Annotated in this window: 59 protein-coding genes and 1 pseudogene (1 of these 60 only partly in view); 21 read left to right on the top strand and 39 right to left on the bottom strand. The window is 61.3% G+C overall.

Annotated features, from left to right (window positions below):
• On the top strand, positions 1–84 hold the end of the coding sequence (locus tag B5P46_RS20970) for an usg protein (protein WP_062942183.1). 183 nt of this gene lie to the left of the window's left edge; 84 of the gene's 267 nt are visible here — the last part of the coding sequence; its start codon lies off the left edge, out of view; its stop codon occupies positions 82–84.
• A gap of 65 nt (positions 85–149) precedes the next feature.
• On the opposite strand, the gene B5P46_RS20965 is transcribed toward B5P46_RS20970, so the two are convergent.
• A complete protein-coding gene (locus B5P46_RS20965; RefSeq protein WP_129420390.1) occupies positions 150–872 on the bottom strand; it encodes a DUF2270 domain-containing protein in 723 nt (240 codons plus the stop codon).
• A 132-nt stretch (positions 873–1,004) separates the two neighbouring features.
• Between B5P46_RS20965 and B5P46_RS20960 the strand changes: the two genes are divergently transcribed.
• From B5P46_RS20960 to B5P46_RS20945, 4 genes are all read left to right on the top strand, one after another.
• A complete protein-coding gene (locus B5P46_RS20960; protein ID WP_129420389.1) occupies positions 1,005–1,823 on the top strand; it encodes a class I SAM-dependent DNA methyltransferase in 819 nt (272 codons plus the stop codon).
• A 127-nt stretch (positions 1,824–1,950) separates the two neighbouring features.
• Positions 1,951–2,637, top strand: a complete 687-nt coding sequence (locus B5P46_RS20955; RefSeq protein WP_129420388.1) for a glutathione S-transferase family protein — start codon at positions 1,951–1,953, stop codon at positions 2,635–2,637.
• Complete coding sequence (locus B5P46_RS20950) at positions 2,634–2,975, top strand: ArsR/SmtB family transcription factor (RefSeq protein WP_129420387.1); 342 nt, start codon at positions 2,634–2,636, stop codon at positions 2,973–2,975. The genes B5P46_RS20955 and B5P46_RS20950 overlap by 4 nt, the downstream gene beginning before the upstream one ends.
• Positions 2,972–3,448, top strand: coding sequence for an SRPBCC family protein (locus tag B5P46_RS20945; protein ID WP_129420386.1), 477 nt, complete (start codon positions 2,972–2,974; stop codon positions 3,446–3,448). Before B5P46_RS20950 ends, B5P46_RS20945 begins: the two co-directional genes overlap by 4 nt.
• A 77-nt stretch (positions 3,449–3,525) precedes the next feature.
• On the opposite strand, the gene B5P46_RS20940 is transcribed toward B5P46_RS20945, so the two are convergent.
• The 10 genes from B5P46_RS20940 to B5P46_RS20890 form a co-directional block, all read right to left on the bottom strand.
• Positions 3,526–3,993 carry a DUF1801 domain-containing protein gene (locus tag B5P46_RS20940; RefSeq protein WP_129420385.1) on the bottom strand — a complete coding sequence of 156 codons (468 nt, stop codon included), beginning with the start codon at positions 3,991–3,993 and terminating at the stop codon, positions 3,526–3,528.
• 46 nt (positions 3,994–4,039) lie between these two features.
• Positions 4,040–4,492, bottom strand: a complete 453-nt coding sequence (locus B5P46_RS20935) for a DUF1801 domain-containing protein (RefSeq protein WP_129420384.1) — start codon at positions 4,490–4,492, stop codon at positions 4,040–4,042.
• Between the two features lie 11 nt (positions 4,493–4,503).
• Entirely contained in the window at positions 4,504–4,725 is a 222-nt protein-coding gene (locus B5P46_RS20930; protein ID WP_129420383.1) for a hypothetical protein, read from the bottom strand.
• A 57-nt stretch (positions 4,726–4,782) separates the two neighbouring features.
• Positions 4,783–5,193, bottom strand: coding sequence for an SRPBCC family protein (locus B5P46_RS20925; protein WP_017994327.1), 411 nt, complete (start codon positions 5,191–5,193; stop codon positions 4,783–4,785).
• On the bottom strand, positions 5,190–5,513 hold the full coding sequence (locus B5P46_RS20920) for an ArsR/SmtB family transcription factor (protein WP_129420382.1): 324 nt from the start codon (positions 5,511–5,513) through the stop codon (positions 5,190–5,192). Before B5P46_RS20920 ends, B5P46_RS20925 begins: the two co-directional genes overlap by 4 nt.
• Positions 5,514–5,763: 250 nt before the next feature.
• The gene (locus B5P46_RS20915; protein WP_129420381.1) at positions 5,764–6,591 is read right to left on the bottom strand and encodes an ATP-binding cassette domain-containing protein; all 828 of its coding nucleotides are present in this window, start codon (positions 6,589–6,591) and stop codon (positions 5,764–5,766) included.
• Between the two features lie 10 nt (positions 6,592–6,601).
• Positions 6,602–7,438 (bottom strand): aliphatic sulfonate ABC transporter permease SsuC, encoded by an 837-nt coding sequence (gene ssuC / locus B5P46_RS20910; protein ID WP_129420380.1) that lies wholly within the window; start codon positions 7,436–7,438, stop codon positions 6,602–6,604.
• An 86-nt stretch (positions 7,439–7,524) separates the two neighbouring features.
• Positions 7,525–8,712: an FMNH2-dependent alkanesulfonate monooxygenase gene (ssuD, locus tag B5P46_RS20905; RefSeq protein WP_129420379.1), complete on the bottom strand. Its 1,188-nt coding sequence runs from the start codon at positions 8,710–8,712 to the stop codon at positions 7,525–7,527.
• 386 nt (positions 8,713–9,098) lie between these two features.
• Positions 9,099–10,064 (bottom strand): aliphatic sulfonate ABC transporter substrate-binding protein, encoded by a 966-nt coding sequence (locus B5P46_RS20895; protein ID WP_129420378.1) that lies wholly within the window; start codon positions 10,062–10,064, stop codon positions 9,099–9,101.
• A 198-nt stretch (positions 10,065–10,262) separates the two neighbouring features.
• Positions 10,263–10,631, bottom strand: a complete 369-nt coding sequence (locus B5P46_RS20890; RefSeq protein ID WP_129420377.1) for a hypothetical protein — start codon at positions 10,629–10,631, stop codon at positions 10,263–10,265.
• A gap of 163 nt (positions 10,632–10,794) precedes the next feature.
• Between B5P46_RS20890 and B5P46_RS20885 the strand changes: the two genes are divergently transcribed.
• Together B5P46_RS20885 and B5P46_RS20880 are read left to right on the top strand one after the other, a co-directional pair.
• Positions 10,795–11,664, top strand: a complete 870-nt coding sequence (locus B5P46_RS20885; protein WP_129420376.1) for an NAD(P)-dependent oxidoreductase — start codon at positions 10,795–10,797, stop codon at positions 11,662–11,664.
• Positions 11,661–12,344: a DNA alkylation repair protein gene (locus tag B5P46_RS20880; protein WP_129420375.1), complete on the top strand. Its 684-nt coding sequence runs from the start codon at positions 11,661–11,663 to the stop codon at positions 12,342–12,344. Before B5P46_RS20885 ends, B5P46_RS20880 begins: the two co-directional genes overlap by 4 nt.
• Before the next feature lie 27 nt (positions 12,345–12,371).
• Here B5P46_RS20880 and B5P46_RS20875 read toward each other — a convergent pair whose 3' ends face one another.
• The 5 genes from B5P46_RS20875 to B5P46_RS20855 form a co-directional block, all read right to left on the bottom strand.
• Entirely contained in the window at positions 12,372–13,220 is an 849-nt protein-coding gene (locus B5P46_RS20875) for a LysR substrate-binding domain-containing protein (RefSeq protein ID WP_129420374.1), read from the bottom strand.
• A gap of 432 nt (positions 13,221–13,652) precedes the next feature.
• A complete protein-coding gene (locus tag B5P46_RS20870) occupies positions 13,653–14,687 on the bottom strand; it encodes a porin (protein ID WP_129420373.1) in 1,035 nt (344 codons plus the stop codon).
• A 718-nt stretch (positions 14,688–15,405) separates the two neighbouring features.
• Complete coding sequence (locus B5P46_RS20865; RefSeq protein WP_003540387.1) at positions 15,406–15,894, bottom strand: Lrp/AsnC family transcriptional regulator; 489 nt, start codon at positions 15,892–15,894, stop codon at positions 15,406–15,408.
• Between the two features lie 69 nt (positions 15,895–15,963).
• Positions 15,964–16,596: a uracil-DNA glycosylase family protein gene (locus tag B5P46_RS20860; RefSeq protein WP_129420372.1), complete on the bottom strand. Its 633-nt coding sequence runs from the start codon at positions 16,594–16,596 to the stop codon at positions 15,964–15,966.
• 4 nt (positions 16,597–16,600) lie between these two features.
• Complete coding sequence (locus B5P46_RS20855; RefSeq protein ID WP_129420371.1) at positions 16,601–17,158, bottom strand: thermonuclease family protein; 558 nt, start codon at positions 17,156–17,158, stop codon at positions 16,601–16,603.
• A 106-nt stretch (positions 17,159–17,264) separates the two neighbouring features.
• Here B5P46_RS20855 and B5P46_RS20850 point away from each other — a divergent pair, with 106 nt between their 5' ends.
• Complete coding sequence (locus B5P46_RS20850; RefSeq protein WP_129420370.1) at positions 17,265–18,800, top strand: sensor histidine kinase; 1,536 nt, start codon at positions 17,265–17,267, stop codon at positions 18,798–18,800.
• A gap of 104 nt (positions 18,801–18,904) precedes the next feature.
• Here B5P46_RS20850 and B5P46_RS20845 read toward each other — a convergent pair whose 3' ends face one another.
• Positions 18,905–19,294, bottom strand: a complete 390-nt coding sequence (locus B5P46_RS20845) for a diacylglycerol kinase (protein ID WP_129420369.1) — start codon at positions 19,292–19,294, stop codon at positions 18,905–18,907.
• Positions 19,295–19,431: 137 nt separating this feature from the next.
• Complete coding sequence (gene cobT / locus B5P46_RS20840) at positions 19,432–20,448, bottom strand: nicotinate-nucleotide--dimethylbenzimidazole phosphoribosyltransferase (protein WP_129420368.1); 1,017 nt, start codon at positions 20,446–20,448, stop codon at positions 19,432–19,434.
• Positions 20,449–20,617: 169 nt separating this feature from the next.
• Between cobT and B5P46_RS20835 the strand changes: the two genes are divergently transcribed.
• The 5 genes from B5P46_RS20835 (at position 20,618) to B5P46_RS20815 (ending at position 24,012) form a co-directional block, all read left to right on the top strand.
• On the top strand, positions 20,618–21,400 hold the full coding sequence (locus B5P46_RS20835; protein WP_129420367.1) for an adenosylcobinamide-GDP ribazoletransferase: 783 nt from the start codon (positions 20,618–20,620) through the stop codon (positions 21,398–21,400).
• 18 nt (positions 21,401–21,418) lie between these two features.
• Complete coding sequence (locus B5P46_RS20830; protein WP_129420366.1) at positions 21,419–21,637, top strand: DUF1289 domain-containing protein; 219 nt, start codon at positions 21,419–21,421, stop codon at positions 21,635–21,637.
• Positions 21,634–22,335, top strand: a complete 702-nt coding sequence (locus tag B5P46_RS20825; RefSeq protein ID WP_129420365.1) for a TIGR02281 family clan AA aspartic protease — start codon at positions 21,634–21,636, stop codon at positions 22,333–22,335. The genes B5P46_RS20830 and B5P46_RS20825 overlap by 4 nt, the downstream gene beginning before the upstream one ends.
• 188 nt (positions 22,336–22,523) lie before the next feature.
• On the top strand, positions 22,524–22,961 hold the full coding sequence (locus tag B5P46_RS20820; RefSeq protein WP_129420364.1) for an EamA family transporter: 438 nt from the start codon (positions 22,524–22,526) through the stop codon (positions 22,959–22,961).
• A 127-nt stretch (positions 22,962–23,088) separates the two neighbouring features.
• Positions 23,089–24,012, top strand: coding sequence for a LysR family transcriptional regulator (locus tag B5P46_RS20815; RefSeq protein WP_129420363.1), 924 nt, complete (start codon positions 23,089–23,091; stop codon positions 24,010–24,012).
• Here the strand turns inward: B5P46_RS20815 and B5P46_RS20810 are convergent.
• From B5P46_RS20810 to B5P46_RS20755, 12 genes are all read right to left on the bottom strand, one after another.
• Positions 23,975–24,712 (bottom strand): SDR family oxidoreductase, encoded by a 738-nt coding sequence (locus B5P46_RS20810; protein ID WP_129420362.1) that lies wholly within the window; start codon positions 24,710–24,712, stop codon positions 23,975–23,977. The genes B5P46_RS20815 and B5P46_RS20810 overlap by 38 nt on opposite strands.
• Positions 24,713–24,824: 112 nt before the next feature.
• Positions 24,825–25,586 carry an ABC transporter permease gene (locus B5P46_RS20805; protein ID WP_129420361.1) on the bottom strand — a complete coding sequence of 254 codons (762 nt, stop codon included), beginning with the start codon at positions 25,584–25,586 and terminating at the stop codon, positions 24,825–24,827.
• Positions 25,583–26,509 carry an ABC transporter ATP-binding protein gene (locus B5P46_RS20800; protein ID WP_129420360.1) on the bottom strand — a complete coding sequence of 309 codons (927 nt, stop codon included), beginning with the start codon at positions 26,507–26,509 and terminating at the stop codon, positions 25,583–25,585. Before B5P46_RS20800 ends, B5P46_RS20805 begins: the two co-directional genes overlap by 4 nt.
• Positions 26,510–27,166: 657 nt before the next feature.
• Positions 27,167–28,780, bottom strand: coding sequence for a glycoside hydrolase family 43 protein (locus B5P46_RS20795; protein WP_129420359.1), 1,614 nt, complete (start codon positions 28,778–28,780; stop codon positions 27,167–27,169).
• Between the two features lie 96 nt (positions 28,781–28,876).
• The gene (mgrA, locus tag B5P46_RS20790) at positions 28,877–29,908 is read right to left on the bottom strand and encodes an L-glyceraldehyde 3-phosphate reductase (protein ID WP_129420358.1); all 1,032 of its coding nucleotides are present in this window, start codon (positions 29,906–29,908) and stop codon (positions 28,877–28,879) included.
• A gap of 270 nt (positions 29,909–30,178) precedes the next feature.
• On the bottom strand, positions 30,179–31,312 hold the full coding sequence (locus B5P46_RS20785; RefSeq protein ID WP_129420357.1) for a Gfo/Idh/MocA family protein: 1,134 nt from the start codon (positions 31,310–31,312) through the stop codon (positions 30,179–30,181).
• Between the two features lie 9 nt (positions 31,313–31,321).
• Complete coding sequence (locus B5P46_RS20780; RefSeq protein ID WP_129420547.1) at positions 31,322–32,083, bottom strand: sugar phosphate isomerase/epimerase family protein; 762 nt, start codon at positions 32,081–32,083, stop codon at positions 31,322–31,324.
• Between the two features lie 37 nt (positions 32,084–32,120).
• Positions 32,121–34,580, bottom strand: coding sequence for a beta-mannosidase (locus B5P46_RS20775; protein ID WP_129420356.1), 2,460 nt, complete (start codon positions 34,578–34,580; stop codon positions 32,121–32,123).
• A 363-nt stretch (positions 34,581–34,943) separates the two neighbouring features.
• Entirely contained in the window at positions 34,944–36,035 is a 1,092-nt protein-coding gene (locus tag B5P46_RS20770; RefSeq protein ID WP_206735380.1) for an ABC transporter ATP-binding protein, read from the bottom strand.
• 4 nt (positions 36,036–36,039) lie between these two features.
• On the bottom strand, positions 36,040–36,984 hold the full coding sequence (locus tag B5P46_RS20765) for a carbohydrate ABC transporter permease (RefSeq protein WP_003540430.1): 945 nt from the start codon (positions 36,982–36,984) through the stop codon (positions 36,040–36,042).
• Positions 36,977–37,882, bottom strand: coding sequence for a carbohydrate ABC transporter permease (locus B5P46_RS20760; RefSeq protein WP_003540432.1), 906 nt, complete (start codon positions 37,880–37,882; stop codon positions 36,977–36,979). The genes B5P46_RS20765 and B5P46_RS20760 overlap by 8 nt, the downstream gene beginning before the upstream one ends.
• A gap of 180 nt (positions 37,883–38,062) precedes the next feature.
• Positions 38,063–39,298, bottom strand: a complete 1,236-nt coding sequence (locus B5P46_RS20755) for an ABC transporter substrate-binding protein (RefSeq protein WP_020050309.1) — start codon at positions 39,296–39,298, stop codon at positions 38,063–38,065.
• Positions 39,299–39,752: 454 nt separating this feature from the next.
• On the opposite strand from B5P46_RS20755, the gene B5P46_RS20750 reads away from it, so the two are divergent.
• Complete coding sequence (locus tag B5P46_RS20750; RefSeq protein ID WP_012757809.1) at positions 39,753–40,796, top strand: LacI family transcriptional regulator; 1,044 nt, start codon at positions 39,753–39,755, stop codon at positions 40,794–40,796.
• 57 nt (positions 40,797–40,853) lie between these two features.
• Here B5P46_RS20750 and leuS read toward each other — a convergent pair whose 3' ends face one another.
• Positions 40,854–43,370, bottom strand: coding sequence for a leucine--tRNA ligase (gene leuS / locus B5P46_RS20745; RefSeq protein ID WP_129420355.1), 2,517 nt, complete (start codon positions 43,368–43,370; stop codon positions 40,854–40,856).
• Positions 43,371–43,764: 394 nt separating this feature from the next.
• A complete protein-coding gene (locus tag B5P46_RS20740; protein WP_129420354.1) occupies positions 43,765–44,673 on the bottom strand; it encodes a LysR family transcriptional regulator in 909 nt (302 codons plus the stop codon).
• Between the two features lie 173 nt (positions 44,674–44,846).
• Here B5P46_RS20740 and B5P46_RS20735 point away from each other — a divergent pair, with 173 nt between their 5' ends.
• Genes B5P46_RS20735 through B5P46_RS20725 form a run of 3 tightly spaced genes read left to right on the top strand, consistent with a single transcriptional unit; the run spans position 44,847 to position 47,133 of the window.
• Entirely contained in the window at positions 44,847–45,461 is a 615-nt protein-coding gene (locus tag B5P46_RS20735) for a C39 family peptidase (protein ID WP_129420353.1), read from the top strand.
• 34 nt (positions 45,462–45,495) lie between these two features.
• On the top strand, positions 45,496–46,572 hold the full coding sequence (locus B5P46_RS20730; protein WP_129420352.1) for a D-alanine--D-alanine ligase family protein: 1,077 nt from the start codon (positions 45,496–45,498) through the stop codon (positions 46,570–46,572).
• 15 nt (positions 46,573–46,587) lie between these two features.
• Entirely contained in the window at positions 46,588–47,133 is a 546-nt protein-coding gene (locus B5P46_RS20725) for an AAA family ATPase (RefSeq protein ID WP_129420545.1), read from the top strand.
• Between the two features lie 9 nt (positions 47,134–47,142).
• On the opposite strand, the gene B5P46_RS20720 is transcribed toward B5P46_RS20725, so the two are convergent.
• The 3 genes from B5P46_RS20720 to B5P46_RS20710 all read right to left on the bottom strand — a co-directional run bounded on the left by B5P46_RS20720 (position 47,143) and on the right by B5P46_RS20710 (position 48,985).
• Positions 47,143–47,760 (bottom strand): class I SAM-dependent methyltransferase, encoded by a 618-nt coding sequence (locus tag B5P46_RS20720; protein ID WP_129420351.1) that lies wholly within the window; start codon positions 47,758–47,760, stop codon positions 47,143–47,145.
• Positions 47,761–47,924: 164 nt separating this feature from the next.
• On the bottom strand, positions 47,925–48,434 hold the full coding sequence (locus B5P46_RS20715; protein WP_129420350.1) for a GNAT family N-acetyltransferase: 510 nt from the start codon (positions 48,432–48,434) through the stop codon (positions 47,925–47,927).
• 56 nt (positions 48,435–48,490) lie between these two features.
• Positions 48,491–48,985, bottom strand: coding sequence for a GNAT family N-acetyltransferase (locus B5P46_RS20710; protein WP_129420544.1), 495 nt, complete (start codon positions 48,983–48,985; stop codon positions 48,491–48,493).
• Positions 48,986–49,233: 248 nt separating this feature from the next.
• On the opposite strand from B5P46_RS20710, the gene B5P46_RS20705 reads away from it, so the two are divergent.
• Positions 49,234–49,611, top strand: coding sequence for a glyoxalase superfamily protein (locus tag B5P46_RS20705; protein WP_129420349.1), 378 nt, complete (start codon positions 49,234–49,236; stop codon positions 49,609–49,611).
• A 172-nt stretch (positions 49,612–49,783) separates the two neighbouring features.
• On the opposite strand, the gene B5P46_RS20700 is transcribed toward B5P46_RS20705, so the two are convergent.
• The 4 genes and pseudogenes from B5P46_RS20700 to gndA all read right to left on the bottom strand — a co-directional run bounded on the left by B5P46_RS20700 (position 49,784) and on the right by gndA (position 52,746).
• On the bottom strand, positions 49,784–50,083 hold the full coding sequence (locus tag B5P46_RS20700; RefSeq protein ID WP_129420348.1) for a type II toxin-antitoxin system RelE/ParE family toxin: 300 nt from the start codon (positions 50,081–50,083) through the stop codon (positions 49,784–49,786).
• On the bottom strand, positions 50,080–50,364 hold the full coding sequence (locus B5P46_RS20695; RefSeq protein WP_129420347.1) for a ribbon-helix-helix domain-containing protein: 285 nt from the start codon (positions 50,362–50,364) through the stop codon (positions 50,080–50,082). Before B5P46_RS20695 ends, B5P46_RS20700 begins: the two co-directional genes overlap by 4 nt.
• A 115-nt stretch (positions 50,365–50,479) precedes the next feature.
• Positions 50,480–51,211, bottom strand: a pseudogene (locus B5P46_RS20690) (carbon-nitrogen hydrolase family protein); the annotation flags it as partial.
• A gap of 83 nt (positions 51,212–51,294) precedes the next feature.
• A complete protein-coding gene (gene gndA / locus B5P46_RS20685; RefSeq protein ID WP_206735379.1) occupies positions 51,295–52,746 on the bottom strand; it encodes an NADP-dependent phosphogluconate dehydrogenase in 1,452 nt (483 codons plus the stop codon).
• A 210-nt stretch (positions 52,747–52,956) separates the two neighbouring features.
• On the opposite strand from gndA, the gene B5P46_RS20680 reads away from it, so the two are divergent.
• The 3 genes from B5P46_RS20680 to B5P46_RS20670 all read left to right on the top strand — a co-directional run bounded on the left by B5P46_RS20680 (position 52,957) and on the right by B5P46_RS20670 (position 54,580).
• Complete coding sequence (locus tag B5P46_RS20680) at positions 52,957–53,748, top strand: helix-turn-helix domain-containing protein (protein ID WP_129420345.1); 792 nt, start codon at positions 52,957–52,959, stop codon at positions 53,746–53,748.
• A 70-nt stretch (positions 53,749–53,818) separates the two neighbouring features.
• Positions 53,819–54,217, top strand: coding sequence for an SRPBCC family protein (locus B5P46_RS20675; RefSeq protein ID WP_129420344.1), 399 nt, complete (start codon positions 53,819–53,821; stop codon positions 54,215–54,217).
• Positions 54,218–54,580: a VOC family protein gene (locus B5P46_RS20670; RefSeq protein WP_129420343.1), complete on the top strand. Its 363-nt coding sequence runs from the start codon at positions 54,218–54,220 to the stop codon at positions 54,578–54,580. It abuts the gene before it with no gap.
• Positions 54,581–54,660 lie beyond the last annotated feature (80 nt).

Here is a 54,660-nt window from a genome sequence, read left to right as displayed (position 1 = left end):
CTGCATTCGGTGCGCTACATCCACCGCCAGCTGATCTCGGCAACCGAGTGGCGGGCACTGAAGGGCGAGTTCATCCTGCACTGATCGGCTCTGGAGCATGATGCCGAAAAGAGTGAACGGCTTTTTCGCGTAACATCATGCTCACCGCATCAGACATGCGCTTCGCCATGGCCGAATTCGCCTTCGTCGCGATCCGGGCGCAGGGCGATACCGAGCATGCCGAGATAGAAGGCCACGACGGCTGCAATGACCGCAAGGCCGGGAACCGGCCCGAGCACGGCATTGTCGATGACATAGGCCCACGACTGCGCCTGCAGCGCCGGCATGCCCTCCGTCTGCAGTTTCGGCGTCGAGATCTTCAAGCACCAGGCGAGCAACAGGATGAAATACATCCAGCCGTAATTGCGCTTGAGCCGGCGGTGCATCGCCTCGGAGTAACTCAGCAGGAAGCGCGGCTTGCGCAGGCTGCTGGCGACTGTCACCGCCCATTCGCTGCCAGCATGGGCGTCAGGCGAAAGGATCTGTGCGAAATAGCAGCGCTCGATCTGGCGAATGCGGGCGCGATAGATATCGAAGAAGCGATAGCGGCGCGCCTCGATCATCAGAAGTAGCGTCACCAGCATCATCCCGAACAGCAGTACCCCGTGATGCGAGGTCGGCGTCGACAGCGACACCGAGAGGAGTGCTGCGACCACGGTGATCGCCCAGTTGGACGTTCGGTCGATGCGGTCGCGCCAACTCGTCATCCGCCCGAGTTCGCCGCGGTAGTAGTGGCTGAGCGTGTTGGTGACCTCGCCTGGCGTACTGGGAAGCAATGCCCGCACAACCTCTCCTTCCGGTGCCAATGACGTCCTGTCTTGCTCCATTTTCATGGCTTTTCCTCCCTTCGTCTTCTTTTCGGTCATTCTGCGCCCACAAGCGCGCCATTGCAAAACATCGAAAGCCGCCTTAGACGCATGCCTGAAACAAAAGGACGGCCTGAAACAAAAGGACGATGGACTGCGATGGCAAAGAAGATCGACGAAGAAGCCCTTGGCGAGGCCTATAACCGGGCGCTGGCGCTGGAAAAGGCCGGCGATGTCGATGCGGCCGTTGCAGCCTATGAGGAAGTCCTGGCACTTGATCCCGACGATCACGGCGGTGCGGCCGTGCGCATTGCCGCGATGGGCCGCGGCGAAACGCCTGTCAAGGCGCCCGATGCCTATGTCGAGACCTTGTTCGACCAGCATGCCGAGGTTTTCGAGGACGTGCTCGTCGAGCAGCTCGGCTATCACGTGCCGATGCTGGTGCGCCAACGGCTGCAGGCGCTGAAGCTCGGGCCATTCAAGCGGCTGCTCGATCTCGGCTGCGGCACGGGCCTCACCGGCGGCGCGCTGCGCGACCTCTGCGCTGATATCACCGGCATCGACATATCGGAGAAGATGGTCGAGATCGCCCATGAGAAGGATCTCTACGAGACGCTCTTCGTCGCCGAGGTCGAGGATTTCCTCGACGACAACGACGAGGAAGCCTTCGACATCATCGCCGCCACAGACGTGCTGCCCTATCTCGGCGCGCTCGAACCGCTGTTCTTCGGCGCCGCCGAGAACTTGATGCCGGGCGGCCTGTTCATCTTCTCGTCGGAAACCCTGCCCGAGGAAATACTCGCCGGCCGCGCCTACATGGTCGGCCCGCACCAGCGCTTTGCTCATGCCGACGCCTATGTCAGAGAACGCCTGACGGCCACCGGTTTCGAACTCGTCGAAATATCGGATATCAACGTGCGCATGGAAGACGGCCAGCCGACACCAGGCCATTTGGTGATAGCCCGGTATAATGGCTGACGCCAACATCTGATATATCGGCTGACGAATACTTGCACGGTTGGCGAAGTATCTGTTGCGCGATGCGTCACGACCTGATAGTTAGTCGATCGGTAAAGTTTACCGCAACGATAGGAAAGGTCGCCGCATGTCGCTCGTGCTCTATGGGCATCCGCTCGCCTCTTTCTGCCACAAAGTGCTGATCGCGCTTTATGAAAACGGCACTCCCTTCGAGAATCGCATCGTCGATCTTTCCGACGAAAGCTCGCGCGCCGATCTCTTTCGCTTCTGGCCGATCGGCAAGATGCCGCTGCTGCGGGACGAGGCGCGCGACAGCACCATCCCCGAGACATCGATCATCATCGAATATCTCGAGCAATATTATCCCGGCCCCGTTCGCCTGCTGCCGCTGGAGATCGACCGGGCGCTGCAGGTTCGCCTCTGGGACCGCTTTTTCGACCACTATGTCCAGGCGCCGATGCAGACCATCGTCAGCAATCGCCGGCGCCCCGACGGCACGACGGACGAGATCGAGGTGGGCGCCGCCAAGGCAACACTCGCGACCGCCTATGCGATGATCGAAAAGCAGCTCGCCGACAAACAATGGATATCAGGCGACGGCTTCACCATGGCCGATTGCGCAGCAGGCCCAGCCCTCTTTTATGCCGAGACTCTGGTTCCGTTTTCATCGGAACAGCCGAACCTTCGCGGCTACTACGATCGACTGCTGGCGCGCCCGTCCTTTGCAAGGGCACTGGAAGAGGCCCGCCCTTACTTCAAGTTCTATCCTTACAAAGAGAGACTGCCGGCCCGCTTCCGGGATGCGGCGGAATGATGGACGGCCAGGCGGATCTCGACCGCATGTTCCATGCACTTTCCGATCGCAGCCGCCGCGGCATGATCGACCGTCTCGGCCGCGGCCCGGCCTCCGTCACCGAACTGGCCGCGCCGCTCGCGGTTGCCCTGCCGACGGTGATGAAACATCTGCAGGTGCTGGAGGAAAGCGGCATCGTTTTCTCCGAAAAATCCGGCCGGGTGCGAACCTACCGCCTGCGGCAGGATGCGCTTGCCGCCGTCGAGCGCTGGGTGGAACAGCGGAAGATCCAATGGACGACCACCTTCGACAGGCTGGACCACTTTCTCGCCAATGAAACGGAGACCCTTCCCGAATGACGACACGATCCGCCGAACACGCCACTCTCGTCATCGAACGCCACCTCAAGGCGCCGATTTCCCGCGCCTTCCGCGCCTGGTCAACACCGGAATCCAAACGACAATGGTTCGCCTGCCATGGCGAGTGGGTGCCGCTGGACTACGGGCTCGATTTCCGCCCCGGTGGCACGGAAAGGAACTACGTCGCCGATACTGACGGCCTTCTGCACGCCTATGACGCCCATTATATCGATATCGTGCCCGATGCCCGCATCATCTATGCCTATGAGATGAAGCTTGGGGAAAGCCGCATCTCCGCATCGCTCACAACCGTCGCCTTTGAAGCCGAACCCGGCGGCACAAAAATGGTCTTCACCGAACAGGTGGTCTTCCTCGACGGCTACGCCGATAACGGCGCCCGCCTCCAGGGCACGGAGATCGGCCTCGACAACCTGGAACTATTCCTCGAGCGTGAGGAAAGCCCGATCCACTGATCGCATGTCACGCAAACCAAATCGCCTCGCATGAATCAAGTTTGACGCGACGCGTTTCAGGCGAAATAAGCCAAGCCTCAAGCGCTGCTTGGTTTCTTCCCCGAGCCGGCAGGACGAGCCGCGGCCCGCTTTGAAGTGTTGAGTGCGACAGCACCGCGAATGAGCGCCTTCAACGCCTCCTCGTCGATCTCGTCGCCCTCATGAAAATCGATGGCGCGCCTGGTATTGCCGTCAAGGCTGGAGTTGAAAAGGCCGGAAGGGTCCTCCAGCGAGGCGCCTTTGGCGAAGGTCAGTTTCACCACGCTTTTGTAGGTCTCGCCGGTGCAGATGATCCCGGCGTGCTCCCACACCGGAACGCCTCTCCACTTCCATTCCTCGACCACGTCGGGCTCGGCCTGCCTGATGAGGGTTCGGACCCGAGCGAGCATCACGCCGCGCCAATCGCTCAACTCCTCGATTCTCGCATCGATCAATCGAGAAGGAGAGTCACCGTCCTTCTCTTCGCTGGAGCCGCTCTTCTTCAGGGTTGCCGTGGCTTTCTTCATCGATATCTCCCCTCTGTCCCTTAAGTGCTGATGACCTGGCATCCGCTCACATTCGTTCACCGGGCAATTGGCTGGCTTGCTCCACCCAGGCGGCGAGTTGAGCCTCGTCGAGTTGGTCTTCCTCATGAATGTGGAAGTAACGCACTTCTTTTTGTTTGGACTCGCCGGGCGGGATGGGACTGAGCGACGTGCCGCGGAAGAAAGCGACCTTGATATATTTCGCGAAGCAATGAACGCCGAGGAACCAGCCCTGCCCTTCCATGCCGTAGAGGGGCGAGTTCCATTTCACGGCCTTATACACCCCGGGCACCGTGCGCGTGATGAGCGCGTCGAGACGGCGCCCGACGTCGCTTTTCCAGCCGGGCATAGCGGCGATGTAGGCTTGCACGGGAGCGTCGCCGTAACCCTTGGCGATCTGAGGGTTGCCACCCGAGAGAAGGACCGGCTCCACGGTATCGGGCTTGGCGGCTGCTGCGGTCTTGGATGTCTTCCCGGACATTGCCTTCACTCCTACCCTCCGCTGCGTCCCGCGCCGCGCCACCTGGTGGCATATGGCAGCGCGAACAAGTAGAGACCGGTGAGCAGCAGCAAGGTCAGCGGCAGCAGCGCCATGAGGCCCACCCAGACCGACGATTTCTCCTGCACCATCGCGATGATATTAATTATAACCGCCAGCGTAAAGGCAACGGACAGCCAACGGTGGATCTGCCGAAGCCAGTTATTCCAATTCAAGAGAACCTCCTGCGAAAACAAGCGAAGCGGATGGCGTGATCCGTTTTGGCAGCGGTCTCACTCGATGCGCGTCAGCACCTGCTCCAGCTTTGCGAAGAACTGCTGCCAACCGCTTTTGGCGCCCCCGTAAGCCTGCCGCTGATCCGGCCGGAAGCCCGACTGCTCCATGCGCAGTTGCGTGCCCGCGCCCGTGGGCGTGAGAGTCCAGGTGACGACACTTTCGAGATCATAGGCAGCCCAGGTGTAAGACAGGGTTTTATTCGGCTCGACTTCCAGGACCTGGCAGTCGACGGAGCCCCAATCCGCGCTCAGCTTGAAACGGTGATCCACGACCGGCACGAAGTCGTTCTTCATCAGCCAGTCCGCGATCAGATGCGGTTGGGTGAGTGCGCGCCAGATCTTTTCCGGCGGAAAAGGGATCTCTCGTTCGACGATGACGGAACGGGTTTCGTTTGAAATTTCGGTCATTGGTCCATCCTTTTCAATAGATCTTCCAGCTGGTCGAACCGATTTTGCCAGAAGCCCGCCATCTCACGTGTCCAGTCGACCAGCGGCGCCAGCGCACCGAGCTGGGCGCTATAGTGGGTCTGGCGGCCTTCATGGCGGTCGCGCACCAATCCGGCCTGCTTGAGGATTCCGAGATGTTTCGAGACGACCGGTTGCGAGACCCCGGCCCGAGCCGTCAGAGCCCCGACCGTCTTCTCTCCTTCGCGGCACAGCCGTTCGAAAAGAGCCCTCCGGGTCGGATCGGCGAGCGTTCTGAAGAGCACGTCTTGGGTGTCCGACATCTACAATCAATACCTCGTTGGCTATTGATTGATGTATAGCCATGGAGGTATGAGTGAGTCAAGGTGGACGTAAAACGACTTGAGAAAATAGTTATTGCTGAATTTGGAGCGCGTAGCAGCGCACCTTTGGCAGAGGCGCGTAAATTTCTCATACCCAAGCGCCTATACATTTTCGCCATGGGTCATGCATGCTGGCACCAACACGCCTCGCCTATGCCGAGGTCATGTAGCGTCGCGAACAAGCCGGTGCTCAATGGCCGCCGTCGGTGCCGAGAATCGCGGCAAGCAGCCGGCCTTCCAGCTCGGCGAGGCCAGGATGGCCGTGCCGGCGCGGATGCGGATAGGGAATGGGAAGATCGAGTGCGATCCGCCCCTCGTCGAGCACAATGACCCGGTCGGCGAGATGCACCGCCTCGCTGACATCATGGGTGACGAGTACGGCGGTGAAGCCGAGTTCACGCCAGACACGGTTGATGAGTTCCTGCATGCTGATCCGCGTCAGCGCATCGAGCGCGCCGAGCGGTTCGTCGAGTGCCAGCACGCCGGGCCGGCTGACCAGCGCCCGCGCAAGCGCCACGCGCTGCCGCTGCCCGCCGGAAAGCCGCGCCGGCCATTCTCTGGTCTTTTCGCTAAGTTGGACTTCGGCAAGCACAGCATCGGCCGCCTTTGCCGCCGCCCGACTGTCGATGCCGTCGCCGAGCCCGACCACCACATTGTCGGCGACACTAAGCCAGGGCAGTAGCCGCGGCTCCTGAAAGACGATGCGCGCGTTCGGGCTCGCCTGCGCCCCGTCGGCATCCTCGAAATGCGGCTCGCCGGCACTCGGCTCGTCGAGGCCCATCAGGATGCGCAGCAGTGTGCTCTTGCCGCAGCCGCTCTTGCCGATCACGGCGACGAACTGGCCGGCCGGAATATGCAGGTTGATGCCGCGCAGCACGCGGTTGGCCCCAAAACTCTTTTCAAGCCCCGTCAGGCTGATCGCCGCGGGCGCACTACGGCCCACTGCCGGCGCGTGTTCGCGCGCATAAGCTGGCTCTTCGGCGACGGCGTGAAAACGCTCATGTGCGATCGATGTCATGGCGTCTCTCCTACTTCTGATAGACCGGGTTCCAGGCGAGCAGCCGCCTCTCCAGAACCCGGGCGATGACATCGGCAAGCTTGCCGAGCACGGCATAAATGACGAGGGCGAGCACGACCACATCAGTCATCATGAATTCGCGGGCATTGTTGGCCATATGGCCGATGCCTGACGATGCAGCGATCGATTCCGATACGATCAGCGTCAGCCACATGATGCCGAGCGCATATCTGAGGCCGACGAAGATCGACGGCAGCGCACCTGGAAAGATCACCTTGCGGAAAAGCGTCCAGTTGCCCATGCCATAGATCTTGCCCATCTCGATCAGATCGCGATCGACATTGCGCACCCCGTGATAGGTGTTGAGATAAACCGGGAAGAGCACCCCGAGCGAGGTGAGAAACAGCTTCGATTCCTCGCCGATCCCGAACCACAGGATGACAAGCGGGATCATCGCCAGATGCGGAATGGTGCGCAGCATCTGCAGCGTCGTATCGGTCAGTTGCTCGGAGATGCGCGATACGCCATTGGCGATGCCGAGCAGGAAGCCGATCGAGCCGCCGACGAGAAGGCCGGCAAAGGCGCGGCCGGCGCTCACCAGCACGTCATTCGGCAACTGGCCGGAAACCGTCGTCGACCAGAAGGCGAGGCCGACATCGGCCGGCGACGGCATGATGCGCGACGAGATCCAGCCGACAGAGGAGGCAAGCTGCCAGAACGCCACTATCGCCACCGGCACTAAGTAAGGCGTCAGCTTCTCCAGACCGGGCAACGGCAGGCGCAGACCCGCCTGCCCGGCCTTTTCGGAAGCGACAGACCGTACGAACGGAGTATCGAAAGTCGACATGCATTGTCCTCGCGCTTATCGAAAGCAGGATGTCGCAAGCCGTAAGCGGCTTGCGACGGTGTCACGCTCGGCGTCTTCGTTCGAGTTCAGGAGCCGGAGACGACTTTCAGGTTGCCGCCATGGCTGCCGCCAGCGAAGACCTGCTTGCGGCCGAACTCGTTGTTGAAGCCCAGGCGCTGCTGCTCGCGGGTGATGCCGAGTTCCGGGAAAAGCAGCTCGGCGACGCGATAGGCCTCTTCCAGATGCGGATAGCCGGAGCCGATCACCGTATCGATGCCGATCTCCTGATACTCGCGAAGGCGCGCGGCCACCGTCTTCGGTGACCCCACAAGCGCCGTGCCCGCACCGGCGCGCACCAGGCCGACGCCGGCCCAGAGGTTCGGCGAGACTTCGAGCTTGTCGCGCCGGCCGCCGTGAAGGGCGGCCATGCGCTTCTGGCCGACCGAGTCGGACTCGTGGACGAAGCGCTCCTGCGCCTCGCGGATCGTATCGTCGTCGAGATGGCGGATCAGCCGCTCGGCGGCCTCCCATGCCTCCTCGTCGGTTTCGCGCACGATGAAGTGCAGGCGGATGCCGAAGCTCACCTCGCGGCCGCGCTCGCCGGCGGCCTTGCGCACCTTGGCGATCTTCTCGGCAACCTGTGCCGGCGGCTCGCCCCAGGTCAGGTACTTGTCGACGCGTCCGACGGAAAAATCGATACCGGCATCCGACGACCCGCCGAAATAGAGCGGTGGGTGCGGGTTCTGCACCGAAGGGAAGCCGAGGCGCGCATTGGTCGCCTTGATGTATTTGCCGTCGAAGCTTGCCGTTCCCTTTTCCAGCAGTTCCTCGAACACGGTGAAAAACTCTTCGGCATGGGCGTAGCGCTCGTCATGCTCGAGATGGATGCCATCGCCGGCAAGCTCCGCCGGGCTACCGCCGACGACGATGTTGAGCAGCAGGCGGCCGTTGGAGATGCGGTCAAGCGTCGTCGCAAGACGCGCGTAATAGGCAGGCGATGCCGTGCCGGGACGGATCGCCACCAGGAACTGCAGCTTCTCGGTCTTGGCGGCAAGGGCTGCCGCCGTCACGAAGGATTCTTCGCAAGCAACCCCGGTCGGCAACAGCACGCCGGAATAGCCGAGCCGATCGACGGCCTGGGCGATCTGCGTGAGATAACCGATCTCGGGCGCGCGGTTGAGATCGGCGGAGCCGAGATAGGTGCCGTCGCCCGATGTCGGGATGAACCAGAGGAAATTGATGGGCTCGGATGTGCCTGGGGAGATGGTGGTCATTGGAAGGCGGTCCTTTAGCTGTGGAATTCGAAAATCAACTCGCGTGGTCGAGATGGCTCTCTGCAAGCGGCGACACGCAGCCCGTCTGCCTTGCGCAGCGCCGCCGCCGCACAGATGCTTGGGAGGATCGTAGTGGCGGCGGAAGCGGCAAGAAGGCCGGCTGTCTGTCTATGCGCGAGCATCTGAAATATCCCTGTCGACCGGATTGGCAGTAGGCAGATGCCTTTCGGTGTCCCTCGATCGCGAGGATAGTGACATAGACTACCAATTAGATCGACAATATCAATTTGCTATTCTAATCCGTTTTGGGGAATATTTTTCCGGTTCGGCGGCAGGGAGGCTCTCTCCATGCCGCCTCGCGGAAATCTTGGGCCCTGGCCGGAAAATCAGCTTGCCTTGGGACGCCAGACGATATCGCCGGTCACGAGCTTCTTCGGCAGGATGCCGAGCCCGTGGAACTCGTCGGCGAGCGCCTGCTGATAGGCGGCGGCGGCATCGGTGATGGTCAAGACGCTGCCGAGGTCGGCGCCCTTGCGCGTCAAGGTCACGCGCGTCACGTCAACCGGCACCCCGGTGATCTCGGAAAGTTCCTTCACCGTCTCGTCCAGATTGCTTTGGGCCGACGTGCCGACCTTGGCAAGCTCATCGATCACATCGACGACCACCTGCCCATTGGCATCGGTGAAATCGCGATTGGCGAGGAAGAAACTGTAGGAGTCGACGATGCCTTCGGCGGTCGTCAGGATACGTGTCTCCGGATCGGCTTCGGCAATCGCCAGATAAGGATCCCAGATCGACCACGCGTCGATGCTGCCATTCTTGAACGCGGCAGCGGCATCCGGCGGAGAAAGATCGAGCTGCTCGACATCTTCGGGCTTCAGGCCTGCCTTGCGCAGAACCTTGACGGTTACATTATGCGCGCTGGAGCCGCGCTTGAAAGCGACCTTCTTACCCTTGAGGTCTTCAAGCGACTTGATGGGCGAATCCTTGCGCACGAGGATGGCCGAGGCTGACGGGCTGCCCTTGTAGAGACCGACATAATAGAGCTGCCCGCCGGCCGCCTGGGCAAAGAGCGGCGGCACATCGCCGGTCGCGCCGAAATCGAGAGCACCGGCGCCCAGCGCTTCGAGAAGCGGCGGGCCGGAAGTGAATTCCGACCAGCTGACGGTAATGCCGCGATCGGCAAGCCGCTTCTCAAGCGCGCCGCGCCGCTTGGCGAGCGCCAGCACACCGTTCTTTTGCCAACCGATACGGAATTCGCTGGCGGCAGCGCGTGCCGGCCTGACAGCCGGCAGGATTGCCGTGGCCGCGGCTGCTGCGAAAAGCCCGAGCGTTTGTCGACGTGAAATCATGACTTTCCCCTTTTTTGATGGTGTCGGGCCTGTTTTCGGCTGGTCGACCCCGTCAGTGATGAATGCCATGATGATTAAATCTATAATTTATATCGACACTTTTATTTGCAAGATTCCGCCTTTGCTGAAATTTTTCGGCCCGAAAATCGCCCTCAAGCGAAATTTTTTCGCGCGCGGCTTATGCTCATCTAACCCGGCTCACTCCCGACCTTCGGCGGCCAGCCGCTCCCGGATGAAGGTGGGGCCGCCGGCAAGACGCTTCGCAAGCAGGCTTGCGGGATCGACCATGCGCCAATAGGGCGTGACCGTCGAAACCGGCTCGCCCTTCTCCAGCGCGCCGTAGGACTGCTCAGCGATCGCACGCAAATGCCGCTGCACGGTCACCGGGCAACAGGCGTCCGCCCCATATTGAGCGGCAAGACGGCGGCGGAGGAGGCCGACGTCGGTGAGGGCGCCTTCCGGCGCCGACCGAATCTGCTCTGCGACCATCTCTTGCGATGGAATGAGCATCGCCTGCATTCCGCTGCGGCCTTTGCGCCGCGGCTTGATCGTCGGAATTTCCCTCATGTCACCTCCCGGAAACACTTTGCCTTCTCCCGATCTAGGGCTCGGCCGAATGGCGGCCAGCCTCATATGCGTCAATCGGAACGAAGTCCGGCTTCACGGGCTTTTCTGCTCCCGCCGTTTCGGTTAATCCTCGGGCCTGCACTTGAGGAAAAGGATAGGACATATGGCAAAAGTCGCGTTCATCGGTCTCGGCGTCATGGGTTTCCCCATGGCGGGCCATCTGAAGACGAAGGGCGGCCACGATGTTACCGTCTACAACCGTACCGCCGAAAAAGCCGCCGCATGGGCCGAGAAATTCTCCGGAAAATCTGCCCCCACCCCGGCCGAGGCCGCGGCCGGCGCCGATTTCGTCTTCGTCTGCGTCGGCAATGACGAAGATCTCCGCTCGGTGACATCGGGTGAGAACGGCGCCCTGCACGGCATGAAGCCGGGTTCGGTGCTGATCGACAACACCACCGCCAGCGCCGAGGTCGCCCGCGAACTTTATGCCGCGGCCAAGGAAAAAGGTGTCGATTTCATTGACGCTCCCGTCTCCGGCGGCCAGGCCGGCGCCGAAAACGGTGCCCTGACCGTCATGTGCGGCGGCGACGAGGCCGTCTTCGAACGCGCCAGGCCTGTCATCGACGCCTATGCCCGCATGGTTGGCCTGATGGGACCGGCAGGCTCGGGCCAGCTGACCAAGATGGTCAACCAGATCTGCATCGCCGGCCTCGTCCAGGGACTTGCCGAAGCGCTGCATTTCGGCAAGCGCGCTGGCCTCGATATTGAAAAGGTTGTCGACGTGATTTCCAAGGGTGCGGCCGGCTCCTGGCAGATGGAAAACCGCCACAAAACCATGAACGCAGGCAAATATGATTTCGGCTTCGCGGTCGACTGGATGCGCAAGGATCTCGGCATCGTGCTCACCGAAGCCCGCCGCAACGGCGCCAAGCTGCCGGTCACCGCCGTCGTCGACCAGTTCTACGGTGACGTGCAGGCAATGGGCGGCAATCGCTGGGACACATCCTCGCTGCTCGCCCGCCTCGAGAAATGATCGCCCCCTCCTCCGATGCGGCCGAATTGATCGCGCATCTCGAAACGCTGCGTTCGAAGGAGAATGTTGCCGGCATGGCGCGCTTCGGCATCGTCACCGATCGCGCCCTCGGTATCTCCAATCCCGATATCAAGGCGGTCGCCAGACTGGCGAAGAAGGATCATGTCAGGGCAATGCAGCTCTGGCGAAGCGATATCCGCGAAGCCCGCCTGCTTGCCCTCTACACAGCCGAGCCGAAGCGGTTGACAATGGAAGAAGCCCGAAATTGGGCAAATGATTTCAACTCCTGGGAGATCGTAGATTGCGCCGCCGATCTCTTCGTTGAAGCCCGGCTGGACGAGCTCATCTGGGACTTCGCCGCCGACGACCGTGAATTTATCAGGCGCACCGCCTTCGCCATGATAGCCGGTGCCGCCGTCCATCGGAAAAAGGAGTCCGACGCGACTCTCCTCACCTGGATGCCGCTGATCGAGGCCCATGCCGGCGACCCGCGAAACTTCGTGCGCAAGGCAGTCAACTGGGCGCTGCGCAGCATCGGCAAGCGCAATCTCGCCTGCCATGCGCCGGCACTGGCACTCGCAAAGATCCTCGCGGAAAGCCCCGATAAAACCGCCCGCTGGATCGGCAAGGATGCCGCCAGGGAACTGGCCGGCGAAAAGCTGTTGGCACGGTTGAGATAAGACGGGATGCCTGCTCGAGTAACTAAATCAATGCTGCCTGGACTTTTCGACCAGGAAATCGATCAGGACCCGCACCGCCGGCGGCATGCCCTTGGCCGTCGTGAAGACGATGTAGAACTGGCTCTCCTCCGACTGCCAGTCCGGCAGCACCCGCACCAGCTTGCCGGCCTGGAGATCGGCCTCGCAGGCACTTTCGAGCAGAAGCCCGAAGCCGAGGCCGGCACGGGCTGCGTCGAGGATGGCGGTCATACTGCGGCAGGTGAGCCGCGGCTGATGCCGAATCACCTGCTTGGCGTCATTTGGACCGACCAGTTCCCAGGTGTGGTACGACACCCATGACGTCATTGCCAGCGTCGGCAGGTCGGCGAGTTCGTCCACGCAATTCAAGTTGCCGCTACGCTTGCGCATCGTCAGGCTCGTCTGCGTCTCCGGCTCGTTGGTCGCCCTCACCTCGAGGTCGATCCGTTCGTTGATGAGATCGGCGCGCCGGTCGGAGCCGATGATCTGCAGCTTGATCTTCGGATAACGCTCCAGGAATTCGGGCAGGATCTCCCCGACCGAGATGTCGACGAGACCGAGCGGGCAGCCCATCCGCACCACACCTTGCGGGTCGGACTGAGCCTCGCTGACGATCGATTTGGCACGATCGGCCTCCTGCAGAATGGTCTGGCATCTTTCGTAGAAAGCCTGGCCGATTTCAGTCACCCGGAAGTGGCGGGTCGAGCGCTCTATGAGCCTCGCGCCAAGCCCTTCCTCAAGCCGGCTGACCCGCCTGCTGAGTTTCGAACGCGGTATTTTGAGATCGCGACTTGCAGAAGCGAAACCGCCGCTGGAGACGACAGCGGCGAAATAATAGTAGTCGTTGAGATCGTCCATAAGAACAAGCTATCCGAGAGTAGGAATGAATGCCGGCCCCCAGCAAGGGTTGTATCCTCTCTCCTAAAAAGCTGTGATCACATTGTCGGCATTGGATTTTCTTTTCGCAACTTGTTGCGGCAAAGTCAGCCGACACCGAATAGGACAACGGACAACCAGCCGCCCGCACGACAATTCTATCGGTCGATCCAGCACGTTGAAAAAATTGAAAACGGGGTGCCTCAAGAAACAAGGCTGGCAGGAAGCCGACATGCGATCGGCTCACCAAAAGCCATCGTGATCGACGGCCTTGAAGACGGTACACCAGAAACACTGCAAGGACGGCCCGGCAGGGAAGACCGGACCCGTCCCCGTAGCTGATCGGAGGTCACTCGGATCAGAAACTGATTGAAGTGCCCCCGATCCGAAGACCGGGAGCATCCACCAAGTGGATTAGAACGAACGCTGCAGGCGGAAGAAGCCCGAAGTGGAGTCGTCACCATCATCCGGATCGAGATACGATACGGTAGCCTTGGCGTAGAAGTTGTCGACGATCTGGTAATCAACCGTCAGACCGACCTTCCAGGCATCGCCGAGACCGTCGAAGTCATCCGGAACGACAGTGCCACCGCCGAAGTAGTTGCCGTAGTACTGGACGGCCGGGGTGATCTTGAGCTTGTCGGTTGCCTTGATAGCGTATTCAGCAGCAACAGCCCATTCAGCTGCGGAGTAGTAGGAGTTCGGGCCAGTGGAGTACACGCCGGCGAGGCCGAGCGTACCGGGACCGATGTCAACCGTACCCATTGCACGGATAGCGCCGTCTTCGTTGTCGACGTCATAGCCACCGGTGATCTGGTAGCTGAACGCACCGGCAGTGCCGCCAACGCCGAAGGCAACGCCAACGTTGTTGGCTTCTTCACCGAGCTTGTAAACGCCGTCTTCCAGTTCATCGACGCTGAGGCCAGCGTAGAAGGTGCCGCTTTCATACTGATAGCGGAGGGAGTTGTGCAGCGTTACGACCGAACCGATGTCGTCGGTTTCACCGGAGAGACCATCGTCCCACCAGCTGTAGAACAGACCGGCGCGGAAGCCCGCGACGTCGAGGTAAGCGGAGTCGAGAATGGCATCCTGATCGGTGGCGTTGTCAGCATTGAACTGCATGACGATGACGCCGGTCAGCGGACCATACTCGGTATCGCTCTTGGCCGTGAACTGAACCTGACCGCGGGTCACTGCATCCCAATCAGAGTCGTTGACATCAGCACCACCTGGGTTCTCGCCAACGTTGACCTGGAAACGGATGTAGCCTTCGATCTTGAGGCAGGTTTCGGTGCCCGGGATGTAGAAGTAGCCGGTGCCGTAAGCGTCGCAGACGCGAACATATTCAACCGGTTCCGGCTCGGCAGCAACGATAGCGTCAGCTGCAAGAACCGGCGTCGATGCTGCAAATGCTGCTGCTGATGCAAGCAAAACCATTCTGATGTTCATTTACCAATCCATTCCTTTGTCGATCGGAGCTGGCTTCAGATCGGGGAGTCGATTTGAAGCCGGCCCAGTTTGAACAGCCATCTCGGCGTGCGGATCGATCGAACCGCCAAACCGTCATCACATACGAGGCCCTATCAAGCAATTCACGATACTCGCCGGATGGGTCCCCTTGAGACACTTTCACCGGCAACGTGATTTTTATACAACAATTTCAAATGCTTAGATGAAAGACACACCGAAAGGCTCCGCGACGGAAATCCTCCATCGCAAGCCGCAAACGCTATACCCCCATTGTTAAATTCTCCACCGTCCAACCCCCGTCGAACATACTGGTGAAGCGCATAAATTCTACCGCCGGCTAACAAGCACAAACAAGGTGACGGTCTAGAACATGGTGTTCTGAATTCGATACCAATGAGACAATATTATGACATGTCGCCATTGGTTACATCGACCGTATCCCCCGGAATCCTTATCAAGCTATTCACTTTTCCAGGAATTTGGGCCGATTTGAGCGTTTTTTCGCTATTTTTGAGGCTTTTTTTGCAATCGCCGCCGGATATGCCAAAACCCGGTCTTTGCCGAACCGGCATTCCCGCGCGCGGCCAGGGTGTCACATCTCGCCTCCAACGGACATATCGCCGGTCAGACTGACGCCTGGTCCCAGTCCTCGTTGGATTTTGCAAGATTGCGTGCGGTCATCGCCGCACGCTGGACCTCAATCCTCGTTGGATTTGGCATTGTCGAGAATCATGTAGTCGAGCGGCAGTTGCGTCGAATACTTGATCTGCTCCATCGCAAAGGCGGAGGAAACGTCGCGAATCTCGATCTTGGCGATCATCCGCTTATAAAAAGCGTCATAGGCGGCAATATCGGGCACGACGACTCGCAGGAGATAATCGACATCGCCGCTCATCCGGTAGAATTCAACCACTTCGGGGAATTCGGCGACCACCTCGGAAAAGCGGCGCAACCACTCAATCGAATGGGTGGCAGTGCGAATCGACACGAAGACGGTGACCTTGGTGTTGACCTTCTCCGGATCGAGGATGGCGACTCGGCGCTTGATGACGCCGTCTTCTTCCATTTTCTGGATTCGCCGCCAGCACGGCGTCGTCGAAAGCCCCACTTTCTTGGCGAGATCGGCAACGGCAAGCGTCGAATCTTCTTGCAGAAGACGCAGTATTTTTCGGTCGAGGCGATCCATGCGCACAACAGTCCTTTCGAATTATTTTCTTTATATAACTCGATTCCGCGCAACGAAAAGAATTTTGTTTCAGGAAAGCAGCATTTTCGTCCGATTCTGCAAGACCGGGAGCAATTCTTGCTCGAACCAGGGATTGCGCTTCAGCCAGCCGCTGTTGCGCCAGCTCGGGTGCGGCAGCGGCAGCACCGCCGGCGATCGGTCGGACAGAAGACTGTCGCGCCACGCCCGCACCGTCTCGGTCATATTGTCCCGCCTTTCGCCGGCCATATGCCAGGCCTGCGCATATTGGCCGATGACCAGCACCAGTTCGATCTGCGGCATGGCCGAAATCACTCTTTGCCGCCAGAACGGCGCGCATTCGCGCCGCGGCGGCAGATCCGCACCTTTGTCGTCGTAGCCAGGAAAGCAGAAGCCCATCGGCACGATGGCGAATCGGTCTCGGTCGTAGAAGCTTGCCCTGTCAACGCCGAGCCATGATCGCAGCCGGTCTCCCGATGCATCGTCGAACGGCAGACCGCTCTCATGCACCCGAAGCCCGGGCGCCTGCCCGGCAATCAGGATGCGCGCGCTCGATGAGATCACCGCTACCGGCCGCGGCTCGTGCGGCAGCCGGTATTCGAGGCCTTTCGCCGGTGCGTCTCGACAGATGCGACAGGAGACGATCTCCTGCCGCAGCGTCTCCAGCATGGCTTCGTCGCTCATTGTTTTATTCCCATCCGACGATCTGCCCGATGAAGCGCAGGGCGCCGTCGAAAACGGAAGTCTGGCGCGCATGATCGCGCACATCGCGCGGCCGCTCGAAAGTCCCGGCCCAGAGACCCGCCGTCTGAGCCTTCGCCTCGGCCTCCTCCTTGTCATAATCGCCATAGGAGATGGCCATTCCCCGACGCACCATGGCGGCATTGATGTCGCCGGTCGCCCCGCTCCGGCAGACGACGAGCAGCCTGTCGTAGCGGTCGCGCCGGCTGCCCTGGCAAAGCGTTCCCGATACCAGCACCATCTCCTGCAGCGCCGCACGCGCCGCCCGCCCGCAGGCCCAGGCTTTCCCCGCCCGCTCGCAGCTCTGGTTGAGCTCCGGCGCATCGATGCCTTCGAGGCGCAAACGCTCGTCTCCCAATGCCAGACTGTCGCCGTCGGCAGCATGGAAGGCGCCTGCATGCTCGATTTTTGCTGCATCGTTGAACTTGGCGGCGATCAGCGCCACGAGTGCCAGCAGGGCAAAAGCTGTCACGCCGTCGCGAATCAAGCGCAGGCCCCGTGTCACGCTTTTGCCTCCTTAAAAAACAAATCCTTGGCAAAGATGGCAAACATCTTCTTAAGAATTGCCGGTTAAGCTCTTATCCACCCTGGGATGAAGTTTCAACGTGCACATGAGTACCGGCGTAAGCACATCGACCGACAAGATCATCGTCGACAGGTCGCGCAGCCACCGCAACAAGGCCGTTTCCAAGGCCGTGCGGCAAACGCGCGAACGTCTTCAGTCCGGTCATGCGTCCAATTCCTCCTTCGATCGTGACGTGCTCAACATGTATGTGGCGTCGGTGCTGCAGGGCGCGACGATCATGCCGCTCTTCGTCGTGATCATCACCGCGCTTGGCGTCTATTTCACCCAGAACACGCAATTGCTCTTCTGGGCGCTGCTGACACTCACCTGTCACGCCGGCAATATCCTGCTTGCAAGGCGCGCGCGCCGGCAGGAGATCACCTCCGAGAGCGCCCGCAAATGGCGCCGCCTGCTGCTTCTCGGCCAGTTCCTGCTTGGCTGCTGCTGGGCCGTCTTCGCCCTGCAGGGCTGCGACACCTGCGAGCCGTCGAGCTTCATTCTTTATAAGGGCGCGACGCTGCTGATCGCGCTCTCCGTCACGGCGATGTCGAACTTCATGCTGACGCCCGCCGTGCTCGCCGCCTTCTCGCCGGCGGTCCTGGCGCTCGCCGCCAAGAGCGGCCTGTCGCGCGATCTCCTCGAAATCAGCTTGACGGGGGCCTTCACCACCACCCTCGTCTTCTTCAATTACATCAGCGACCGGCTCTTCAAGTCGAACCTCAGGATCCTCTCCTACCAGTCGGAGAAGGACGACCTGATCGCCGAGCTGGAGGTGGCGAAATCGATGTCGGACGAGGCCCGCCGCCGCGCCGAAGAGGCAAACCTCGCCAAGTCGCGCTTCCTTGCCTCCATGTCGCACGAGCTCAGGACCCCGCTCAACGCCATCCTCGGCTTTTCCGAGGTGATGACGGCCGAAGTCATGGGGCCGCTCGCCAATCCGACCTACAAGGAATATGCCGGCGATATCCACCGCTCCGGCCAGCATCTGCTCGATCTCATCAACGAGATCCTCGACCTCTCCCGCATCGAGGCCGGCAAATACGAGCTGAGCGAGGAGGCGATCTCGCTTCTCGATATCACCGAAGATTGCATCGGCATGGTCCAGCTGCGCGCCCGCGCCAAGAACATTGCCATTTCGGACCAGTTCGAGCGGCAGTTGCCGGCCATCTGGGCCGACGAGAAGTCGATGCGCCAGGTGGTGCTCAACCTTCTCTCCAATGCCGTCAAGTTCACGCCACAGGGCGGCGAGATCCACGTCAAGGTCGGCTGGACGGCCGGCGGCGGACAGTACATCTCAATCAAGGACAACGGCCCCGGCATTCCGGAAGAAGAGATTCCCGTTGTCCTGTCGGCTTTCGGCCAGGGCTCGATCGCCATCAAGAGCGCCGAACAGGGCACCGGCCTCGGCCTGCCGATCGTTCAGGCGATCCTTGCCAAGCATGACGGACAGTTCCTGCTGAAATCGAAGCTGCGCGAGGGCACCGAAGTCATCGCCATCCTGCCCGCCAAGCGCGTGCTTCAGAGCCTGCCGGCCGTCGAGGAGGCTCAGGCTGTTGCGCGCAAGCGCAAGAGTTTTGCCTGATTCAGCGAAAGCATGATGCCGAAAAGTGTGAGCGGTTTTCGGGCGACATCATGCTCCAATTTTTGACTTGGATCCGGATGACTTCAGGCCGATCCAGCGTGAAATCATCCGGATCCAAAGAACAGGTGCTTGGCTAGGACGAAGCCGAGATAGAGGCAGCAGGCGGCGATCATGCACGTCACCGCGAAGGAGCCGAGATCCTTGGCATGTTTACCGACGATCGAAATCTCCGGCGAAATCCGATCGATCACCTCTTCGACGGCAGTATTCATCGCCTCCATCGAAAAGAGCCCGAGAAACAGAAGCACCGCGACGACAATCTCGCCGGCACTTGCACCGACGAGCGCTAGTGCCGCTATCGAAACGACGAAGAAACCGAGCTCCTGACGGAAGGCCGCTTCTTTCAGCACCCGCAGGAAGCCTGCCCAGGAATAGCTGGCCGCGGCGATGAAATGCCGAATTCCGGTCTCTTTCGTCACCGCAGGCTTCGTCAAGATGCTCTCCCCTCTTGCCGTTGCATCACAGACCGGGAAGAGCTTTGCCGTCCCCTTCGATGAGCGAATACGCAAATACCGAATCCATTTGAGCGGCGCAAGCGAACGCGTGCAGATCGGCGGCGCCGACCGCAGCCTCAATGCTTGTTGGTCACACCTGCCTGGGCGAAGGTCGCCATGCCGGAGTGACAGGCGGCGGCCGCCTTGACGATGCCGGCGGCCAGCGCCGCCCCGGTGCCTTCGCCGAGCCGCATGCCAAGCGCCAGAAGCGGCGTCTTGCCGAGCATCTCGATTGCGCGCAAATGTCCGGGCTCGCCGGAGACATGGCCGATCAGGCAATGATCGAGTGCCGACGGATTGGCGGCTTTCAGGATCGCCGCCGCTGCGGTCGCGACATAACCGTCGATCAGAACCGGGATGCGCTCCATGCGGGCAGCAAGGATGGCGCCGGCCATCGCCGCGATCTCGCGGCCGCCGAGCCGGCGCATGATCTCGAGCGGATCGTCGAGATGGTCACCATGCAACGCCACCGCCTTTTCCACCGCCGCGATCTTGCGCTCCAGCATCTCGCCTTCCGAACCGGTGCCCGGCCCCACCCAGTCACGCGCCGAGCCGCCATAAAGCGCATAATTGATCGCCGCCGCAATCGTCGTATTGCCGATGCCCATCTCGCCGATGCAAAGCAGGTCGGTGCCGCCGGCGATCGCCTCCATGCCGAAGGCCATGGTCGCGGCGCAATCGCGCTCGGAAAGCGCTGCCTCCTCGGTGATATCGCCGGTGGGATAATCGAGCGCCAGATCGAAGACTTTCAATCCGAGATCATAGGCGACGCAGATCTGGTTGATCGCAGCACCGCCGGCTGCAAAATTCTCGACCATCTGTTGCGTCACCGCAGGCGGAAAGGGCGTGATGCCTTGCCTGGTGACGCCGTGATTGCCGGCAAAGATCGCCACCAGCGGCCGGTTGACGGCAGGTGCGCGGCCCGTCCAGGCAGCAAGCCAGAAGGCGATTTCCTCGAGCCGTCCGAGCGCACCCGGCGGCTTGGTCAGCTGCGCGTCACGTTCGCGCGCCGTCACCAGCGCGCGGGCATCCGGCCCCGGCAGGTCACGGAGCAGGGTACGGAAATCGTCGAACGGCAGGCCTGAAACGCTCATCTGTGCGGTTTTCCTATAAATCCGGGTATTCTTGTTTTTTTCCCGCAAATCAGCTTCTTTGCGGGTGGCAACTCTCTTAAAGCGGGCGGACGAGGCGAACAACTCCAAAAGCGCCGCCGCGACCATAAGCCGAGACCACAAGCCAAGACCTCTGGCAGAACGAAGCAGAATGAAGATCAAGGACCATGCGGTCGACACCGCCCGCGCCGTCGCCTTCCTGAGCCGCATTCCAATGCCGCAATCGCTGTTCAAAGGCTATGACGGCAGGCTCGGCCGGCTGGTGCGCGCCTTTCCCTTTGCCGGCATCGTCATCGGTCTCGTCCCCGCACTCGCCCTCCTCCTCCTTTTGGGGCTGCGGGCGGACCCGCTGATGGCAGCCCTGATCGCGCTTTCCATCCAGGTCCTCGTCACCGGCGCGCTACACGAGGACGGTCTGGCCGATACGGCCGACGGCATCGGCGGCGGCAAGAGCCGCGAACAGAGCCTCCTCATCATGAAAGACAGCCGGATCGGTACCTATGGCGCGATAGCGCTGATCCTCTCCTTCGCGATCCGCGCAGCCGCGCTTGCTGTGATCGCCCGCCATACCGCGCCACTCACTGCAGCCCTCGCCATCCCCGCCGTCGCGGCTCTCAGCCGCGGCGCCATCGCCTGGCACTGGCAGCGGTTGGCACCGGCAAAGGCCGATGGCGTGGCCGCCTCGACCGGCCAGCCGGACGAGGCAGCGATGCAGTTTGCGCTCGCCTCAGCCGGCCTTGTCGCAGCGCTTCTGATCTGGCCTGCATTCGGCCTGCGGCCGCTGGTCGCAAGCCTGCTCGCCACCGGCATCGCAGGGCTCGCCTTCACTGCTTTCATCCGCCACAAGCTTGCCGGCCACACCGGCGATACGCTCGGCGCGACGCAGCAAATTTGCGAGATCGCCACTCTTTGCGCCCTTGCCACGGCTCTTTGAAACTCCGATATATCCTTCATGCAAACGCCCTGCATTCACCTCTGCTCCCTGGAGCCTACCACCGGATTTTGCGCCGGCTGCGGCCGGACTCTTCAGGAAATCGGCAGCTGGACGAGCTATTCCGACACTGAGCGAAGGCGGATCATGGCGCTGCTGCCGGCAAGGCTTGCCGGCGCCGCCAGGCTGTCGAACCCTATGAAAACAAGCCTCGCTGGTGGGCCGGAGCGGCCTTTATGATCCGTTTGACCGTCTTCCTCGTCGTGATCGGCATCGGCCTTGCCGTACTGATCGTAAACAATGACAGCAGCCGCATCCTTGGCCTGCAGAGCGATGCCTTCGGCCGCGTCGTCTACCTGCTGCCGATCGCGCTGATGCTGTCGGCCGGCATCTGGGCGAGCCGGCGCAGCGTCGGTGAAACGATGCGCCAGATGATGATCTGGCTGGTCATCATCCTGGCGCTCGTGACCGTCTATCTCTATCGCCAGGAAGCGCTCGGCGTCGGCAACAGGCTGCTCGCCGGCCTGGTTCCCGGCCGCGCCGTCGTCGTCACCACAAGCGAGGGCGGCCAGGAGGTCATCCTGCACAAGCTGCTGAACGGCCATTTCGAAGCCGATGTCGCGGTCAATGGCCAGACAATCGAGATGCTCGTCGATACCGGCGCCAGCATGGTGGCGCTGTCGCGCGAAGATGCCGAACGGATCGGCATCGACCTCTCCCGCCTCACCTATTCCATGACTGTCATGACGGCCAACGGCCGCGGCCGCGCAGCACCTGTCACGCTCGACCAGGTGGCGATCGGCCCGATCGTCCGAAACAATGTCGCAGCCAGCGTCTCCGAGGATGGCCGGCTCGACCAGAGCCTGCTCGGCATGAGTTTCCTGGAAACGCTGGGTTCGCTGCAGATGCAGACCGACGAACTGCGCATGCGCGATTAAGCCTCGCAGCGCTCATGATCCGCTGCCGCTGCGGGCGCCTTTACGGCAGCGGTCGGATCTGTCACCTTCAAGCGCAACAACAAGACCACAAAGAGCAAAAAGAAACTCCTAGTCTGGTGGCACCGCATGTTTGACCGGCCCTCGCCTCAGGCGAGGCCTTCACCCGTGGGTGCGACAGGAGTTTCGCAATGAATTCACTCTGGCCGATCGTCATCGGCGGCATTCTGCCCGCCCTGTTCTGGGGCATCACCGCCATCTTCCAGAAACAGAGCGCCACATCAGCCACCGGCTCCGCCGTCTATCTGATCGCCTTCGGCGCTGCCTGCGCGCTTGCCGGCATGATTGCCGCCCTGATCTGGCGCCCTGCCCCCTGGACCGCCGAAGGTCTCGGTTTTGCTGCCACCGCCGGTGCCTGCTTTGCTGTCGGCACCGGCCTCATCAGCTTTGCGCTTTTCACTTATGGTGTCCCGGTCTCGAAACTCGCCCCGATCTGGAGCTGCAACGTGCTGGTGACGCTGGCAATCGGCGCCGTCTTTCTCGGCGAAGCCTCCGAACTCGACATAATAAAGCTCGTCGCGGGCACCCTCCTCATCATCTCGGGCGCCGTCCTCGTCAGCAACGCCTGATGGGAACTGGCGCAATACGCAGCAACACAAGAAGAGCAGTTCGCCGCCCCGTGCTCCTGCGTTGCAGCCCGTTCCGCTTTGTTGATATCCTGCGTCACGGCGCCTCCGCGCCATACCGGAGCTCGATATGAACCCACGACAATTGAAGACATTCCTCGCAGTGATCCGGCACGAAAACCTCACGCGCGCCGCTGCCGAGGTCAATCTCGCTCAGTCGAGCCTCAGCGACCAGATACAGGCGCTAGAAGAGGAGCTGGGCGCAGAACTCTTCCTCCGCTCGCGCCAGGGCGTCGTCGCGACACCCGCAGGCGCGGTCCTCAAGGCCTATGCCGAAGAGATACTGGCGCTGAACGAGGAGGCGAAGGCAGCCATCAGTGCTGCAGCCGGCAATGCCGAACAGTCCGTCACCTTGGGTACGCTCGAAACCATCGCCGCCGAGCGGCTGGCGCCCTGGCTATCACTCTTTCGCAAGAAGAATCCAGACGTCGGCCTCAAGATCAAGATCGGTAACAGCGGCGAATTGCTGGCGCAATTGCAGCACGGCTCGATCGATGTCGCCTTCACCTTCGATCGCGGACAGCAAGATGAACGCTTCATGACGCGCCGAATCTGCAGCGAACCGCTGGTGCTGATTGCCGGCGGCGATTCGCAAGCCCGGCCACCCGCAAGCCTCGCGGCACTGAGCACCGTGCCCTTCGTCGCCACCGAAACCGGCTGCGTTTATCGGCACCTGTTCGACACTGCTTTTGCCGAAGCGCAGATCGCAGCACCTTCGATCGTCACGGAAGCCGACAGCATCGCGACGATCGTCCGGCTCGTTGCATCCGGCGCCGGCTTTGGCCTCGTCCCGCGCCTTGCGGTCGGCCCGGCCGCAACGCGGGGCAACATCGTCGAACTGCCGTGGCCGGGCAAACCACCCGCAGCCTCGCTGGTGATGATGTGGCGGCGCAGGCGCGTGCAGCCGCCGGTGCTTACCCACCTGCTGCAATCGGCAAGCGAAGAATTCTCGCCGTTCAGACCAGCCGATGTCCACCTTCGACATGCAGGATAGTGCCTGTCGTGAATCCGTTGCCGATCAAGAAGCGGATCGCATCGGCGATATCATCGGGCTGTCCAACGCGTCCAGCCGGCAGGCGCTGCGCCATCGCATCAAGTGTCGCCTGCTTGGCATCGCCGGCGACGAAGCTCCAGATCGGCGTGTCCACCCATCCGGGCGACACTGCGTTGATCCGGATCGGCGCCAGTTCGACAGCAAGCGCCCTGACCAGGCCCTCGAGCGCCGCATTGACGGCTGCGACCACCGATCCACGCGCCGCCGGCCGGTAGGCCGCGACACCTGACGTATAGGTAATCGATCCTGAGGGCGGCAGATGGGCGGCCCCGTATTTCGCCAGCAGCAGCGGCCCGTAGAATTTGCTTTCGACCACCCTTTGCGCCGCCGTAAGCTCGATCGTAGGCAGCATCTGATAGGCGCCTTCGATATCGGCCGCCGTGCTGACGATGTGATCGACCGGCCCGCTATTGCGGAACAGCGCCGCGACCTCTTCCTCGCGCGATATATCGACGGCAACCGTCGCCAATCCAGGATGCTCGCCGAGATCGCGGCGGGCCGCCGTAAGCTTATCTTGGCTGCGTCCTGCGATCGTCACCGCCGCCCCTTCCCCGAGCAAACGCCTCGCCAGCGCCAGCCCCATTCCGGAACTGCCGCCAGCAATCACAATCTTCGCGCCTTCGATCCTGATATCTGTCATCTGCCATCTCCTTCTCGGCTGATGCAGCAGATGCCTCGGATCAGAGCGGAAGAAAAACGGAAGAAACCGATGGTGTCATCGGGTTTTCCGATGGCGCTTCTTCAGGGCCGGATCAGTTCCGCAGCCGGTAGCCGGTCTTGAAGACCCAGGCGAGTGTCCCCAGGCATACCACCAGGAACACCGTGATCATCGCCAGGCTGATCGCCGGGTTGACGTCGGCGATCCCGTAAAAACTCCAGCGGAAGCCGCTGACGAGATAGAGCACTGGGTTGAGGTGGCTGACCGCCTGCCAGAAGGGCGGCAGCATGCTGACCGAATAGAAGCTGCCGCCGAGAAAGGTCAGCGGCGGCACGACCAGCATAGGAATGAGGTTCAACTGCTCGAAATTGCCGGCCCAGATGCCGATCATGAAGCCGAACAGGCTGAAAGTGATCGCCGTCAGCAGGAAGAACAGGATCATCATGAAGGGATGCTCGATCCTGACGTCAACGAAGAGATTGGCGGTCAGGAGGATGATGAAGCCAATGATCATCCCCTTGGTCGCCGCCGCCCCGACATAACCGAGCAAGATCTCCGTCATCGCAACCGGCGCCGAAAGCACCTCGTAGATCGTGCCGGTGAATTTCGGGAAATAGATGCCGAAGGAGCCGTTGCTGATGCACTGGCCGAGCAGCGTCAGCATGATCAGGCCGGGCGTGATGAAGGCGCCATAGGACACGCCCTCCACCTCCGGGATGCGCGAGCCGACTGCAGCACCAAAGACGATGAAATAGAGCGATGTCGAGATGACAGGCGAGATGACGCTCTGCAGCAGGGTGCGGCGCGTGCGCGCCATCTCGAAGAAATAGATCGATTTGACGGCCTCGACGTTCATTTGTCCGCTCCCACCAGCGCCACGAAGATGTCTTCGAGCGAGCTTTGCCGCGTCGAGAGATCCTTGAAATGGATATTGTTCTCGCCGAGCCGGGTCAGCAGTGCCGCGATACTTTCCTGCTCGTTACCAGCGTCGAAATCATAAGTCAGCCGGTTGCCGTCAGCCTCCAGCGTCAGCCCGTTGCCGGAAAAACAATCCGGCAGCCGGCGGAGCGGTTCGGTGAGATCAAGGATGAGCTGCTTGCGGCCCAGCTTGGCCATCAGCGCTGCCTTGTCCTCGACGAGCAGCAACTCGCCGCCGTTGATGACGCCGACACGGTCGGCGATTTCCTCGGCCTCCTCAATATAATGGGTGGTCAGGATGATGGTGACGCCGGAGGCCCGAAGCTCTTCGACGACATGCCACATGTCCTTGCGCAGCGTCACATCGACGCCGGCGGTCGGCTCGTCGAGGAAAAGGATATCCGGCTCATGCGAGAGTGCCTTGGCGATCAGCACCCGTCGCTTCATCCCGCCGGAGAGCTGGCGCAGCATATTGTCCTTCTTGTCCCAGAGCGAGAGCGCGCGCAGCACCTTCTCGATATGCGCAGGATTGGATTTCTTGCCGTGCAGCCCGCGCGAAAAGCTCACTGTATTGAACACCGTCTCGAACTGATCGGTGGTGAGCTCCTGCGGCACCAGCCCGATCATTCCGCGGGTGGCGCGGAAATCCTTCACGACGTCGTGACCGGCGACCAGCACCCGGCCGCCGCTCGGGTTGGCGATGCCGCAGATGATCGAGATCAGCGTCGTCTTGCCCGCGCCGTTCGGCCCGAGCAGCGCCAGGATCTCGCCCTTTTCGACGTCGAGATTGATGCCCTTCAGGGCCTCGAACCCATTGGAGTAGGTCTTGGTGAGGTTCTGAACGGAAATGATGGGGGCCATGCGGGACTCTTGCGGCTTCTCGGAAGTTACTTCGGCCCGCTATATAGTCCCTTTGTAACGCTTTAACATCCTTAAGCCCGTGAACACTGCATTCGCGCTGCTAACACAGTTGGCCCGCTGACCTGCTGACGCGGGCGAAGTAGCCGGCATCGGGTTTTCACAACGAGCAGCCCCTCCGGCGAAAAGAAAGGCAGCGCCGGTTTCAGATGTCATCATCCGGTGATCTTCATGCCCGATAAGGGAGCCGAGGCCAGCACCGGCATCCGCCCCGCCGCCCACCCCTTTGCGGAGCCGTCTCCGGGCGTTCTCGTTACGCCCCTTTTTCGCTGCCTCGGCATGTAGTCAAAGTTATTGTTCAGTCACGAAGTGCTTGGAACCGGCCAGTATCCCCTGTCCAGCCGCGTTCCGTCTTAGCCGGCCCTGCGCCGGCTTTCTTTTTGTGTGCTGGGAGTGCCAGAACGGACATCCCAACACGGTGGCCGCCCTCGCCCTTCGAGGCCCCTGCGGGGCACCTCAGGATGAGGTCGGAGAGAGGTCGCCACTCGGCAAACTTCAGCCTGCCAGATGCAACGCACAGCGATTAGCCCTCATCCTGAGGTGCATAGGCCAAAGGCCGGAGCCTCGAAGGACGAGGGCGGGTGACCAGGCACCCGTCCCTCACAACTCGTCATAAACAAACCAGTCGAAATCCGCGGACTTCGCCCGGCCTGATGTATCGAAGGCAAACACGCCGGCGAAGGCGCCGGTGAAGGAGCCGTGTTCGCCGCGTCCGCCTTCGTCGGAAATCACCCCGGCGTCGAGGACCGGGCCGATCGGCTGCCAGGCGCCCTTGCCTTCGGTCTGCCAGAAGAATTGCAAGTCGTTCTCGCGGATTTCCATGGCGAGTTGGACGCGGCCCTCGGCGGCAATCGCAACGCCGCTTTCGGCGGGAAAGCTGAGGCGTCCGTTCGGGTAATCGCCGTTGCAGGAGAGGATTGTCACGCAGCGGCCGAGTGTTTCGTGCAGCGTTACGGCGACCGCGTGAAACTTGTGGCGGTTGTAATAGTGCGTCAGGCCCGCCACCTGCTGATAGGTGTCGGGCGAGAACTCGATCACGGTTTCGGCGCGGAAACTGTGGTGTTCCTGGCGGCGGGCGACCAGCGACTGTTCAAACCAGGAGCCGATGCTTTCGCGCGCAATCAGACGCAGATGGCCGGGACGATCCGTCAGGTTGAAGATGCGCTCGGGCTCGGGCGTGCGCAGCCACTGGAAATCGGCAGGCAATGTGCCACCGTCGAAGTTGTATTCGCTGCGCATCGGCTTTTCCGCAGGCACCGCGCCGGAGAGGCCCGGCACATCGACATCGGGCACGGTGGTGCCGTTTTCGAGATAGAGCCAGTCGTCGTCACGCCAGACGCATTTCTGCAAGGATGTCTCGCGCCCCAGCGTGCAGCGCCGCTTCGGCGGCAGCGGACGGCCGCAAAGATGGGTGTGATAGGCTTCGCCCTCGGGCGTCTCGACATATTGACCGTGCCCTGCCCGCTGCAATACCGCGCCCGGATGATCTTTGGAGGTGATGAGATGCATGTTCGGATGCATCTCATAGGGTCCCTCGATCCTTCGCGACCGCGCCATGGTGACGGCATGGTCGTAGCCGGTGCCGCCCTCGGCGGTGGTCAGATAATACCAGCCATTGCGTTTGAAGAGATGCGGGCCTTCGACGAGGCCGAGCGGGCTGCCGGCGAAGATGTTCTTGATCGGCCCCTTCAGCGCCCTTGCCGCCGGGTCCCATTCCTGCAGCAGGATGCCGTCGAAGGCCGGCGATTTCGGCGAGCCGCCATAGCTTTCGGTGCGGTGGTTCCACTGCATGTTGACGAACCACTTGCGGCCGTCATCATCGTGGAAGAGCGAGGGGTCGAAGCCGGAGGAATTGACGTAGATCGGCTCGGACCATTCGGCCTCGATCGAAGGCGCTGTGACGATATAGTTCGGCGCGTCCTTGAAACTGCCGTCGAAGCGCTTGACGTCGGTATAGACCAGCCAGAATTGGCCGTTGGCGTAGGAAAGACACGGCGCCCAGATGCCACAGCTGTCAGGATTGCCGCGCATGTCGAGCTGCGATTTCCGCTCAAGCGGCCGGCGCACCAGCGTCCAGTTCACCAGGTCGCGCGAATGGTGGATCTGCACGCCGGGATACCATTCGAAAGTGGAGGTGGCGATGTAATAATCCGCGCCGACGCGGCAGATCGACGGATCGGGGTTGAACCCGGGCAGAATGGGATTGCGGATCATGACAGGGACTCCTCCGACCGGCGGTGCTTTTTGCTGTACGTACATCAGATTATAGCAGAAAGAGGCCCGGAAGACTTGCTTCCGGGCCTGACGTGACTATTCGCGCTCGGCGGACTTGGCCCAGAGGTTGATGTCGGCTTCGCGGGCATAGACGTCGATCTCGGCGAGTTCCTCGACGCTGAATTCGAGATTGTCGAGCGCCTTGACGCAATCGACGATCTGCGACGAGCGGCTGGCGCCGATCAGCGCCGAGGTCACACGGCCGCCGCGCAACACCCAGGCGATCGCCATCTGCGCCAGCGTCTGGCCGCGCCTTTCGGCGATCTCGTTGAGCTTGCGGATATTGTCGATGATCGAAGGGCGGATGTAGTCGCGCTTGAGAAAGTGGTTCTGCGCCGCGCGGCTGTCTTCGGGAATGCCGCCGAGATATTTCGTCGTCAGCATGCCCTGGGCGAGCGGCGAGAAGACGATCGAGCCCATGCCGACCTCATCCAGCGTATCGAGCAGCCGGTCGTCCTCGACCCAGCGGTTGAGCATCGAATAGCTCGGCTGGTGAATCAGGCACGGCGTGCCGAGATCCTTGAGGATCTTTGCGGCTTCACGCGAGCGCTGCGAATTATAGGAGGAAATACCGACATAGAGCGCCCGGCCGGAACGGACGATATGGTCGAGCGCGCCGCAGGTCTCTTCCAGCGGTGTTTCCGGGTCGAAACGGTGTGAATAGAAGATATCGACGTAGCCGAGGCCCATGCGCTTCAGGCTCTGGTCGCAGGAGGCAATCAGGTATTTGCGGCTGCCCCATTCGCCATAGGGACCCGGCCACATGTCATAGCCGGCCTTCGACGAGATGATCAGCTCGTCGCGAAGCCCGACGAATTCGGTGCGCATGATTTCGCCGAAGGCGGTCTCGGCGCTGCCGGGAGGCGGGCCGTAATTGTTGGCCAGGTCGAAATGGGTTATGCCGAGGTCGAAGGCCGTGCGGCACATATCGATTTTGCGGTCATGCGGCGTGTCGCCGCCGAAATTGTGCCAGAGGCCGAGCGAGACGGCCGGCAGCTTCAGGCCGGAACGGCCCGTGCGGTTATATTTCATTTTCGAATAACGGTCTGCGGCCGGTTGCCAGCTCATCTGAATGTCTCCTTGATAAAATAGCTATATGGTCGTCATGCGACATTATCGGCCCAAGAGATTGCCGACACCTGCCCCTCATCCGGCTGCCGCCACCTTCTCCCCGTAAACGGGGCGAAGGGACATCCGCACCGCCTTCCTCAACCTCAACCTCAACCTCAACGCCGCATTTGGCACGTCCCCTCTCCCCGTTTTTACGGGGAGAGGGTTAGGGTGAGGGGCAGCCACCGGCGCGAACCGGACAGCCGCAGGACAAGGCGCGCGTTCTCTCTACTTCAACAGCGCCTGCGCTTCTTCGATGCCAAGGGCGGCCGGTTGCGTGCAGGTCGTGGTCAGGTCGATGAAACGGCCCTCTTGGCCCGATTTCAGGATCGAGGTCATGACGTCGACGCCGTGCAGCGTCCGGTCGAGCGAGCAGCGCGCATCGCGGCCCTCGATCAGCGACATCGCCATGTCGGCAAGCCCGGCGGTGCGGTAATTGGCGCGCGAGCCGTTCGGGCTTTCCTGATTGATCTTGCCGAAGGGATGCTCCCAGGCCTCGAGCGGCTTTATATCCTTGTCGCGGCCGCTTGCCTCGACGGTGCCGCCGAAGAAATTCGGATCCGGCACATAGAGCGAACCGTCGGTGCCGTAGAGCTCCATATTGGCATGGCGGTGCGACCACACGTCCCAGCTCGCCGTCAGCGTCACGGTGGCACCGTTGACGAATTCGAGCAGCGCCTGGATCGTCGTCGGCGTCTTGACCGGGATGATCTCGCCGTTGCGTGGCTGGCTGGTGATGGTGCGTGTCGGCGACGCCATCGAGGTCATGCCGCCGACACGTTTGACCGGGCCGATCAGGTTGATCAGGTTGGCGATGTAATAAGGGCCGAGATCGAGGATCGGGCCGCCGCCCGGCAGGAAGAAGAAATCCGGGTTCGGATGCCACATCTCCATGCCGGGGCTCATCACATAGCAGGCGCCCGAAGTCACCCGGCCGATGCCGCCGTCATCGATGAACTTGCGGGCGAGCTGATGGGCGCCACCGAGGAAGGTGTCGGGCGCACAGCCGACTGCAAGGTTCTTTTCCTTGGCGATGCGGCGGAGTTCCTCGCCCTCTTCGAGCGAAAGCACCAGAGGCTTTTCCGAATAGACGTGTTTTCCGGCCTCGAGGATCGCCTTCGACACGCGGAAATGCGCATCCGGGATCGTCAGGTTGACGACGACGTCGATCTCGTCATTGGCGAGAAGCTCGTCGATCGTCTGCGCTTTGACGCCATATTCCTTGGCGCGCGCCTCGGCCGCCTGCGCGTTGATGTCGGCGCAGGCCAGCACTTTCAGCCCCTTGAAGAGCGGTGCCAGTGAGAAGTAGGTGGTGGAGATGTTGCCGCATCCGATGATGCCGACGCCAAGTTCCCTGGTCATGATGAAGCCTCAGTAGGTCTGGAAGGATGCGATCGAGCGGCTGATATTGCGGTCGATGTCATTCGGGTTATCGTGTTCGACGACATAGTGCTTGGCCTTGGTGGCGCGCAACGCCGTCATCAGCCTGGCCCACTCGACCTTGCCGTGGCCGACATCGGCCCAGCCGCTCTCATCCGTCGCTTCGCCGGCCGGTGCGATGTCCTTGACATGCACGGCGTTGATACGGGATCCAAGCTTCTCGATCCAGGCGAAGGGATCGGCGCCGCCACGGATTACCCAGGCGATATCGGCCTCCCAGGAAATGTCCGGCGCGCCCTCGAAGATACGCTCGATCGGCCGCGAACCATCCTGCAGCTTGAAGAATTCGAAATCGTGATTGTGCCAGCCGAATTCGTAGCCGGCAGCCTTGTAGGGCTTGCTGATCTCCTGCAGGCGCTTGCCGAAGGCGACCCAGCCGGCGGCGTCGGACGGGCGTTCGTCGGCGGCGAGATGCGGCGCATAGATCGAATCCATGCCGAGGATCTTGGCAATGTTCAGCGACTTCTCGACTTCCTTCTCCAGGAAATCGGGGCTGAAATGGCCGGTCGCCATGACCAGGCCGTTCTTGTCGAGATCGGCGCGAAGACTCTTCAGCCCGGCATCATCGAGATCGGCATAGATGCCGCCGAAGCCCTCGACTTCGGCATAGCCAGCCTTGCCGAGCTTTTCGAAGATCGCCGAATAGGGCTGGAAGTTGCGGGCGCTATAGAGCTGGTAGCTAAGTTTCGTCATCATGTTCTCCTTGGGCCTCGTGCCCATTCTTGCAAGATCAATCCGCCGACTGGCAGGAATACAGGTCGTAGAACCGGAACTCCGGAAGCGCGCCACGATCAAGCGGCCGTGCCGGGGTAAAGGTGATGCGGCGGCTCTCGCCGGCCGCAAGATCGAAGGCGTTGTCGGAATATTTGCCGTCGGTCTCGGTCTCGATCATCACGAAAAGCGCAAGTCCCTTCGCGGTGACGTTGATGTCGACGGAGCCATTCTCCTCGACATATTCGTGGGTGACTGTCAGCCCTGCGGGTTCCAGCTCCAGCGCCTTGTAGGTACCGTTGACATGGTGCCCCTCGCCGCCGGTGCCGTTCGACGCGGTGAAGCGCCAGGCAAGCAACGTTCCCTCGGGAATATCGGAAACGTCGATGCTCGTGGCAGTCACGGCCGCATCCGGCGAACATATGGCCTGTACGTCTCTCAGGTGCCGGCGTTCGCCCTTCGTCGTCAGCAGCGAGATCGAAAGGTCGACGCTGACATCGGCAAGCGTGTCGTTGACCAGCGAGAAGCGGACCGTCTTTCCGTCGTCGGAAGGAATGGCAGCGACCGCGACCGGCTGGAAGAAGCGCTTGACGAGATAATGCATCGCCTTCCAGCGGCCGCCATAGTCGAGGCTCGACCAGGAGGCGACCGGCCAGGTGTCGTTGAGCTGCCAGTAGATCGTGCCCATGCAATGGGGTTTGAGCGACCGCCAGTATTCCACCGCCGTCTTGATCGCCAACCCCTGCTGGATCTGGGAGAGATAGACGAAGTTCGGAAAATCCTTGGGGAATCGGAAATAACGGAACATCGTGCCGGCGATGCGCTCGTTGCCGCCGGCATTCTTCTGGTGCAGCTCCATGACCGGGGAAGCGACGTTCATGTCTTTCGCCTCGGCATAGGTCTTGATTACAGGCAGCGACGTATAGGACTGGAAGCCGAATTCCGAACAGAAGCGTGGACGCACCGAGCGGTAATTGTCGAACGACTTGTTCTCGTGCCAGACCGACCAGTAATGCATGTCGCCGGACCCGTCCGCATGCCAGGCATCGCCGAAATCGAGATAACCGGAAGCCGGGCTCGACGGCCACCAGAGCGCGCCGGGCAACGCCTTTTTCACTGCCTGCTCGATCGTGCGGTTGAGGCGATCATAGGAGACGAGATAGCGGTCGCGGTCCTTCCGCGATTCCTCGAACCAGGTGAGCGCTCCGACCAGCTCATTGTCGCCGCACCAGAGCACGATCGAGGGATGCGAGGAGAGCCGGCGCACCTGGTAGTCGACCTCGATCGTCACATTGTCGAGAAAGTCCTCGGTCGAGGGATAGAGGTTGCAGGCGAACATGAAGTCCTGCCAGACCATGAGGCCCAGCCGGTCGCAGAGATCGTAGAAATGATCCTGCTCATAGAAGCCGCCGCCCCAGACACGGATCATGTTCATGTTGGCGGCTTTCGCCGATTGCAGCAAATCTTCGGTCTTTGCAGGCGAAGACAGCGAAAACAGCGCGTCGGCCGGGATCCAGTTGGCGCCGCGGCAGAAGATCTCACGGCCGTTGACCTTGAAGGCAAAGCGGCTGCCGGCCGCATCCGGCGTGGTGATCAGCTCGACGGTGCGAAGACCGATCTGCTTGGTCACCTCATCCGTCGGCAATTCGACGGAAAGCCTGTAGAGCGCCTGCTCGCCGCTGCCGGAAGGCCACCAGAGGCGCGGATTGTCGATATGGAAGAGGTGGTTGACATGGGTCTCGCCGTTGACGCCGACATCCAGGCGCACGCGCTCGCCGTCGAGGTCGAAATAGACCTGGGCAATGTCTGGCCCCTTGGAAAACAGCGTCGCCGTCACTTTGAGATCGACCGAGCCGTCGTTATTGTGGGTCTGGCGGGTGACGACGTGTTCGATGCGCGCGGTTTCGAGCTTTTTCAGCGCGATCGTCCCGTAGAGGCCGAGCGGCGCAATGGCAATGTTCCAGTCCCAGCCGAAATGGCATTGCGGCTTGCGCAGCATGTTGCCGTCGGGGATCGGCGAGTTGCCCGTGCTGTAGGGAATGTAGAAGGGCTGCTGCTTCTGTCGCGCAGCAGCAATAGCGATGTTGGAGGCAAAGACGATGCGAATGCTGTTGTCGCCTGATTTCAGCATGCTGGAGACATCGGGCCGGTAGCGGCGGAAGCTGTTGTCGGCTTCGAGCGCCAGAAAGCCGTTGACGTGGACGCTGGCAACCGTGTCGAGATAATCGATATCGAGATACCAGTCGCCCTCGACCTCTTGAAGCGTGAAGCTGCGCTCGACCGCCCATTCGCGCTCGGCGACCCACTGCACCTTTTCCTCGTTGCGGCCGAAATAAGGATCTGGGATCAGGCTTGCGCGGTGGAGCGCGGTGTGCACGTCGCCCGGCAAGATGATCGCGGTGCGGATCTCACCGTCGACGGAGGCAAGCTGCCACGAACCGGAAAGGTCGATATTGGGAGTAATTGATCGATGCGTCACGATATCGTTTCCGATTTACGTTTTTGAAAGAGACGGCGCATGGTCGTCGTCCGGTAGCTGTCGTTTCGTGAGGGGCCGGCTTGGCTCCCTCTCTTCTCCCCAGCGGGGAGAAGGTGGCCCGAAGGGTCGGATGAGGGGGCCGCACGGCACGCCCTTCATGTTACCCTTCGCTTGCGCTCAACACCTTGGTCTCCTTCTGCCCACCCCATCCTCCGTCATCCTGGGCTTGACCCGAGGATCTACACCGCATCCACTAACAGCAGCGGCCATAGATCCTCGGGTCAAGCCCGAGGATGACGGAGGGCGGAGTTAGCCTTCTCGCCAAACTCGTCCCTGGCCAGTGGCCCCTACCCACAGAACCTCTTAAAGACGCAACTCGCTCTCGGCATCGAAGACCGAGGCGACCGTCATGTCGAAGCTGAGCTTCACCTTGGCTCCGACGTTGAAGCGGCGTGCGCCGTTGACACGTACCGACATCGTGTGACCGGCATGTTTCAGCCACAGCAGATTGTCCGCGCCCATCGGCTCCTCGATATCGACGGTGGCGTCATGTTCTTCGCCGCCGGTATTCTCGTTGACCTTGATGTGTTCTGGACGAACGCCGAGCACCACTTTGCGGCCGGGCTGCAGCGTCTCGCTAGCGTCGTAGGCAGCGAGCGAGAAAATGACGCCGTTGGCCAAAAAGGCAATGTCGTCGCCTGATTTGACCAGCTCGCCGTGCAGGAAATTCATCGACGGCGAGCCGATGAAGCCGGCAACGAAGAGATTGCGCGGCCTGTTGTAGATCGTCGTCGGATCGTCGAGCTGCTGGATGATGCCGCTCTTCATGATGGCGATGCGGTCGGCAAGCGTCAGCGCCTCGATCTGGTCGTGGGTGACGTAGATCATCGTGTTCTTCAGCGACTGGTGCAGGCGCTTGATCTCAACGCGCAGCTCCGAGCGGAGTTTGGCGTCGAGGTTGGACAGCGGCTCATCGAACAGGAAGACGTCGACATCGCGCACCAGTGCCCGGCCGATCGCCACGCGCTGGCGCTGGCCGCCGGAGAGCTCGGCCGGCTTGCGCTTCAGCAGCGGCTGGATCTGCAGGATTTCGGAGGCACGCGCCACCCGCTTGTCGATCTCGGCCTGCGGCACCTTGGCGACGCGAAGACCGAAGGACAGGTTCTTCTCGACGGTCATCTGCGGATAGAGCGCATAAGACTGGAACACCATGCCGATGCCGCGGTCCTTCGGCTCTTCCCAGGTAACGTTCTTGCCCTTGATGAAGATCTGCCCTTCCGAGGCGTCGAGCAGGCCGGCGATGCAATTCAGCAAGGTCGACTTGCCGCAGCCGGACGAGCCGAGCAGCACCAGGAATTCGCCGTCGTTGATGTCGAGATTGAGATCCTTCAGCACGCTGACCGCACCGAAGTTCAGGGACAGATCCTTGATGGAGACGCTTGCATTCATATTCATGAGATCAACCCTTCACTGCGCCGGCGGCGATGCCGCGGACGAACAGCCGTCCCGACACGAAGTAGACGATGAGCGGCACGAGACCGGTGAGGATCGTTGCCGCCATGTTGACGTTGTATTCCTTCACGCCCTGGACGGAATTGACGATGTTGTTGAGCTGCACGGTCATCGGATAGGTATCCGGCCGGGTGAAGACCACGCCGAACAGGAAGTCGTTCCAGATGCCGGTCACCTGCAGGATCATCGCGACGACGAAGATCGGCAGCGACATCGGCAGCATGATCCGCAGGAAGATCTGCCAGAAGCCCGCCCCGTCGACACGCGCCGCCTTGAACAGTTCCTCCGGCAGCGACACGAAATAGTTGCGGAAGAGCAGCGTCAGGATCGGCATGCCGAAGATCGAATGCACGACGACGAGGCCGGTCAGCGTGCCGTAGATGCCGATTTCGCGCAGGATGATGACGATCGGATAGATCATCACCTGATAGGGAATGAATGCGCCGACGATGAGGATCGAGAAGAAAAGCTCGGATCCTCTGAAGCGCCAGTTTGCCAGCGCGTAGCCGTTCACAGAGGCAATCGCGATCGAGATGATGACCGACGGCACCGTGATGCGAACCGAATTCCAGAAGCCGCGCGACAGGCCATCGCAGTTAAGCCCGGTGCAGGCCTGCGCCCAGGCTTTCACCCAGGGTTCGAAGGTGATCTCCATCGGCGGCGAAAAGATGTTGCCGAGACGGATTTCCGGCATGCCCTTCAGCGACGTCACGACCATCACATAGAGCGGCAGCAGATAGTAGAGCGCGGCGATCGTCAGTGTGCCATAGAGCATGATGTTGCGCGCCGACACCGCCGGGCGCGGCCGCGGGCCGCTGGGGCCTTCGCCGAGTTTCGGCGCGACGGCGTCGATGCCGGCTGCCGTGGTGTTGAGAGTTCCTACATCAGCCACGCTTGCGCCCTCCGCCGAATTCCAGATAGGCCCACGGAACGATAATGATCGCGACTGTGACGAGCATCATGGTCGAGGCAGCAAAGCCCTGCCCCAGGTTTTGCGCCTGGAACATGTAATCGTAGACATATTTCGCCGGCACTTCCGAGGAAATGCCCGGTCCGCCCGATGTCTGCGCGACCACGAGGTCGTAGACCTTGACGATGCCGGAGGCGATGATGACGATCGTCGTGATGAAGACCGGCCGCATCATCGGGATGACGATGAAGAGATAGGTCCTCCACATCGGAATGCCGTCCACACGCGCCGCTTTCCAGATGTCCTCGTCGATCCCACGCAGGCCGGCAAGCATCAGGCACATGACGAGACCCGTTCCCTGCCACAGCGCCGCGATCAGAATGCCGTAGATGACGATCTCAGGCGTATAGAGCGGATTGAAGGTGAAGCTCGTCCACCCGATCGAGCGCACCACCGCCTGAATGCCGAAGTCAGGGTTCAGAACCCATTGCCAGACGAGGCCCGTCACGATGAAGGACAGTGCAAAGGGATAGAGAAAGATGGTGCGGAAGGTGTTTTCGAAGCGGATTTTCTGGTCCATCAGCGCAGCGAGCATGAAACCGATGACCAGGCTGAAGATCAGCGAGAGGATGCCGTAGACGGCCAGATTCTCGATCGCCGTCACCCAGCGGGGTGCCGCCCATAGGCGCTCGTACTGATCGAAGCCGACAAAGCTCAACCGCGGAAGAAGTTTGGAATTGGTGAAGGAATAAAAAACCGTCCAGAGCGTGCCGCCGACAAAGATCACCAGCGCTGTCAGGATCATCGGAATGGACGCAATCTTGGCATTCAGATTGCGCAGTAACTTGTTTGGCCGGCCTGCTCGCGCTTGACCCGTCATAAACACTTCTCCTCAATCGCAATTGCGACAAGTAACAAAACGGCAAGGCGCCGCCTGTCGTCCCCACCTCCGAACCCGTCGAAGATACCGGAGGGACGCCGCCACCCGCCGGACCATCACCGACCGTCGTACCGATCCGGCCCCCATGGGAGCCGGACCGCAAGGCAGCAAGTCTGCAGATCAGTCAGCAGAAGCGATGATCCCGGCGAAACGCTTCTGAGCGTCTTCGGGCGTCATCGACGGATTGGCGAAAAATTCGGAGAAAAGGTCTTCCTTCTGCTTCTGGCTGTCGGCCGAAAGCAGCTGGTCGGTGCCTTGAATCACATTGCCCTTCTGAAGGATTTCGAGACCCTTCTTCATGCAATCGTTGGCGGCAGCAAGATCGACGTCACCGCGAACCGGCAGCGAACCCTTCTTCAAGTTGAAGGCAACCTGGGTCTTGGGATCGAGCAGAGTCTTGGCAAGCACGCCTTGCGCCTTGGACTTTTCTTCGTCCTTCAGCAGCGGGAAGTAGAAGGCGTCGCCACCCGTCGAGATGATCTCGTTCACGCCGAGGCCCGGCAGGCAGGTGTAGTCGGTGCCGGCCTTCTGACCGGCCAGCGCAAATTCACCCTGCGCCCAGTCGCCCATGATCTGGCCGCCGGCCTTGCCCGTGATGACAAGGTTGGTGGCCTGGTTCCAATCCTGGACGTTGCTGCCTTTGGCCATACGCCGAGCGTCGTCGGCGGCCTTGAACACCTTGGCGATTTCAGGACCGGCAGCAACTTCCGCATCCTTGTCCTTGAAGACCTTGTTGAAGGTATCCTTGCCGGCAACGGCAACCATCAGCACGTCGAAGGCGCCTGTCGCCTGCCACGGCTGACCGCCGACGGCAAGCGGAATGATGCCGGCCTTTTCGAGAGCCGGAGCCGCAGCGACGAACTCGTCCCAATTCTTCGGAACTTCGACGCCGGCCTTCTTGAAGGCGGCGTTCGAAAGCCACAACCACTGCCAGGAGTGGATATTGACGGGAGCGCAGTAGATCTTGCCGTCGATGGTGCAGGAATCGAGCAGGCTCGACGGACGAATGATATCCTTCCACTTCTCGGCGGTCGCCACGTCGGTCAGATCGCGCATCAGGCCAGCCTGGACGAGTTCCTCGGCCTGGCGCCCATGGTTGAATTGCGTCGCGCCCATCGGGTCGCCGCCGGTGATGCGGCTGATCATGATCGGGCGAGCAGTGCCGCCGGAGCCGGCGATCGCGCCGTCGACCCAGTGGTTACCGGTGGCGTCGAATGCCTTGGCGAGCTCGGCGACCGCTGCAGCCTCTCCGCCAGAAGTCCACCAGTGGGTGACTTCAAGATCGGTGGCATTGGCGGCTCCCAGCGGAAGCGCGACCGAAGTGGCAAGCAGGGCGGCCATTAGACGGATTTTCATGAGTTTTCCTCCCTCACTGAAACGTTGCCGGAAAAACTTAGATCAATCGATTTCCTCACGCAACTGCCCGCAGGCAAATTTTTCCGTGATAACCGGAATTGCTACTTCTGCCTGTTTACATCAGGAGCATTGCATCCCCTTGAAACGATACCCGGCCGCGCGTTCTCGCACATGCGTTTCCACTTTATCAATTTGAATTTGCGTAATAATTTCACACAAGAAATTTAGCCTTCCAATTCCATCTCTTCGCAATCGCAATAAAACAGAGCACGGATTGCCGATTCAACCTATACGTACAATGTTGCAATGCACACAACAAAAAGCACTCGACATTTCTACTGTATCGTTACAGATTGCATTCTTCAGGGAGGTGCGATTTTGGCATGCGGCGGGCTTACGACGCTGGAAAAAGCCTCTATAAGCGACACCAATTCGCGCAGGACGGCCTAAAGGGATGGAAAACAAGGGAAATTTCGGGAACGCGGCATCGACGCCGGCAGCGCGCGAGCGCCCGACGTTGAAGACGATCGCCTTCATGACGGGCCTTGGCGTGACGACGGTGTCGCGCGCGCTGAAGGATGCGCCGGATATCGGGGCCGAAACCAAGGAGCGCGTGCGCATGGTCGCCCGCCAGCTCGGCTACCAGCCGAACAGGGCGGGTGTGCGCCTCCGTACCGGCAAGACCAACGTCATCGCCCTCGTCCTCAGCATCGACGAGGAGATCATGGGCTTCTCGAGCCAGATGGTCTTCGGCATCTCCGAGGTGCTGTCCGGCACGCCCTATCATATCGTCATCACGCCGCATTCGCACAGCAAGGACCCGATGCTGCCGGTGCGCTATATCCTTGATACCGGCTCGGCCGACGGCGTCATCATCTCACGCATCGAGCCAGACGATCCGCGCGTAAGGCTGCTGAGCGAGCGCGGCATGCCCTTTGCCACGCATGGGCGCACCGATGCGGGTCTCACGCATCCCTTCCACGATTTCGACAACGAGGCCTTCGCCCATAAGGCGGTGGAAAAGCTGGTCAAGCGCGGCCGGCGCCGCATCGCCCTGCTGCAGCCGCCGAGCAAGCTCACTTACTACGCCCATATCCGCATCGGCTTCCAGACCGGCCTGCATGATTACGGCGCCGAGGAAGTGCCGCTGCGCATCAACACCGACGCCCCGCTCGCCGACATCCGCGACGTCGTCGAGGTGATGATGCGCTCGGCCAACGCACCTGACGGCATCGTCTGTTCAGCCGGCAGTGCTGCAATCGCCGTCAATGCCGGGATCGAGGCCGCCGGCAAGGCGCTCGGCCGCGATCTCGACATGGTCTCCAAACAATCGGTACCGATCCTGAACTGGATCCGCCCCGAGATCATCACCGCCCAGGAGGACGTCCGCCACGCCGGCCGCGAAATGGCCAAAGCCGTCATCGCCCGCATCGACGGCGTCGAACCGGAACTGCTGCAGAGCATTAGTCAGCCGACCTGGCCGGAGAGTGGCAGGTAGGCGGTCGGTTGAAGGAACGGACCGTCGGGCTCAAATCCGACGATCCGCTTTGGATCATCACCGGTCTTCGACGACGAAATTCACCAGTCGCCCCGGGACCAGAACTTCCTTGACCACCGTTTTGCCGTCGAGCAAGGCAATGACGGAGGGTTCGGATCGCGCCGCTGCCAGCAGCGCCTCGCCGAGGTCGGCGGCGGCTTCGAAGCGGTGGCGAACCTTGCCGTTGATCTGCACCACATATTCGCGGGTCTCCATCTCGATCATCGCAGGGTCGAAGGTCGGCCAGGAAACCCATGTCAGTGTTTCCCCGTGACCAAGCTTGCTCCATAACTCCTCCGCGATGTGAGGCGCAAAGGGTGCCAGCAACAGCACGAATGTCTCCACCACTTCGCGCGGACGCGCTGCTTCCGCCGTCAGTGCGTTGGCCAGTTCCATCAGCCGGGAAACCGCGGTATTGAACCGAATTGCTTCGATATCCGCCGTCACGGTCTTCACCGTCTGGTGGCGCAAGCGCAGAAGCTGCGGGCTGGAGGCCGCCTCCAGCACCACTGGAGACAATCCGTCGCTCTCGTCGCAGACAATACGCCAGGCACGCTCCAGAAACCGACGCACGCCGATCACGCCAGCGGTCTGCCAGGGTTTTGCCGCGTCCAGAGGTCCCATGAACATCTCGTACAGGCGCAAGGCGTCGGCCCCGAATTGATGGACGACATCGTCGGGATTAACAACGTTCAGCTGCGACTTCGACATCTTCTCGACGGCGCGCTGCACTTCGACCGATCCAGCCAACCATCTGCCCTCCTCTTCGACGACGGAAGACGGCGCGTAATACCGGCCCGCCGCATCGCGGTAGGAATGAGCAAGGATCATGCCTTGGTTGAACAACCGCTGGAACGGCTCTTCCGTCGAAACGACGCCGATGTCGTAGAGCACCTTATGCCAGAAGCGGGCATAGAGCAGATGCAGGACCGCGTGCTCGGCGCCGCCGACATAGAGATCGACCGGCATCCAATAGCGCTCGGCCTCGCGCCCGACGGGTTCGCTGGTGTTCTCCGGATCGAGGAATCTGAGATAATACCAGCACGAACCCGCCCATTGCGGCATCGTGTTGGTCTCCCGCCGTGCCGGAATGTCGGTGCCCGGCACGATTGTTTCGACCCAGGACTGCGCACGGGCAAGCGGCGGTTCGCCATCTGGCGCCGGAGCGTAGTCTTCCAGTTCAGGCGGCAGCAGCGGCAGGCATTCCTCAGGCAGCGGCATCACCGAGCCATCCGTCAGATGCAGCACCGGGATCGGCTCACCCCAGTAGCGCTGGCGGGAAAACAGCCAGTCGCGCAGGCGGTACATGACCTTCGGCCCGCCTGCGCCGTTCGCCTGCAGCCAGGCGATGATGGCGTATCTCGCCTCCGGCGAGCCCAGGCCATCCAGGAAGCCGGAGTTGACCATCACCCCCTCGCCCTCATAAGCCGCCTTTTCGATATCGTCCTCGCTGTCGATCACGCGAATGATCGGCAGCTCGTGCGCATGGGCAAAAGCGTGGTCGCGCGCGTCATGAGCCGGCACCGCCATCAGGGCGCCGGTGCCGTAGCCAGCCAGCACGTAATCGGCCACCCAAACCGGCAGCCGGGCTCCGTTGGCAGGGTTGATCGCATAGGCGCCGGTGAAGACGCCCGACTTCTCGCGCCCGGCATCGGCCCGCACCGTCTCTTCCAATCCTTCGGCCTCGGCAATATAGGCGGCCACTGCCTCGCGCATTTCCAGCTGGACGATGGCGGCAACTGCAGGATGCTCCGGCGCGAGCACGATATAGCTTGCTCCGAACAGGGTCTCGGGGCGCGTCGTGAAGACGGTGATGACCTCTTTGCCGTGCTCGAGCGGAAACCTGATTTCGGCGCCCTCGGAGCGTCCGATCCAATTGCGCTGCATGGTTTTCAGGTTTTCGGGCCAGTCGAGGCCGTCCAGCCCCTGCAGCAGCCGATCGGCATAGGCCGTGATGCGCAGCATCCACTGGCGCATCCTGCGGCGAATAACGAGATCGCCGGTCTCGACATAACGCCCGTCCTTGACCTCCTCGTCGGCAAGCACTGCGTTCTGGGCCGGGCACCAGTTGACCGCGATCTCCGCCTGATAGGCGAGGCCCTTCTCGAACAGCTTCAGGAAGATCCACTGCGTCCAGCGCACATAGGCGGGGTCGGTCGTGGCAAACTCGCGGCTCCAGTCATAGGAGAAACCCAGCCTCTGCACCTGCCCGCGAAACGTCTCGATATTGCGCTTCGTCGTGATATCGGGATGCACACCAGTCCGCATCGCGTGGCGCTCCGCCGGCAGGCCGAAACTGTCCCATCCCATCGGATGCAAGACATTGAAGCCGCACATGCGTTTGTAGCGGCACGTTATATCAGTGGCCGTATAGCCGAGAGGATGGCCGACATGCAGGCCCGCACCGGAAGGATATGGGAACATGTCGAGTGCGTAGAATTTCGGTCTGGCCGGATCGATTTCCGCTCGGAAGATATGGTGGTCGGCCCAATAGGCCTGCCATTTCGGTTCGATCTTTGTGGGATCATAAGGCATGCATTACTCCTGGCACCGGCCGGCTTTGCGGCGGCGTGTCCTGAAAAGTGGAGGCGTTCTTTGGTTCAGGAGCAGCTACGGCTGCCGGTGCTCCGGTGACGTCCGGCAGCCGCGGCTAAGTCGAAACGCGTGCGGAGTTGCGACGCAGAACGTCCGCACGACGCTCCGGACGAAAAAAGCGCGATGTGGCTTTTGAAACGATCTGGTGTTCATGGACGGTGGCTCAAGGCAAATAAGGAGAAAGCAAACGACAGTGTTAACCCGGCTCCGATCAGGAGGCCGTGGTGGTAAGTCGTGCGTCGCGTGCGCGAACGTCTGCTGCTTGAGTTGCCATAGTCATGAACCAAGAGTGCCCGATATGATCGCTCCTGCCAAGAGTGCATTGGCGCGAAAATCAGGATCTGTTCAAATCCCGCGGCGCGCTCTTTACCAGTTGATCGAGCACCGCGGCGATCTTCGGGTTACGCGCCTCGCCGCGCCGGCTAATCGCATAGATGCTCCGGTAGGTGGATGGCGCCAGCGGCTTGACGGTCAGGCCTTCGCCAAAATCTCGAAGCGCCAGTCCGGGCATCACCGAAATCGAACATCCGGCTTCGACAAGCGCGAACACGACTTCGAAACTGTCGCTAAAACCGTTGATGACGGGCTCGAAACCAATATCGCGGCAAGCCTGGCGGATGGCCATGGAATAGGCGCTGGAGGCGACGTCGAGCGCCCAATGTTCATCTCTCAGCTGTGCGAGTTCGATGACGGGGTCGTCCTCCAGCCTGTGGCCTGCGGGCAGAAGCACGAAAAGCTGGTCGCGGCACAGAAACAGCGTGTCGACCGTGCCCTCCCGCGTGTGCGGATCGAACGATATGTCGTCGGCAATGACGATATCGGCCTGCCAGGCCCGGAGCGCTGCCAGGCCTTCGGCAGGTCCCATCGTCGTCATGACGATGTCGAGATGCGGATGGTCGATGGCGAGCTGGCGCATCGCGGCCGGAATGAAGGAGGACGCCGCGGAGGGTTGGGCGGCGATCCGGAGGTCCCCGGCGACGATGTTCTGCAGCTCGGCAATATCGGTTTTGGCTTCCTCGACGACGGCGAATATCCGGTCGGCATGCAGGACGAGCCGCTGGCCGGCCGGTGTCAGCATCACCCCTCGCCCGCGCCGCTCGACGAGCGGGATTCCAACCTCGTCCTCCAGTTGGGCGATCTGCTGGGAAACAGCCGATGAGGAGATACCCAGCGCGTCAGCGACCGCCGCCATCGTCTCGCGGCGCGAAAGCTCGCGAAGTGTGCGCAATCGGAAGAAATCCAAACCTGTTTCTCCGGATGATCAATCGGCCATAATTTCTAACCTATATGCTGACTTTAATTAAGTGGACCTGAATAAAAAGCCATCCTACCCTTGGATTCTCACGCGGGCATCGGTTCAAAAAAAGCCAAGATTGCCCGCCATCTCATGAGACGAGTCGCGGGGATATCGACAGGATGCAGCAGAGCGGCGTGCCTTATTTCAGCCAATGGGAAACACCCGGCATGACGCTGCCGGTGCTTGCCGAGGGATCGCAGGCCTTGCTCAACGATCCGCTCTGGCGCCATTCGGGAGCCGCAACGATCGAGGAATATGCGCGCTGGGCGGTGAATGTCTGCGGCATGGCCTGCCTGAAGATGATCCTTGCCGCCCGCGGCGAGATCCATCCAACCCTTGAGCTTGCCCGCGACTGCACCGTCTATGGCGGTTATGTCGTCAACGAGATCGATGCATCGATCAAAGGGCTGATCTACGCGCCCTTCGTCCGCTTCGCCGCCGACCGTTTCGCGCTTCGCGCGGAGACGATGACCGGCGTCGAGACATCGGCCATTCCCGACCTTCTGTCGAGGCGGCGGTTTTTCATCGCCTCGGTGCATTCGGGCATCCGCTGGCCGGAGCGCGAGCCGCCGTCGAAGGGCGGACACCTGGTGCTGGTGACGGCAGCCTCGCAGGAGACGATTCGTTTTCACAACCCGTCCGGCCACGACGAAGCGAGCCAGGCCGATGTGACGCTGCCGCTTGCCGTCTTCGACCGCTTCTTCGCCAATCGCGGCATATCGGTCGACGCCTGACCCTTTTCAACACCAGATCGTTTTGGAGACTTTCATGACCCCTTCACCCCACAGGCTGCGCATTGCCGTGCTCTTCGGCGGCCGCTCGGCCGAGCATGAGGTTTCCGTGCTCTCGGCAACCAATGTCATGGGCGCGCTCAAGCCCGAGAAATACGACGCCGTCGCTGTCTTCATCACCCGCGACGGACAATGGCTGCTAAGCAGTTTTGAGGATGGCGTGCTGGCGACACCTTCATCGGGCACGGAAATCTGCCTCGTGCCGGGTGGGCGCGGCCGCGTGCTGGCGATCCCAAATCATGGCGCGCCCTATGAGCTGGCGCGGATCGACATCCTGTTTCCCGTGCTGCACGGCCCGCATGGCGAAGACGGATCAGTACAGGGCGCGGCGGAGGTGGCCCGCGTGCCACTCGCCGGTTGCGGCATCCTCGGCTCCGCCGCAGCGCTCGACAAGGACATCGCCAAACGCCTGCTGAGGGCGGCGGGCCTGCCGGTGGCGCGCGCGGTGACGATCCATGAGGGTGCCGCCCCTTCACTGGCAGCATTGGAAGGTGAGATCGGCCTGCCGCTCTTCATCAAGCCGGCGCGCCAGGGATCGTCGGTCGGTGTCGCCAAGGTCCATGCCAGTCAGGAATTTGCGCCCGCCCTCACTGAGGCCTTCCGCCACGATCGCACACTGCTCGCCGAGGAATTCGTGCGCGGCCGTGAGATCGAATTCAGCGTTCTGGAGGATGCGGCAGGAGAACTCTTCGTCTCCCGGCCGGGCGAGATCGTGCCGGCGGAGAGCCACGGCTTCTATAGCTACGATGCCAAATATATCGACGAGAAAGGTGCGGCGTTGAAAGTGCCGGCAGAACTGCCGCAGGAGGTCGAGGCTGCCATGCGCGACGTGGCCGCAAAAGCCTTCAGAGCCGTCGGCTGCGACGGCATGGCCCGCGTCGACTTCTTCCTGACGGATGACATGCGGTTCCTCGTCAATGAAATCAATACCATCCCCGGCTTCACCGATATCAGCATGTATTCCAAGGCGATGGCGGCAAGCGGCGTCACCTACGCCGAAATCATCGACCGCCTGGTGGACCACGGCCTGGCGCGCGCCCGACGGGCCGCCTGAGACGAGAGCTTGATGATGAACAGGCTGGTCTTGATTTCGGGATGTTCCGGTGGCGGAAAATCGACGCTGCTTACTGAACTTGCCGCCCGCGGTCATGCCATCGTCGAAGAGCCCGGCCGACGGATCGTCAAACAGGAACTCGAGGGCGACGGTGCGGCCCTGCCCTGGGTCGACATGGTGGCCTTCGCTCGTCGCGCGATCGAGATGGCGATCGCCGATCACGCGGCGGCGCGTGAGGAGGCGGGTTGGACGTTTTTCGATCGTGGGCTGATCGATTCGGCGGCAGCGCTGCAGCACCTGACCGGAGAACCGGTCCTGGAAAAATTGGGCGCCGCCCACCACTATCACCCGAGGATTTTTCTCACCCCGCCATGGCCCGAAATCTACACGACCGACCCCGAGCGGCGCCATGGCTTCGACGACGCCGTCGCCGAATATGATCGACTTGCCGCCATCTATCCGACGCTCGGCTACGACGTCGTCATGCTGCCGAAAATCGCGGTCGCCGACCGGGCGGATTTCATCCTCGACTGTCTCTCTCGGGAAACGAGGCAGCAGTAGACGAGATCGTCAGCGCCTGCGAAAGACGCACCACTGGAACGACTGCCGGCCACCGCCGGGTGTCGTGTGTTCCTCCCGCCAGTCACGCTGAAGCGCGAAGGTGGATGAGAATTCGGTCGCAAGCGCCACCGCGTCGTAACGCTGGACCGGCAAGCCGCTGCACCGTTCCGGCCCGTCCGGCGCAAAGGTCGCTATGATCACGACGCTGCCCGGCGCCGTGCCGGTTTCGAGCGCGCGTCGATAGGCCAGCCGCTGCTCGGGCTCGGTGAGAAAGTGAAAGACGGCGCGGTCGTGCCACACATCGTAATGGCGCTCGGGCTGCCATGAAGTGACGTCGGCAACCACCCAGGCGATCCGGCCGGCTTCATCCCGCAACCGCGCCTTGGCGACCTCGAGCGCCGGCGCGGCTATGTCGAGGACGGTGAGGTCGGACCACCCGCGCTCGACAAGCCGGTCGACAAGGCTCGATGCGCCGCCGCCCACATCGATCAGCGAGGCCGTTGCCGGCAGTTGCAGCTCGTCAAGCGCCCGCAAGGAAGGCCGGGGCGTCGGCTGATACCAGCTGACGCTGTCGGCAGATTTCGTGCGGTAGACCTCGTCCCAGTGCTCCCGCTTCTCGCCTGTCATCTGATATCCCCATCTCTTGCAGAGCCCGATATCCTACAGCGCCGAGCGTCTTTCAGACGCGCAAAGGACGCTGCAGCACTTTGAATTAGGCAGTAGCTGATCAGCATGTAAGAACTGGGACGTCTGCAACCAATCGCAGTGCGCCCAAGACCATGTTCCGCGTTTCAGGAAGCGAAATGGCGGTAAACGAGATCGGCAGGATCCGTTCGGGGGGCAGTGGGATCGAGACGCGCGCCCAGCCGCTCCGCAACGGCAACGGATGCGGCGTTGCCGGGAGCGATATAGCTGACGAGTGATGGTAGCTTGAGTGTCGCGAAGGCCCACTCGCGCAGCGCCAAGGCCGCTTCGGTGGCATAGCCCTCGCCCTCATATTCCTCATAGACGAACCAGCCCAATTCCTTCTCAGGAAAGAGCGGCCCGTGATTGATCCCCACCTGACCGACGCATTCGCCGGTTTCGCCAAGCTCGATCGTCAGTGCTCCATGCCCGAAAAGCTGCCAGAGAGCCACGTCGTGACAGAACATCCCCCATGCCGCGCGCAGATCGAACGGACCGCCCATTCCGACCGATCGCGGCGACGCCATGATCTGCGCATAGGCGGCGAAATCGTCGATCTCCGGCATGCGGAGCTTAAGACGCTCGGTTCGAATGGTCATCGCGCCCGTTTCGGACATGTCGTCGCCTTCTCTGTCAAGTCGGGTTTGGAGTTTCGGCCGTTGAACGGAATATTCTAGCTTTCAAATGCCGGGGCGAATTGCAACGTCCCGCTTGGCGGGGATCCGCGAAAAACAATCCGCTGCACGAGCCGCGTATCGAGGTCGAGATACTTCAGTTGTCCGTCGCTGCTGAAACCGACACGACTGTAGATCTCGGGATTGCCGATCAGGGCGCATCCGCTGGCGCCGATCTCGTCCAACAATTCGAGACCCCTTGCAATCATCGCCTTGCCGATACCCTGCCGCTGCCTCTCCGGCTTGACCGATATCGGCCCCAGCCCGAACCAGCCATCATGCGCACCGTCGATCGTCACCGGCGAAAACGCGACATGCCCCAGGATCTCTCCGCCCTGCTCGGCCACCAGCGATATCTTGAGATCGCCCGCCGCGCGAAGTCTGCGGACAATCTCCGCTTCCGTACCGTCACTGTAAGGCATCGGCTTGAAGGCGGTCGCGGTGAGATCATGGATCGCATCGATATCATCAGGCGTTTCGTATCGGATGAGCATCACTGTCAATTCCCTAAGCGCGTTATCGTCAAGGCTGCCCGTACAAACAGTGTTTTATCCGATTGAAACGAAGTGTCGTAGATGCCACGAGAAATCTCGCGAGATTCCGCTACCCCCTCTTCCGCAGAGGATTCCGAGGTTATAGACCTAAGCTCGTGGGCACCGTCCTGCTGATCGAAACATCGGAGCGTAACATCTGCTGGCACCGTCCGAAGGGTGTGTGCGTCTTCGCAATCAGAGGTTCTGCGATGAATGATATCGCCAATCACGGTGTTCGTTTCGGACGAATTGCCGCCATGCTGCCAGTCAAGGACATGACCAAGGCCTATGATTTTTACGCCAATGTCCTCGGCTTCAAGAATATATTCGAGAACGGCAATCCTGTCGGCTTCATGATCCTGAAGCGCGATCAGGGCGAGCTGCATCTCACCTTACAGCCGAACCACAAGGCTGCGGACTTCAATGTTGTCCACCTGATGGTCGACAATGTCGATGCCCTGCACACGGTTTGCCGGCAATATGGGCTGAGAATCCTCAAGAGCCTTCAGGACAAGGACTACGGATTGCGGGCCTTCGTGTTTGAAGACCCCGACGGCAACCGTATTGACGTTGGCCAACCGATTTAGGCAGACCGACGGGAGCTGGATGTGGAATGTGGATACGGTCCCCATCCAGCTTTCGCAAACGCCGAAATGTCGCGATGAACCGGGATCTAAAACCTCGACATGCCGGTTACTGCTGGGTGAAGAGCTGGTGAGAGGACTGGGTTTGGGCTTGAGTCCCTCTCACCCGTAGACATCACTCCTCGTAAAGCTCCAGCTCCTGCCCGCCAGACATGATCCTAAGGATATAGACGGTTTCTTCTTCGACGGTAAAAGCGATGCTCAGGCTCCGTTCGAAACCGACGATCCTCAGACCATCGCGAATCTCATCGCGAACCGTTCCTCGCTTTGGAAAGTTTTGAAAGGCTTCCAGAAATGCCCGAAGCCGGTCGATGTAGGCTTGGGCAATGGCCTCTCCCGCACGCGGCACAAGGTAATCCAACAGCGCGTCAACATCACGTTGAGCGGCGACACTGAGCCGGACGGTATATCTCATCCTTTGGTTTTGGCGGCGATGGATTTGATGCGCTTGTTGAAACCTTCAAAAGCATCATCAAGGGATACTGCCCGCTCGGGATGCGCCTTGATCTCGTCGTAAACAGGGGCGACCTCTTCGCGCAGCCAACGCTCGACCGCTGCATCACGCGCGGCAAGAGTGCGCAGCCCATCGCGGATGACTTCGCTTTCGGTGGCATACTCGCCCGAGGCAACTTTGGCCTTGACCATTTCAGCCATTTCGATTGGCAAGGTGATGCTTAAGGATTGGGTCGTGCGCATGGGCAGTCACTCTCGTTTCCCCATTCTTATGACATGAAGCACGATTAAATCCTACACTTTTCCCAACGCGACCAAGGCCCGCCACCTGCATCGAACCGCTCCCATCGTATCCACCACGGGGAAAATCAAAGACCAGCAAGCCGGGTTCCTCCAGCGGCAGCTGTGCCACAACCTGCCCTTCCGGGTTCAACACGGCGGTCGGCCCCCAGGCGATGCGCCCGTCGCGCTCGCCTGTCACGTCGGATGATATCAGCCACAGCCCTGTTTCGCGGCATCTTTCACCGCGAACCGCATTGTGTAATTCCTTGAATGTTTCCGCCTTCTCCCTCGGCATCATGTTGTTCGAGAGGCATAGGATCAGGGATGCACCAGATGCAGCGACCTTTGCCGCCGCCTCGGGAAAATTAGTGTCGTAGCAGATGTTGATCCCGAAGCGCAGGGCATCGATCGCAAAGAGCGGGCTCTCCTGTCCCGCCTCGAAAGCCCGTTCGCCGCGCAGCAGGTGGGCTTTCCTGTAACGGCCGAGAAGAACGCCGCGCTCGACGACGACGGCGGTGTTGAATAATCGCCCGTCATCGATCTCGATCAGCCCCATGACCAGCACCGGTCCCGACTTCGGCAACCGATCCAGGACCGCAGCGAACTCGGCCGATGCGAGATCGAGGGCAACACGCCGCGCCGATCGTTCATCGGTCAGGTAGCCCTGGAGAAAACCTTCTGGAAAGACCTGCAAAGCCACCCCATCAGCCTCGGCAAGCGCTGCGACCTTAACGGCATAATCCAGTGCCGCCCCAACATTCTCCCGAAATTCCGGCGTCTGCGCGGCGGCTATCCGAATGCTCGTCACTTAGATCTCCGGGTTCTCGGCCGCGGCATCTCAGCAAAAGGCCCGGCGCAGTGGCCGGGCCTCTCCTTGAAAATCGGAAAACCTCAGAAGGTCGAGGCACCGCTGCCCCAGGGGCCGTGGTGGAAATCCTTGCCGTCCAGGCGGTCGAAGCCGTGGGCGCCGAAGAAGTCGCGCTGTGCCTGGATGAGGTTTGCCGTTCCCCTGCCCTGGCGATAGGCGTCGAAATAGGTCAGCGCCGAGGTCAGCGCCGGAACCGGCAGGCCGGCGGCAATCGCGGCACCGACGACACGGCGGAGCGCCGGGATCGATTCCTTGACCATGTCGGAGAAGGCCGGCGTGACGATGAGGTTTGCCGCGTCAGGCGCCTTGGTGAAGGCCGAGGTGATCTCGTCGAGGAACTGTGAGCGGATGATGCAGCCGGCGCGCCAGATCCTGGCAATCGTCGGCATCGGCAGCGACCAGTTGAACTCGCGCGATGCTTCCGCCATCACCGCGAAGCCCTGCGCATAGGCGCCGATCTTGGCGGCAAACAGCGCCAGTTCCAGATCCTTGTTGAGCTCCGGCCCATAAGCGATCGGGAAGGACACGACCTGCGTTCCGAAGATCTTCTCGGCGGCTTCGCGCTGCGATTTCATCGAGGAGAGGCTGCGGGCGGCGACCGCGGCTTCGATCGCAGTTGCCGGAATGCCCATGTTCTGCGCCTCGATCGCCGACCACTTGCCGGTACCCTTCTGGCCGGCCTTGTCGAGGATCATGTCGACCATCGGGCCGCCGGAAACCGGATCGGTGGCGGCAAGCACCTTCTCGGAGATTTCGATCAGGTAGGAGTTCAGCCGGCCCTTGTTCCATTCGCCGAAGATGCCGGAGATTTCAGAGGCGCTCTTGCCGAGACCGTCGCGCAGGATGCCGTAGATTTCGGCAATCATCTGCATGTCGGCATATTCGATGCCGTTGTGGATGGTCTTGACGAAATGGCCGGCACCGTCATTGCCGAGCCAGGCGACGCAGGGCTCGTCATTGTAACGGGCGGCAATCGAGGTCAGCACTTTCTCGACACGCTTCCAGGACTCTTCGGTGCCGCCGACCATGATCGACGGGCCATGGCGCGCACCTTCTTCGCCGCCGGAAACGCCCATGCCGATGAAGGTCAGATCGGTATTCTTCAGCCGATCGAAGCGGGCGACGGTGTCGCGGAAATTGGCGTTGCCGGCATCGATCATGATGTCGCCCTTGGAGAGATGCGGGCGCAGCAGCTCCATCTGCTGGTCGACGGCCTCGCCCGCCTTGATCATAATGATGATCGGGCGCGGCGGCCGGATCGCATCGACAAATTCCTCGATTGTCTTGCAGGGAATGATCTGCTTCTTCAGATCGCCGGCGCTTTCGTAGAATTCGTCGGTTTTCTCCGGCGTGCGGTTGAAGACCGCGATTTTATTGCCTTTCTCCGCGATGTTGAGCGCCAGGTTGGAGCCCATGACCGCAAGGCCGATCAGTCCGATTTCTGCCTTTTCCACGACAAACCTCCGATGTGTCATTTGGACCGGTGTTGTGGCACTGTCTCGGTCAAACGGCAAGTCTCGCAAGGGTCTAATCGGTTCGCAAAAGCCAACGAAATGAGGCTTGCAATATCCCCGTTTGTCCGACAACCCACCGGCTGCCGCTTAATCCGAAGCCGCAAGTTTTTCGCGCGTCCTGCCCGTAATGCCCTATCTCATGTTATCATCAGTGCCTCGGGAGATATCGCATTGGCATCGGAAAAGCGGAAAGACACGGCTCTCCTGGCGACCCGCGCCGGCCGCTACCGCGAACATGCACCGCCGCCGACGCTGCGACGCCATTTCAGCCGCCTCTGGTCTCATGCGCTCCACAACGGACCGCCGGCAATGGTGGCGATCGTGCCGGATGGCTATTGCGATCTCCTCTGGATCGACAGCCGGCTGGTCGCCGCCGGCCCAGACAGGACGGCGGCCTTTCCCGTCATTCGGCCGGGCGCGACGGTCATCGGCGCACGTTTTGCGCCTGGCGCTGCTGCACCCTGGCTGAAGACGCCGCTCTCGGCACTGGTCGGCTGCTCGGTACCCCTCGCCGACATCGGCTGGAAGGACACTGCCGAATTCGAAGCGCGGCTTGCGGATTGTCCCGACCCCTCGGCCGCGATGGCGCTGTTTGGCCGCCTGCTCGAAGGGACCGCGCGCGATGCGGAGGAGCCTGCCCGCGACGCCGCCATGATCTTCGCCGCCGCCGACAGCGGTCGCCCGGCATCCGGCCTGCTCGACCGGCTCGGCATGAGCGAAAGGCAGCTGCGCCGCCGCTGCCACCATCATTTCGGCTATGGCGCAAAGACGCTGGAACGGATCCGCCGGTTCCAGCGTTTCCTCGACCTCTGCCGGAAGTCGGGCACGATGCCGCTTGCCCGGCTTGCGCTGGAAACTGGCTTTGCCGACCAGCCCCACATGACGCGGGAGGTCGGCGAGCTTTCGACGCTGACGCCCGCTGTCATTTTCGACCAGCTCGGCATGCGGAAAAGAGCCGACTGACCGTTTTGTTCAAGACGCTGCCGGCGGGTTTGTTATTCTGACGAAACCAAATGACAGGGACCTGCAAGCCATGACGACAATGCCCGCGAAAATCATCCACCGGTCGATCGAGCGCGATTGGCGCGACGTCTATGAATTCGCCGGAAAGCCGGAGAACATGCCGCTCTGGGCCTCCGGCCTTGCGACCGGGCTCGATCCGGACGGTGCCGACTGGATCGCCGATGGCGCTCTCGGAAAAATCAGGGTGAGCTTCGTGCCGGCCAATGAATTCGGCGTGATCGACCATACGGTGACGATCGAATCCGGCCTCAGGGTCTATAATGCCCTGCGCATCGTGCCGAACAGCGATGGCTGCGAGGTCATGTTCACGCTGCTGCGTCTGCCCGGCATGACCGACGCGCAGTTTTCCGCCGATGCCGCCCATGTCGAGAAGGATCTCGCCATGCTGAAAGCCCTGATGGAGAGATAGATGGCCGAGAAAACAGAAAACCACGACCGCCGCATCGACTATGTCGAATTCAACGTCGCCGACATCGCTGCCGCCAAAGCCTTTTACGGCTCGGCCTTCGGCTGGCGCTTCACCGATTACGGCCCCAATTATTGCGAATTCGACGATGGCCGGCTGAAGGGCGGCTTTACCGATTTCGGACCGGTGCGGCCGGGCGGCGGCCCGCTGGTCGTCGTCTATGCCAATGATCTGGAAGAAGTGCTGACCTCAGTCGAAAGAGCCGGCGGCACGATCTGCCGGCCGATCACCGATTTTCCCGGCGGCCGTCGCTTCCACTTCCTCGACCGCGACGGTTACGAGCTCGCCGTCTGGGCGGCTGCTTAGAGCAATTCCAGGAAAAGTGTGAAGCGGTTTTCCGTACGGAATTGCGTAAAAACAAAAACTTAGAGCGGTTCTGCGTTTCC

Origin of the sequence: Rhizobium leguminosarum (assembly GCF_004123835.1) — a bacterium.
Taxonomy (GTDB): domain Bacteria; phylum Pseudomonadota; class Alphaproteobacteria; order Rhizobiales; family Rhizobiaceae; genus Rhizobium; species Rhizobium leguminosarum_M.
Note: the sequence above shows the minus strand (reverse complement) of the source record. Positions and strands in the feature narration are given on the sequence as shown.

Excerpts from the sequence above, each read along its gene's own strand:
- mgrA (WP_129420358.1), bottom strand. The coding sequence starts at position 29,908 with ATGAGCTGGCAACCGGCCGCAGACCGTTATTCGAAAATGAAATATAAC.
- B5P46_RS20675 (WP_129420344.1), top strand. The coding sequence starts at position 53,819 with ATGACGACAATGCCCGCGAAAATCATCCACCGGTCGATCGAGCGCGAT.
- B5P46_RS20935 (WP_129420384.1), bottom strand. The coding sequence starts at position 4,492 with ATGTCCGGGAAGACATCCAAGACCGCAGCAGCCGCCAAGCCCGATACC.
- B5P46_RS20805 (WP_129420361.1), bottom strand. The coding sequence starts at position 25,586 with ATGAACGTCGAGGCCGTCAAATCGATCTATTTCTTCGAGATGGCGCGC.
- ssuC (WP_129420380.1), bottom strand. The coding sequence starts at position 7,438 with ATGTCGACTTTCGATACTCCGTTCGTACGGTCTGTCGCTTCCGAAAAG.
- B5P46_RS20720 (WP_129420351.1), bottom strand. The coding sequence starts at position 47,760 with ATGACAGGCGAGAAGCGGGAGCACTGGGACGAGGTCTACCGCACGAAA.
- B5P46_RS20880 (WP_129420375.1), top strand. The coding sequence starts at position 11,661 with ATGATCGCCCCCTCCTCCGATGCGGCCGAATTGATCGCGCATCTCGAA.
- B5P46_RS20955 (WP_129420388.1), top strand. The coding sequence starts at position 1,951 with ATGTCGCTCGTGCTCTATGGGCATCCGCTCGCCTCTTTCTGCCACAAA.
- B5P46_RS20865 (WP_003540387.1), bottom strand. The coding sequence starts at position 15,894 with ATGGATCGCCTCGACCGAAAAATACTGCGTCTTCTGCAAGAAGATTCG.
- B5P46_RS20670 (WP_129420343.1), top strand. The coding sequence starts at position 54,218 with ATGGCCGAGAAAACAGAAAACCACGACCGCCGCATCGACTATGTCGAA.
- B5P46_RS20710 (WP_129420544.1), bottom strand. The coding sequence starts at position 48,985 with ATGCTCATCCGATACGAAACGCCTGATGATATCGATGCGATCCATGAT.
- B5P46_RS20715 (WP_129420350.1), bottom strand. The coding sequence starts at position 48,434 with ATGTCCGAAACGGGCGCGATGACCATTCGAACCGAGCGTCTTAAGCTC.
- B5P46_RS20795 (WP_129420359.1), bottom strand. The coding sequence starts at position 28,780 with ATGATCCGCAATCCCATTCTGCCCGGGTTCAACCCCGATCCGTCGATC.
- B5P46_RS20700 (WP_129420348.1), bottom strand. The coding sequence starts at position 50,083 with ATGAGATATACCGTCCGGCTCAGTGTCGCCGCTCAACGTGATGTTGAC.
- B5P46_RS20945 (WP_129420386.1), top strand. The coding sequence starts at position 2,972 with ATGACGACACGATCCGCCGAACACGCCACTCTCGTCATCGAACGCCAC.
- B5P46_RS20810 (WP_129420362.1), bottom strand. The coding sequence starts at position 24,712 with ATGACAGATATCAGGATCGAAGGCGCGAAGATTGTGATTGCTGGCGGC.
- cobT (WP_129420368.1), bottom strand. The coding sequence starts at position 20,448 with ATGAGCGTTTCAGGCCTGCCGTTCGACGATTTCCGTACCCTGCTCCGT.
- B5P46_RS20830 (WP_129420366.1), top strand. The coding sequence starts at position 21,419 with ATGCAAACGCCCTGCATTCACCTCTGCTCCCTGGAGCCTACCACCGGA.
- ssuD (WP_129420379.1), bottom strand. The coding sequence starts at position 8,712 with ATGACCACCATCTCCCCAGGCACATCCGAGCCCATCAATTTCCTCTGG.
- B5P46_RS20885 (WP_129420376.1), top strand. The coding sequence starts at position 10,795 with ATGGCAAAAGTCGCGTTCATCGGTCTCGGCGTCATGGGTTTCCCCATG.
- B5P46_RS20730 (WP_129420352.1), top strand. The coding sequence starts at position 45,496 with ATGACCCCTTCACCCCACAGGCTGCGCATTGCCGTGCTCTTCGGCGGC.
- B5P46_RS20960 (WP_129420389.1), top strand. The coding sequence starts at position 1,005 with ATGGCAAAGAAGATCGACGAAGAAGCCCTTGGCGAGGCCTATAACCGG.
- B5P46_RS20950 (WP_129420387.1), top strand. The coding sequence starts at position 2,634 with ATGATGGACGGCCAGGCGGATCTCGACCGCATGTTCCATGCACTTTCC.
- B5P46_RS20965 (WP_129420390.1), bottom strand. The coding sequence starts at position 872 with ATGAAAATGGAGCAAGACAGGACGTCATTGGCACCGGAAGGAGAGGTT.
- B5P46_RS20820 (WP_129420364.1), top strand. The coding sequence starts at position 22,524 with ATGAATTCACTCTGGCCGATCGTCATCGGCGGCATTCTGCCCGCCCTG.
- B5P46_RS20835 (WP_129420367.1), top strand. The coding sequence starts at position 20,618 with ATGAAGATCAAGGACCATGCGGTCGACACCGCCCGCGCCGTCGCCTTC.
- B5P46_RS20940 (WP_129420385.1), bottom strand. The coding sequence starts at position 3,993 with ATGAAGAAAGCCACGGCAACCCTGAAGAAGAGCGGCTCCAGCGAAGAG.
- B5P46_RS20695 (WP_129420347.1), bottom strand. The coding sequence starts at position 50,364 with ATGCGCACGACCCAATCCTTAAGCATCACCTTGCCAATCGAAATGGCT.
- B5P46_RS20755 (WP_020050309.1), bottom strand. The coding sequence starts at position 39,298 with ATGAAAATCCGTCTAATGGCCGCCCTGCTTGCCACTTCGGTCGCGCTT.
- B5P46_RS20875 (WP_129420374.1), bottom strand. The coding sequence starts at position 13,220 with ATGGACGATCTCAACGACTACTATTATTTCGCCGCTGTCGTCTCCAGC.
- B5P46_RS20895 (WP_129420378.1), bottom strand. The coding sequence starts at position 10,064 with ATGATTTCACGTCGACAAACGCTCGGGCTTTTCGCAGCAGCCGCGGCC.
- B5P46_RS20735 (WP_129420353.1), top strand. The coding sequence starts at position 44,847 with ATGCAGCAGAGCGGCGTGCCTTATTTCAGCCAATGGGAAACACCCGGC.
- B5P46_RS20915 (WP_129420381.1), bottom strand. The coding sequence starts at position 6,591 with ATGACATCGATCGCACATGAGCGTTTTCACGCCGTCGCCGAAGAGCCA.
- B5P46_RS20780 (WP_129420547.1), bottom strand. The coding sequence starts at position 32,083 with ATGACGAAACTTAGCTACCAGCTCTATAGCGCCCGCAACTTCCAGCCC.
- B5P46_RS20815 (WP_129420363.1), top strand. The coding sequence starts at position 23,089 with ATGAACCCACGACAATTGAAGACATTCCTCGCAGTGATCCGGCACGAA.
- B5P46_RS20770 (WP_206735380.1), bottom strand. The coding sequence starts at position 36,035 with ATGAATATGAATGCAAGCGTCTCCATCAAGGATCTGTCCCTGAACTTC.
- B5P46_RS20870 (WP_129420373.1), bottom strand. The coding sequence starts at position 14,687 with ATGAACATCAGAATGGTTTTGCTTGCATCAGCAGCAGCATTTGCAGCA.
- B5P46_RS20705 (WP_129420349.1), top strand. The coding sequence starts at position 49,234 with ATGAATGATATCGCCAATCACGGTGTTCGTTTCGGACGAATTGCCGCC.
- B5P46_RS20925 (WP_017994327.1), bottom strand. The coding sequence starts at position 5,193 with ATGACCGAAATTTCAAACGAAACCCGTTCCGTCATCGTCGAACGAGAG.
- B5P46_RS20860 (WP_129420372.1), bottom strand. The coding sequence starts at position 16,596 with ATGAGCGACGAAGCCATGCTGGAGACGCTGCGGCAGGAGATCGTCTCC.
- B5P46_RS20725 (WP_129420545.1), top strand. The coding sequence starts at position 46,588 with ATGAACAGGCTGGTCTTGATTTCGGGATGTTCCGGTGGCGGAAAATCG.
- B5P46_RS20785 (WP_129420357.1), bottom strand. The coding sequence starts at position 31,312 with ATGACCAGGGAACTTGGCGTCGGCATCATCGGATGCGGCAACATCTCC.
- B5P46_RS20890 (WP_129420377.1), bottom strand. The coding sequence starts at position 10,631 with ATGAGGGAAATTCCGACGATCAAGCCGCGGCGCAAAGGCCGCAGCGGA.
- B5P46_RS20760 (WP_003540432.1), bottom strand. The coding sequence starts at position 37,882 with ATGACGGGTCAAGCGCGAGCAGGCCGGCCAAACAAGTTACTGCGCAAT.
- B5P46_RS20750 (WP_012757809.1), top strand. The coding sequence starts at position 39,753 with ATGGAAAACAAGGGAAATTTCGGGAACGCGGCATCGACGCCGGCAGCG.
- leuS (WP_129420355.1), bottom strand. The coding sequence starts at position 43,370 with ATGCCTTATGATCCCACAAAGATCGAACCGAAATGGCAGGCCTATTGG.
- B5P46_RS20850 (WP_129420370.1), top strand. The coding sequence starts at position 17,265 with ATGAGTACCGGCGTAAGCACATCGACCGACAAGATCATCGTCGACAGG.
- B5P46_RS20920 (WP_129420382.1), bottom strand. The coding sequence starts at position 5,513 with ATGTCGGACACCCAAGACGTGCTCTTCAGAACGCTCGCCGATCCGACC.
- B5P46_RS20825 (WP_129420365.1), top strand. The coding sequence starts at position 21,634 with ATGATCCGTTTGACCGTCTTCCTCGTCGTGATCGGCATCGGCCTTGCC.
- B5P46_RS20800 (WP_129420360.1), bottom strand. The coding sequence starts at position 26,509 with ATGGCCCCCATCATTTCCGTTCAGAACCTCACCAAGACCTACTCCAAT.
- gndA (WP_206735379.1), bottom strand. The coding sequence starts at position 52,746 with ATGACACATCGGAGGTTTGTCGTGGAAAAGGCAGAAATCGGACTGATC.